The organism is Buttiauxella sp. B2, from assembly GCF_006376615.1.
Lineage (GTDB): Bacteria > Pseudomonadota > Gammaproteobacteria > Enterobacterales > Enterobacteriaceae > Buttiauxella.
On sequence record NZ_VEXQ01000017.1, the window covers coordinates 1 to 57671 of the forward strand.

Genomic DNA, 57671 nt, shown 5'->3' on the forward strand with positions numbered 1-57671 from the left:
TTGGTGGGGCGTGCAGGATTCGAACCTGCGACCAATTGATTAAAAGTCAACTGCTCTACCAACTGAGCTAACGCCCCATTTTCGTGTCGCTTTCAGGCTGTTTGATATCCCTTGGCAACGGCGGCATATATTACTGATTTAAGATTTTGACGCAACAAGAATTTCGATCCAGATCACTCAACTGCTTGCGTTTCGCACAGCCTGACCGGAAAAACAGCAATATCTGGTCAGGCAGCGAACATTACATTGCATTCAGACGTTTTTGTGCCTGTTTTGCACCATCGGTATTTGGGAACTGTTTGATCACTTGTTGATACACAGCTTTCGCTTTTGCAGTATCGCCTTTGTCTTGCATGATCACACCGACTTTAAACATTGCGTCCGGGGCCTTAGGTGATTTCGGGAAATTTTTCACCACAGAGGCAAAATAAAACGCCGCATCATCCTTTTTCCCTTTGTTGTAATTCAACTGCCCCAGCCAGTAATTGGCATTTGGCTGGTAAGTTGAATCGGGGTATTTCTTAACAAAACTCTGAAATGCAGCAATGGCTTCGTCCTGACGGGACTTATCCTGCACCATGGCAATAGCGGCATTGTAGTCGCTGTTAGCGTCACCGCCTTGCGTAGGCGCTGCTGCCGGTCCATTTGCTGCCGCACCCGCGTCAGGTGAAGCTGTAGCAGCTACACCTTGATCGGTACTACCAGCCGCTTGTCCTGCCGCAGCACCGCTGCCGAGGCTGTCTATCTGCAATAAAATTTGCTTCTGGCGTTCAACGACCTGATTCAATTGGTATTGGTTTTCCTGAATTTGACCACGCAGGGAATCAATATCATTTTGATTATCAGAGAGTTGTTGCTGGAGTTGGGTTAAAAGTTGACTATGAGCGTTAGAAATACGCTCGAGTTGGGTGACACGGTCTTCGACCGAGCCTGAGCCGACACTACTGATTGGCGCCTGAGCAGTAGCGGCCCAGGGGGCCGCTATGCCAACCAGTAACGACAGACTCAACAAGTGATGTCTGAGGTTACTGTTCATGCAGTTCTCTTAGTAAACCAGTACGGCACGACGGTTTTTAGCGTAAGCCGCTTCGTCATGACCCAGTACTGCTGGTTTTTCTTTACCATAAGAAACGATGGAGATCTGGTCTGCAGAAACGCCTTTACCTTGCAGGTACATCTTAACAGCGCTAGCACGACGCTCGCCCAAGGAAATGTTGTATTCCGGGGTGCCACGTTCGTCCGCATGACCTTCAACAGTCACTTTGTAAGATGGGTTGCTACGCAGGAAGTTTGCGTGCGCATCCAGCATTGCAGCAAATTCAGAGCTCACATCATATTTGTCCAGACCGAAGTATACGATGTTGTTCTGTTGCAGCTGTTGCATCTGCAGGCGAGCCTGTTCTTCAGATGACATGTTGCCATTGCTACCGTTAGCGTCCATACCAGTGCCGGCGCCCAGCATACCTTCGCCGCTCTCGTTGTTGGCGCTCTTGTTAGAACTACACGCAGCGATTGCCATAACAGGCAGTGCCAGCATCAGCCCTTTCAGCACTTTGTTCAGTTGCATTTCTTTGATCCTTTAATATTTTATTATCACAGATACGGCGACCAGGCAGGGAATTTAACCTGACCATCGGTTGCCGGAAGACGCGCTTTGAAACGCCCATCTGTTGAGACCAGATTCAGCACAGATCCCATCCCCTGAGAAGAGCTGTAGATTACCATCGTGCCGTTAGGTGCCAGACTTGGCGTTTCATCCAGGAACGTTGACGATAAAGTTTGTACGCCACCCGCTACCAGATCCTGTTTGGCGATGTGTTGTTGCCCACCATTGGAGCTCACCATCACCATAAACTTACCATCGGAACTCACATCGGAATCCTGGTTCTGAGAACCTTCCCAAGAAATACGTTGTGGAGCACCGCCATTTACATTCACTTTATAAATCTGTGGACGGCCAGCCTGATCGGAGGTGTAAGCCAGGTTTTGGCTGTCCGGGAACCAGGTTGGTTCAGTATTGTTACTGCGACCATCAGTTACCTGACGAATCTGACCAGAACCAATGTCCATCACATACAGATTCAGGCTACCGGTTTTCGACAATGCGAAGGCCAGTTTGCTGCCATCTGGAGAGAACGCTGGAGCCCCGTTATGACGTGGGAATGAAGCTACCTGACGCACTGCGCCATTCGCCAGAGTCTGGATGACCAGCGCTGAACGACCACTTTCAAACGTTACATATGCCAGCTTGCTACCGTCTGGAGACCAGGCTGGTGACATTAACGGCTGAGGAGAACGGTGAACCACAAACTGGTTGTAGCCATCGTAATCAGACACGCGCAGTTCATATGGGAACTGGCCGCCGTTAGTCTGTACTACGTAAGCGATACGAGTACGGAATGCACCTTTGATACCAGCCAGTTTTTCAAACACTTCGTCGCTTGCGGTATGACCAGCATAGCGAAGCCATTGTTTGTTCACTTTGTAGGAGTTTTGTGCCAGCACAGTACCAGGCGCGCCAGAGGTATCAACCAACTGATAAGCCACGGTATAGCTACCATCACCGTTTGGCGTGACTTGGCCAACAACGACAGCGTCAATCCCCAGGGCGGTCCACGCGGCCGGTTGCACTTCCTGAGCGGAGCCAGGTTGCTGCGGTAAACGTGAACGATCTAATGGATTGAATTTGCCACTGTTACGTAAATCAGCAGCAACGATGCCACCAATATCTTCCGGTGCAGCACCTGGGCCTGCCCATTTGAACGGCGCTACACCAATTGGACGTGCTGAATCCACCCCTTGGGTGATTTCAATACGAACTTCTGCGTGCAGCACTGCTGCCCACAGCATTAAGAAACTTAATGCTACTCGAAATGCCTGCTTCATCATATCTCCCTTATCTGGACCCAAAGCCCGCGATAATTTAGCAGAATGTTAACAAACTCAAATACACAAAACTACCAAAACCCTGCGACTCAGCCTGGTTAGTTTTCCCCTCTTTCGAAAGGAAAATTTTACTATGGCTTAAAGTCGATAGGGGCGTTTTTGAAAACTTCATAAACGTCCTGACTTGGCGGCTTCGGAATCTTAGCCAGACGCGCTGCCGCGATGGCAGCCTGACACAGAGCCGGGTCGCCACCTTCTGATTTGATATCAAGCAACATTCCATCAGGTGCCAATTTCACACGCAATGAACAAGTCTTACCAGCAAATGAAGGATCGTTGTAGAACTTACTTTCAATTGCCGCTTTTATCTGACCTGCGTAGCCATTGATTTCGGCACCAGAAGCGCCATTATTTTTATTATTCCCTTTCCCGGCGGCAGCTGCGCTATCTCCTTTCGCTCCTGCACCAGTTTTCGGTGCATTCTTACCCGAGCTCAAATCGCCAAACAGGTCGTCAACACCAGCAGCAGCTGCTTTATCAGCTGCTGCCTTTTTCTTAGCATCCGCTGCCGCTTTCTTATCAGCGGCACCTTTTGCAGCAGCTTTATCAGCCGCAGCTTTTTCAGAAGCCGCTTTTTCCGCAGCAGCAGTTGCTGCAGCTTCTTTTTTAGCAGCTTCTGCGGCAGCTTTCTTCTCAGCATCTGCGGCTTTCTTAGCAGCAGCATCTGCGGTTTTCTTCTCAGCTTCTTGCTCAGATTTTTTCGCAGCAGCCGCCGCTGCAGCTACTGCTTTTTTCTCTGCATCAGCAGCTTTTTTAGCCGCTTCTTCAGTCGCTTTCTTCTGTGCATCCGCTTGCGCTTTCTTCGCAGCCTCTTCCGCAGCCTTAGCCTGAGCATCAGCTTGAGATTTTGCCTGAGCATCCGCTTGAGCTTTAGCGTCCGCTTTGGCTTTCGCCGCAGCCGCTTCAGCTTGCTTTTGTTGCTCCTGCGCTTCTTTAGCCGCTTCTTGCGCTTGTTTCTGCTGATCTGCTTGCTGCTTCGCTTGTTCCTGCGCTTCGAGGCGTTCTTTCTCCAGTTGCTTCAGACGCTGTTGTTCAGCAGCCTGTTTTTCCTGGAGTTCTTCGGCCTGTTGTTGCGCTTGTTTCTCGCGTTGTTCTGTCGCACGTTTACTGCTCGCCTGCTGTTGTTGCTGACGATTATATTGCTGCACAACAGCACCTGGGTCGACCATGACCGCGTCAATAGCCGAACCCCCACCGCCACCAGCGCTGGCGTCGATGTGCTCGTCAAACGAACTCCAAATCAGGATTGCAATCAAGATGATATGCAGGATCACTGAGACGATTATCGCGCGCTTGAGCTTATCGTTTTCTGTGGTTGCCTTTGACACTATCGGTTCCCAAATATAGCGAGATGGATCAGATTGGCTGCGTCATCAAACCGACGGATTTAACACCTGCACTGTGCAGCATGTTAAGTGCTTTGATAATTTCCTCATAAGGAACATCTTTAGCACCCCCGATCAAAAAGACCGTTTTCGGATTTGCTTGTAAACGACGCTGTGCTTCCGCAATAACCTGTTCAGATGGCAACTGGTCCATACGATCCTTCTCAACCACCACGCTGTACTGCCCTACCCCGGACACTTCAATAATGACCGGTGGCTCATCGTTGCTACTTACCGTTTGCGAATCTGTCGCATCCGGTAAATCAACCTCAACGCTTTGCGTAATGATGGGTGCCGTTGCCATAAAAATAAGCAACAGAACCAACAATACGTCCAGCAAAGGCACGATGTTAATTTCTGACTTTAATTCTCGACGACCACGTCCCCGTCCACGTCTGGCCATGACTTACCCCTTACTGCTTATCGCTGCTGGTAAAAGCCTGACGGTGCAGGATAGCCGTGAACTCTTCCATGAAGTTGTCGTAATTCAATTCCAGTTTGTTCACGCGTTGGTTCAGGCGGTTATACGCCATAACCGCAGGAATTGCAGCGAACAGACCAATTGCGGTAGCAATTAGTGCCTCTGCGATACCTGGCGCAACCATCTGCAACGTCGCTTGTTTCACCGCACCGAGTGCGATAAAGGCGTGCATGATCCCCCAAACCGTACCAAACAGACCGATATAAGGGCTGATGGAGCCCACAGTTCCGAGGAAAGGAATATGCGTTTCCAGCGTTTCCAGCTCACGGCTCATGGAAATACGCATGGCGCGAGATGCCCCTTCGACGACTGCTTCAGGTGCATGAGTGTTAGCACGATGCAGTCGGGCAAACTCTTTAAAACCCGAATAGAAAATTTGTTCCGAGCCTACAAGATTGTCACGGCGGCCCTGGCTTTCCTGATAGAGACGGGACAATTCAATGCCCGACCAGAACTTATCTTCAAATGCTTCTGCTTCACGAGTAGCCGCATTGAGGATGCGCGTACGCTGAATAATGATTGCCCATGATGCAATGGAAAAACCAATCAAAATCAACATGATGAATTTGACCAGAAGGCTTGCCTTCAGGAACAAATCAAGGATATTCATGTCAGTCACTGCTTGAACTCCGCGACAATAGACTTGGGAAGCGCACGAGGCTTCATTAGGTGTGGATCAACGCAAACAATCAGGACCTCAGCTTCGTTGAGTACCTGATTATCGGCATTGACGATTCGCTGTGTAAATACCATAGAGGTACCACGCATCGATGTAATTTCACTTTGGATTTCGAGTAAATCGTCAAGTCGGGCAGGCGCAAGATAATCAACAGTCATCCTGCGAACGACAAAGGCGACGCGCTCCGCCAACAAATCTTGCTGGTTGAACTTGTGATGGCGCAGCATCTCAGTGCGTGCTCTTTCATAAAAAGCAACATAACTGGCGTGGTAAACCACACCACCGGCGTCAGTGTCTTCGTAATAGACACGAACCGGCCATCGAAACAGCGTTGTACTCACTTTACATCCCGGTAATGCAATTAAACGTTGCTACTATACGCAAGAGGATGGGGGTTGGGAATGGGTTGCATTAAACGTTAGGTAAATATTTATAGGCTTGTTAAAGCCCATAAATATTATGTAAAAATTTTAAGGCTAAAGAAGCATCAGAGGAAGAAAATAGCCAGCCCTGCTAGCAGGACTAATTGCGCGGGTAACGGGCTAAAAACGCCCTGCCACAGCATCTTGCGAGGGCGAAAGCCCACGCCATGTATTACACCTGTACATACAGCCCACATCAGCAAGAAACCATGCCAGATAGCCAGCTCACTGGTTTTTGCAGCAAAGCGGGACGGGTCCCAAAACATACACCCGGCCAGGATTAATGCCATGATCAAGGAAAGAGCCCTTAAAGGGCTCTTATCCATTACCGCATACAGCTTTGCGATAATTGCTTCCATTAATGTTCTTCTTTACCGGCTTTAGCTGCTTCAACGTGCTCAAGCGCAAGCGCAGTAATAATGCCAAACGCACAGGCAAGAAGCGTCCCCAGAATCCATGCAAAGTACCACATAATCAGCTCCTTACTTAGTACAGAGAGTGGGTGTTGCTTTCGATATGTTCTTTAGTGATTCGACCGAACATTTTCCAGTAACACCAAGTGGTGTAGATAAGAATGATCGGTACAAATACCGCAGCAACATAGGTCATCACATTCAATGTCAACTGGCTGGATGTTGCATCCCACATGGTAAGGCTTGCGTTCAACATGGTGCTAGAAGGCATCACGAACGGGAACATCGCCACACCGGCAGTCAGAATGACACAAGCCAGAGTCAGTGAGGAGAACACAAATGCCATCGCGCCTTTCTCAAGACGAGACATCAGCACAGTCAGCAAAGGCAGAACCACACCCAGAGTTGGGATGAGCCACAGAATTGGCATATTGTTGAAATTCACCATCCAGGCACCAGCCTGACGCGCAACTTCTTTAGTCAGCGGATTAGATGCTGCGTGGTGATTCAATTCTGAAGTCACAACGTAGCCATCAATACCGTAAATGACCCAAACACCAGCAAGTGCAAAGCACACCATCATCACCAGAGCTGCGATTTGTGCCGCAGCTTTGGCACGCAGGTGAAGTTCACCCACGGTACGCATTTGCAAGTATGTTGCACCCTGAGCAAGAATCATTGAGACGCTAACAATACCAGCCAACAGGCCAAACGGATTCAGCAACTGGAAGAAGTTACCGGTGTAGTACAGACGCAGATAGTCATCAACATGGAAAGGCACGCCTTGCAACAGGTTGCCGAACGCCACACCAATCACCAACGGTGGCACGAAGCTACCGATGAAAATGCCCCAGTCCCACATGTTGCGCCAGCGCATGTCTTCAATCTTCGAACGGTAATCAAAACCGACTGGACGGAAGAACAAAGAAGCCAACACCAGAATCATTGCTACATAGAAGCCGGAGAACGCAGCTGCGTAAACCATTGGCCAGGCAGCAAACAACGCACCACCCGCAGTAATGAGCCACACTTGGTTGCCATCCCAGTGAGGAGCGATGGAATTCACCATAATGCGGCGTTCAACGTCAGTTTTGCCAATGATGCGTGACAACATACCCACGCCCATATCAAAACCATCGGTGACTGCAAAACCAATCAGCAGAATGCCAACCAGCAGCCACCAGATAAAACGCAATACTTCATAATCGATCATTTGACGACTCCTGTCTTAGCGTGCCGGCTGAGAGGCCACATTGGACTGCTCAAAGTGATAGCGACCTGTTTTCAGACTGCTCGGCCCAAGGCGAGCAAATTTGAACATCAGGAACAGCTCCGCCACCATAAACAGCGTGTAAAGGCCGCAAATCAGTACCATGGAGAAGATCAAATCGCCCACGGTCAGAGAGGAGTTGGCCACGGCCGTTGGCAGTACCTCACCAACAGCCCACGGTTGACGACCGTATTCAGCAACGAACCAGCCAGATTCAATCGCAATCCATGGCAGCGGAATACCATAGAGCGCCGCGCGTAGCAGCCATGTCTTCGTACCGATAGCGTTTCGTGTCACGGTCCAGAAGGAAGCTGCGATGATAAACAGCATCAAGAAGCCACAACCCACCATGATACGGAATGCGAAGTACAGTGGAGCAACGCGTGGAATAGAGTCTTTAGTTGCTTGCTGAATTTGCTCTTCCGTCGCGTCAGCAACGTTCGGGGTATAACGTTTCAACAGTAAACCGTAGCCCAGATCTTTCTTGATGGCATTGAAGTCATCACGGACAGCCTGGTCTTTAGAACCTGCACGTAACTGCTCCAGCAGGCTATAAGCCTTCATGCCGTTACGAATACGTTCTTCGTGTTGCACCATCAGGTCTTTCAGACCAATAACCTGCTTATCCACAGAGCGAGTAGCGATGATGCCAAGCGCATATGGGATCTGGATCGCATAGCTATTTTCTTGCTTTTCCTGATTTGGAATACCAAACAGCGTAAAGGCTGCTGGAGCCGGTTGAGTTTCCCACTCGGCTTCAATAGCGGCCAGCTTGGTTTTCTGCACGTCACCCATTTCGTAACCGGATTCATCACCCAGCACAATTACAGACAGGATTGCCGCCATACCGAAGCTTGCAGCGATTGCAAAAGAGCGCTTCGCAAACGCGACGTCACGGCCTTTAAGCAGGTAGTAGGAGCTGATACCAAGGATGAACATCGCGCCACACACATAGCCAGAAGCCACGGTGTGAACGAATTTCACCTGAGCAACAGGGTTAAGCACCAGCTCGGAGAAGCTAACCATCTCCATACGCATGGTTTCGAAGTTGAAGTCGGCAGCAATCGGGTTCTGCATCCAGCCGTTCGCCACCAGAATCCACAACGCAGAAAGGTTGGAGCCAAGTGCCACCAGCCAGGTTACCGCCATGTGTTGAACTTTACCGAGGCGATCCCAGCCGAAGAAGAACAGACCTACAAAGGTGGATTCAAGGAAGAATGCCATCAAGCCTTCGATGGCCAGAGGGGCACCAAAAATGTCACCCACGTAGTGTGAGTAGTAAGACCAGTTTGTACCGAACTGGAACTCCATGGTTAAACCAGTGGCCACACCCAAAGCAAAGTTGATACCAAACAACTTGCCCCAGAACTTGGTCATATCTTTATAAATTTGCTTACCTGACAGAACGTATACCGTTTCCATGATGGCCAACAAGAACGCCATACCGAGCGTTAGTGGCACAAACAGAAAGTGGTACATCGCGGTCAAGGCAAACTGTAAGCGCGACAGTTCGACAATATCAAACATCTTGACTCCTTGCTCTTCGCATGAAGACTCCGACCGTGGTTAACCGAAAGGAAAACCACAACGCATGCCCTAATACAAAAACATTAGCTTCCAAACTTCATCTCCTCGTCATTTTATTTACATGTAACGAAAAAAGATGAAAGGTTACAAACACGTTAATAAAAACCAAAAATAATCCGCAAATATATTACCCTGCAATTTCCCTACAATAAACAGGTAATTGCTTAGAGTTATTTACGTTTCTCGACAGTGATCAATTTATAGCGAAAATGTCACCATCCAGCCAGTTTGATCTGCAACAATTTACGCTCTTTCGCATACCACTTGCTAGTTTTACATATTGATCTAGCGCAACTTATTTGGTGATTGTTAATTTAGTTTCTCATTGCAGTGAATGGTGAATTTGTTGTTAACAGTATGTTTTACAAAAAGCTCGCTCGTTAATACAAGAATGATAACTATAAACAAAAGCTATTTATTTGAAGCATGATTCAAAAATTAAATCCCAGCCCCTTAGTCGTTGCTTGTATTAATCACTTCGCGGTATTTCTTAGGTTTATTTCATTTCCAACCTGTAATTAACAAATAATTTACTTATGAATTGATTTAATTTAACAAATCATTGTTTTTGATAAGGTTAGCTATGCCCTGTGCTGTGCGTAAAAACAGAAAACTCACATAAAAGTGAGCCTTAAAGAAGAGACTAAAACTATCTGGAGAGCTACGGCGCAAGGCACAGCCGTTAACAGACGCAGAATTGCAGCACATCACGATCGACAGTCTTTTGAGGCCACTGAGCAAACATCCTACTGAAGGCATCGTAAGCACGCTAAATGCCCCTGCCGTCTCACCAGCAGTCAATTTTGCTACATCACATCAAATGGGACTACCTGGAACAAAAAAGGCCACTCAAAGAGTGGCCAACCATGTCGAACATTTATTATTAGTTCTAATTACTGAGGCAAAATAGATTTCAGGGCTACACCGATGTCAGCCAGGCTGCGAACGGTTTTCACGCCTGCGGCTTCCAGCGCTGCAAATTTCTCATCCGCAGTACCTTTACCACCGGCAATGATGGCACCTGCGTGGCCCATACGCTTACCTTTAGGCGCAGTCACACCCGCGATATAACCCACTACCGGCTTGGTCACATGCTCTTTGATGTAAGCGGCTGCTTCTTCTTCTGCGCTACCACCGATCTCACCGATCATGACAATCGCTTCAGTTTTCGGATCTTCCTGGAACATCTTCAGAATATCGATAAAGTTAGAACCAGGAATTGGGTCACCGCCGATACCTACGCAAGTAGACTGGCCCAGACCGATATCAGTAGTCTGTTTAACTGCTTCATACGTCAGCGTGCCAGAACGGGAAACGATACCCACTTTACCTGGCAGGTGAATATGGCCAGGCATGATGCCGATTTTGCACTCGCCTGGGGTGATGACGCCTGGGCAGTTTGGCCCAATCATGCGCACGCCAGCTTCGTCCAGTTTCACTTTCACTGTCAGCATATCCAGCGTTGGGATGCCTTCGGTGATAGTGATAATCAGCTTAATGCCAGCATCGATTGCTTCCAGAATAGAATCTTTGCAGAACGGTGCTGGAACGTAGATAACAGACGCTGTTGCGCCAGTCGCTTCTACCGCTTCGCGCACGGTGTTAAATACTGGCAGACCCAAATGCTCGGTGCCACCTTTGCCTGGCGTAACACCGCCAACCATTTGCGTACCGTATGCAATCGCCTGCTCGGAGTGGAAAGTCCCCTGGCTGCCGGTGAAACCCTGGCAAATCACCTTGGTGTTTTTATCGATCAAAATGGACATTATTTCCCCTCCACGGCAGCAACAACCTGCTGTGCTGCATCCGTCAGACTTTTCGCTGCAATAATATTCAGGCCACTATCTGCCAGTTTCTTCGCACCCAGTTCCGCGTTGTTACCTTCCAGACGGACAACCACTGGAACGTTAACACCCACTTCTGCCACTGCTCCGATGATGCCGTCTGCGATAAGGTCGCAGCGCACAATACCGCCGAAGATGTTAACCAGAACGGCTTTCACTTTGTCGTCAGACAGAATGATTTTGAATGCTTCAGTTACGCGTTCTTTAGTTGCACCGCCGCCAACATCCAGGAAGTTTGCTGGTTCGCCGCCGTGCAGTTTAACGATGTCCATGGTGCCCATTGCCAGGCCCGCACCGTTAACCATGCAACCGATATTGCCATCAAGAGCAACGTAGTTCAGTTCCCACTGTGCAGCCTGAGATTCACGCGCATCTTCCTGGCTTGGGTCACGCATTTCGCGCAGCTCTGGCTGGCGGAACAATGCGTTGCCGTCGGCACCCAGTTTGCCATCAAGGCATACCAGATCACCCTGCTTAGTGATAACCAGCGGGTTGATTTCGATCAGTGCCAGGTCGCGATCCAGGAAAATGTTCGCCAGACCCATAAAGATTTTGGTGAACTGCTGAACCTGTTTACCTTCCAGACCCAGTTTGAACGCTAGTTCACGTCCCTGGTAAGGCATTGGGCCTGCCAGTGGATCAATCGCCACTTTGTGGATAAGGTGCGGGGTTTCTTCCGCAACTTTTTCAATTTCTACGCCACCTTCGGTGGACGCCATAAACACTACGCGACGGGAGCTACGATCAACCACCGCGCCAAGATACAGTTCTTTGTCGATGTCAGTCGCGGCTTCTACCAGAATCTGGTGAACCGGCTGGCCATTCGCATCTGTTTGGTACGTTACCAGGCGTTTGCCCAGCCAGTGTTCAGCAAAAGCACGGATGTCTTCTTTGCTGTGTACCACTTTCACGCCGCCCGCTTTACCGCGACCACCGGCATGAACCTGACATTTTACTACCCACGGACCTGCACCAATTTTGGATGCCGCTTCTTCCGCTTCACGCGGGGTGTTGCAGGCGTAACCGACAGGTGCCGGTAGGCCATATCGAGCAAATAACTGTTTCGCCTGATACTCGTGTAAGTTCATGAGTTCTATCCATTAAGACTAAGGAGCATTGACGCTCAGGGTACTTATTTTGCCGCCATCAGCGATGATGGCGGCCGTAAGGTAGAGATTAGTACTACACGTCCAGCAGTAGACGCGTTGGGTCTTCGAGCAATTCTTTGATTGCTACCAGATAACCCACTGATTCGCGACCATCGATCAGACGGTGATCGTAAGACAGTGCCAGATACATCATTGGCAAAATCTCAACTTTACCGTCAACTGCCATTGGCCTGTCTTTAATGGCATGCATACCGAGGATCGCGCTCTGTGGCGGGTTGATAATCGGGGTAGACATCAGGGAACCGAACACACCACCGTTAGTGATAGTGAAGTTACCGCCGATCAAGTCTTCAACAGTCAGTTTGCCGTCACGACCTTTCACAGCCAGTTCTTTGATGCGTTTTTCGATGTCAGCCATACCGAGGGTATCAACATCACGCAGCACTGGTGTTACCAAGCCACGCGGAGTGGAAACCGCGATACTAACGTCGAAATAGTTGTGATAAACCACGTCTTCGCCATCAATAGAAGCATTCACTTCTGGGTAGCGTTTCAACGCTTCAACAACCGCTTTGATGTAGAAGGACATGAAGCCCAGACGTACACCGTGGCGTTTTTCGAAAGATTCACCGTACTGCTTACGCAGTTCCATGATTGGCTTCATGTTCACTTCGTTAAACGTAGTGAGCATCGCGGTAGAGTTTTTCGCTTCCAGTAGACGCTCAGCAACGCGTTTGCGCAGGCGAGTCATCGGAACGCGTTTTTCGCTACGGCCAGCCAGTGGAGCTACCGATGCTTTAGTTTCTTCTGCAGCTTTCGCTTTAGTTGGTTGAGCGGATTTAGCCTCAGTCAGATGCTTATCAACATCTTCACGGGTGATACGGCCGCCGACACCACTGCCTTTAATGGCATTAGCATCCAGAGAATGTTCTGCAATCAGGCGGCGAATCGCCGGGCTGAGTGCGTCATTGCTCTGTTCTTCCAAAGAAGCCTGCTGGCGTTGTGCCGGAGTAGACTCTTTGCTTTCTGCTTTCGCTGATGTCTCTTTACCTGAGCTGTTGCCTTCACGCAGGCGACCCAGGATTTGACGAGAAGTTACCGTAGTCCCTTCATCTTCCAGTACAGCATCAAGAATACCATCCGCCGACGCCGGTACTTCCAGTACCACTTTGTCAGTTTCGATTTCCACCAGCACTTCGTCACGGGTCACTGTGTCGCCCGGTTTTTTATGCCAGGTTGCAACAGTCGCATCGGCAACGGACTCAGGCAGGTCAGGAACTAGAATATCTACGCTACTCATTTTTTATCCTTTAATTAATCGACGTTCAGCGCGTCATTAACCAGATCTTGCTGCTGTTTCTGGTGAACGGACAAGTACCCTACCGCAGGTGATGCGGAGGCTGGACGACCTGCATAACGCAGACCTGATCCAAATGGAACTACTTCACGGAAATGATGCTGACTGCAATACCATGCGCCTTGGTTAAGCGGCTCTTCCTGGCACCAAACAAAATCATGTACGTGAGCAAATGGTTTTAATGCTTCCTGCATCGCCTGATGCGGGAACGGATACAACTGTTCGATGCGCACAATCGCCACATCTTTTTGGTCGTTCTTGCGACGCTGCTCCAGCAAATCGTAATAAACTTTACCAGAGCACATTACGACACGTTTCACGCCAGCCGGATCCAGCTCGTCCACTTCGCCAATCGCAGGCAGGAAGGTACCGTTAGCCAGTTCATCCATGGTGGAGACTGCCAGTGGGTGACGCAACAGGGATTTCGGTGACATGACGACCAGCGGACGACGCATACCCCGCAGCGCCTGGCGACGCAGCATGTGGTAAACCTGCGCCGGAGTAGAAGGCACACAAACCTGCATGTTCTGCTCAGCACACAGCTGGAGGTAACGCTCAAGACGCGCCGAGGAGTGCTCTGGGCCCTGACCTTCGTAACCATGCGGCAGCAGCATAACCAGGCCACACATACGGCCCCATTTCTGCTCACCGGAGCTGATGAACTGGTCGATAACAACCTGAGCACCGTTGGCGAAATCGCCAAACTGAGCTTCCCAGATGGTCAGCGTACGCGGTTCAGCAGTGGCATAACCGTATTCGAATGCCAGAACAGCTTCTTCAGAGAGTACGGAGTCCCAAACTTTGAACTCGCCCTGGCTGTTGTGCACGTGTTGCAAAGGCGTGTAAGTCGAACCGTTGGTCTGGTTGTGAATCACAGCATGACGGTGGAAGAACGTACCACGGCCCACATCTTCACCAGACAAACGGACAGAAACACCTTCATCAACCAGCGTGGCGTACGCCAGGTTTTCTGCTGCACCCCAGTCGAATTTCTTCGCACCGTTCGCCATTTCCATACGGTCACTGTAGATTTTCGCTACGCGAGACTGCAATTCAACGGTATCAGGTGCGCTGCTGATGCGTTTTGCCAGTTCTTGCAAACGCTTCATCTCTACTTTGTTCGGGTAGCTCTCATCCCACTCATGGTTGAGGTACGGCGACCAGGTAAAGGAATGCATGTTCATTGGACGGTACTCTTCCACCACGCACTCACCAGCATCCAGCGCATCGCGATAGAGGTTCACCATTTCGGTGGCATCTTCCAGCGTGGCCAGTTTTTCCTGATCCAGACGGTCAGCATAAATTTTGCGTGGCGTCGGGTGTTTTTTGATTTTCTGGTACATCACTGGCTGAGTTGCACTTGGCTCATCAGCTTCGTTATGACCATGGCGACGGTAGCAAACCAAGTCGATAAACACGTCGCGCTTAAAGGTGTTACGGAAATCCAATGCCAGACGGGTAACAAACGCTACCGCTTCCGGGTCATCTGCATTCACGTGGAAAATCGGTGCCATCACCATTTTGCCGATATCGGTACAGTATGGTGTGGAGCGTGCATCCAGCGGGTTGGAGGTGGTGAAACCAATCTGGTTGTTGATAACGATACGAACCGTACCGCCCACTTCGTAACCACGCGCTTTGGACATGTTCAGGGTTTCCTGAACCACACCCTGGCCTGCAACTGCTGCATCACCGTGAATGGTGATTGGCAGGACCTGGTTGCTACCTGGTTTATCAAGACGATCCAAACGAGCACGTACAGAACCGATAACCACCGGGCTTACAATTTCGAGGTGCGACGGGTTAAACGCCAGCGCCAGGTGAACCAGGCCGCCTTCGGTTTCGACGTCTGATGAGAAGCCCATGTGGTACTTCACATCACCCGTACCGAGGTGTTCTTTATGTTTACCCGCGAATTCGTCGAACAACTCCTGCGGTTTTTTACCCAGGACGTTGATCAGTACGTTCAGACGGCCACGGTGAGCCATGCCCAGAACCACTTCACGTGTGCCGCTCTTGCCCGCATGGCGGATCATTTCTTTGAGCATTGGCACCAGTGCATCACCGCCTTCCAGCGAGAAGCGTTTCGCGCCCGGGAATTTCGCACCCAGGTAACGCTCAAGGCCTTCTGCTGCAGTCAACTCTTGCAGGAAGCGTTTTTTCTCAGCGTGGGTGAACGTCGAGTGCCCCACCACCGATTCAATGCGCTGCTGAATCCAGCGTTTTTCTTCGGTGTTGGTGATGTGCATATATTCCGCACCGATCGAACCGCCGTAAGTCTGCTTCAGTGCATCAATCAGGTCAGCAAGCTTCATGGTTTCTTTGCCGCCGGCAAAAGAACCCACATTGAAAGTTTCCTGAAGATCAGCATCGGTCAGATTATGGAATGCCGGGTCAAGATCGGGAACCGCGTCCTGTTTCCACAAGCCAAGCGGGTCAAGATTTGCTACCTGATGGCCACGGAAACGCCATGCGTTGATAAGCTGCAACACTTTGACTTGCTTAACGTCGGTGTCTGGGTCGGTAATTGCGGTGGAATAACGTGAGGCATCCTTCGCCAGACGACGGAAATAATCACGTGTTTTAGAATGGAATTGATCCGGTTTGGCCCCGGTTCCAGGTAATTGCTGGAACATTGAGCGCCAGTGCGCATCAACAGAGTCAGGATCGGTTAAGAAGTCTTCATAGAGCTGCTCTATCCAGGACTGGTTTGCACCTGCCAGGTAAGAGGAATCCAGCCAGGCTTTCATTTCGCCGTTCTGCATCGTGATCCCTTAAGCATTTATATGCTTATTTCGCCGTGAATAACTATTGCGTACACGTATGGTACGCATTACCGGGGTTCACAACTACGAGCCATTTACCTTTTCAGGCGGCCCGCGAAGGAACCTTTAAAAACTGTCGCTATACAAGATGGTATAGGGCAGTTTTTAAAGGTTTCCTGCAATTCCCCCTCTCTTATATAGAGAAGGGGAACAACATTAGGCACTCTTTTGCAGCAGCATCGACTTAATGTGACCGATGGCTTTCGTCGGGTTTAGCCCCTTAGGACAAACACTGACGCAATTCATAATGCTGTGACAGCGGAATACACTGAAAGCATCACTGATACCGTCAAGACGACTGGCGGTTTCAGTATCACGGCTGTCAATCAAGAAACGGTACGCAGCCAGTAGACCTGCCGGGCCGATAAACTTATCCGGGTTCCACCAGAATGATGGACAGGAAGTCGAGCAACAAGCGCAAAGAATACACTCGTACAGACCATCCAGTTTTTCACGCTGCTCGGGCATTTGTAAATGTTCGCGAGCCGGCGGATTTTGCCCATTATTCAACAGGTAAGGTTTAATCTTCTCATATTGAGCATAGAATTGCCCCATGTCCACCACCAGATCGCGTACAACCGGTAATCCAGGTAGCGGACGGATAACAATCTTCTGCTTTCCATTACCCAACGCCGAGATTGGTGTGATACAAGCCAGGCCGTTTTTACCGTTCATGTTCACACCATCGGAGCCACAAACCCCTTCACGGCAGGAACGACGAAACGAGAGCGTCGGATCTTTTTCTTTCAGTTGCATCAGCGCGTCTAGCAACATCATGTCGCGCCCTTCTTCCCCTTCCAGGGTGTACTCCTGCATACGCGGAGCATCGTCAACATCCGGGTTGTAGCGATAAATAGAGAATTCGAGTTTCATCACTTTGCTCCGCTATTAATAAGTACGCACTTTCGGCGGGAATGCCGGACGCAGTTTCGGCTGCATGTTCACCTCACGGCGAGTCATGCTTTCCGACTCAGGCAGATACAGGCTGTGGCACAACCAGTTTGCATCGTCACGGTCCGGATAGTCGAAGCGGCTATGCGCGCCACGGCTTTCGGTGCGGAAGTTAGCGGAAACAGCAGTAGCAAAAGCGGTTTCCATCAAGTTATCAAGCTCCAGGCACTCAACACGCTGGGTGTTGAACTCGCTTGAAGTATCATCCAGACGGGCATTTTTCAGGCGTTCGCGGATTTGTTTCAGTTGCTCAAGGCCTTCCGCCATGGCTTCACCTTCACGGAATACCGAGAAGTTATGCTGCATGCATTCCTGAAGCGCTTTGCGGATTTGTACTGGGTCTTCACCATTACGGTTACCATTCCAGCGATTCATTCGCTCCAGAGCGGCGTTGATGTTGTCTTCGCTCGCGTCACGCAGTTCGCCCTGCTCGGTAATTGACTCCAGCAGATGCAGACCCGCAGCGCGACCAAAGACCACCAGGTCCAACAGCGAGTTGCCGCCCAGACGGTTTGCACCGTGAACGGATACGCAGGCAATTTCACCTACCGCAAACAGACCAGGAATCACCACATCTTCGCCCTGCTCGTTCACCGTCAGTGCCTGGCCGGTTACTTTGGTCGGGATCCCGCCCATCATATAGTGGCAAGTTGGGATAACGGGAATCGGCTCTTTAATTGGGTCGGCGTGAGCAAAGGTACGAGACAGCTCGAGGATACCCGGCAGACGGGATTCAAGAACTTCTTTGCCCAGATGGTCGAGTTTCAGCTTAACATGCGGGCCCCATGGGCCATCGCAACCACGGCCTTCACGGATTTCAATCATGATGGAACGTGCAACTACATCACGGCCCGCCAGGTCTTTCGCGTTTGGCGCATAGCGCTCCATGAAACGCTCGCCGTGTTTGTTCAGCAGATAACCACCTTCACCACGACAACCTTCTGTTACCAGTACACCCGCACCAGCGATGCCGGTTGGGTGGAACTGCCACATCTCCATGTCCTGCACCGGAACACCGGCACGCAGCGCCATGCCAACACCGTCGCCGGTATTAATGTGGGCGTTAGTGGTGGACTGATAAATACGGCCTGCACCGCCAGTAGCCAGAATGGTCGCTTTCGCTTTGAAGTACACCACTTCACCGGTTTCGATACACAGCGCGGTACAACCGACCACTGCGCCATCATCGTTTTTAACCAGATCGAGCGCGTACCACTCAGAGAAAATCGTGGTTTTGTTTTTCAGGTTTTGTTGATAAAGGGTGTGCAACAGGGCGTGACCGGTACGGTCAGCAGCTGCCGCAGTACGTGCCGCTTGCTCGCCACCGAAGTTCTTCGACTGGCCGCCAAACGGACGCTGGTAAATAGTGCCATCATCAAGACGGGAGAACGGCAGCCCCATATGCTCCAGTTCCAGAATCGCTTCCGGGCCGGTTTTACACATATATTCAATGGCGTCCTGGTCACCGATATAGTCGGAACCTTTTACCGTGTCATACATATGCCATTCCCAGTTGTCTTCGTGGGTATTACCTAGCGCTACAGTAATACCACCCTGCGCAGACACAGTATGGGAACGGGTTGGGAAAACTTTAGACAGCAAGGCGCAAGTCTGGCCACCTTGTGAAATTTGCAGTGCGGCGCGCATACCTGCACCACCAGCACCGATGACAACTGCATCAAACTCTCTGACTGGTAAACTCATTACACACCCCACACCACGACGAATCCATAAATGACGTAAACCAGCAATGCAACAACAATCAGAAGTTGCAGCCCAAGGCGAATCGCCACTGGTTTAACGTAGTCGGTCAACACCTGCCACATGCCAATCCAGGCATGGATCAAAATCGAGAACAATGTCAGCAGGGTGAATACTTTGGTGAAGGCTGAGGCAAAGAAGCCACTCCAGACCTCATAGGTTAAAACGCCAGAAGTGGCGAAGAACCCAATCATATAGATGATGTACAGGGTAATTACGATGGCGGAGGCACGAACTAGCAAGTAGTCATGCACGCCATTGCGCCCTAATGCGGAGGCATTGCTTACCATACGAGGACTCCTGCGAGAATTGAAAGCACGACAGTAATAGCAAATGAAATCATCGCGGATCGTTTGCCCGCTATCAGGGTTTCTTCCAACAAACCGCTGTCCATCATGATGTGGCGAATACCCACAACAACGTGATATGCCAGCGCGGTGAGGATGCCCCACATAATGAATTTAACAAAGAAGCCGCTCATTATTGATGAAGCAACGAGGAAGCCTTCTGGGGATGAGAGTGATTGACCCAACAACCAAAGTAGGATGCCAACAGCCACAAAGGTGATCACGCCGGATACACGATGGAGGATGGAAGCAATTGCAGTGACGGGGAACCTCATTGTTGTTAAATCGAGGTTTACAGGTCTTTGTTTTTTCGCATTTTTTATCATGAATAGCGCCCACATGCTGTTCTTATAGTTTCCTTCCTCCGGGTCTGCAGGCGGGGTCAGACAGCGTGAACTTTCTATAACTGTGCGTCATGCAAAAACAGCTACATCCAGATGCCAAAAGACTGGCTACAACGCTGGGTGGCTCCCGGTGGCAGGGTATTCCGGAGACCTGGCGGCAGTATAGGCGCTTCACAAATTCATTACAATTAACCTACATATAGTTTGAAGGGTTTTGCTCGGAACAGTGAGCAGGATCACGATAACAACATTACTTTAAATTTTAATCATCTGATTTGACAAAAGTTAAACATTATTGTTACAAACGAAACCAGAAAAGCCGTATAATTCGCAAAAGTTATAGGGTCAGCCTTTCACCTGAGAATAAGTTATGTAACAGTGTGTCGGTATTGACCCGGTTAATTAGGACAGTTATTAGTGGTACACAGGTTTGAATGATATGGACTGCTAACACCCTGATTTGTTGATTTTTCGCCTGCGTGGCATAAGTTACCTGCAAGCGCCCATCGCTCTGTACCCCGGCTTTTGCATAATCAAAACAGAGCAGCGAGCCAAATAAAAAACTGGTAACGGTCACGGTTGGTTTGTATGCAAATCAGGTATCCGGCAGTCTTATGAATAAGGCGCTAAGGAGACCGTAAATGTCTGATAAAAAAGCAACTCTCACCTACAATGGTGATGATGCTCTGGAACTGGATGTGCTAAAAGGCACGCTAGGCCAGGATGTAATTGATATCCGTAGTCTTGGTTCTAAAGGGGTGTTTACTTTTGATCCGGGTTTCACCTCAACGGCATCATGTGAATCAAAAATCACCTTTATCGACGGTGATGAAGGCATCTTGTTGCACCGTGGTTTCCCAATCGATCAGCTGGCGACCCACTCCAATTATCTCGAAGTCTGTTACATCCTGCTAAACGGCGAAAAACCGACTCAGGCACAATACGAAGAATTCAAAACTACCGTCACCCGTCACACCATGATCCACGAGCAAATTACCCGTTTGTTCCACGGTTTCCGTCGTGACTCCCACCCGATGGCTGTAATGTGCGGCGTGACCGGTGCGCTGGCGGCGTTTTATCATGACTCCATGGACGTGAATAACCCGCGCCATCGTGAGATTGCAGCGTTCCGTCTGCTGTCCAAAATGCCTACCATGGCCGCGATGTGTTACAAGTATTCCATTGGTCAGCCTTTTGTTTATCCGCGCAACGATCTGTCCTACTCAGGTAACTTCCTGAACATGATGTTCTCCACTCCGTGTGAGAAATACGAAGTTAACCCGATTCTGGAACGTGCAATGGACCGTATTCTGATCCTGCACGCAGACCACGAGCAAAACGCTTCAACCTCAACTGTACGTACCGCAGGTTCTTCTGGTGCTAACCCATTCGCTTGTATCGCAGCCGGTATCGCATCCCTTTGGGGACCTGCACACGGTGGTGCTAACGAAGCCGCACTGAAGATGCTGGAAGAAATCAGCAGCGTTGAACACATTCCGGAATTCATCCGTCGTGCGAAAGACAAGAATGACTCTTTCCGCCTGATGGGCTTTGGCCATCGCGTATACAAAAATTACGATCCGCGTGCCACTGTAATGCGTGAAACCTGCCATGAAGTGCTGAAAGAGCTGAACCTGAAAGATAACAGTCTGCTGGAAGTGGCGATGGAACTTGAGCACATTGCGCTCAACGACCCATACTTCATCGAGAAGAAACTCTATCCGAACGTGGACTTCTACTCCGGTATCATTCTGAAAGCGATGGGTATTCCTTCTTCCATGTTTACCGTTATCTTCGCGATGGCGCGTACCGTTGGTTGGATTGCACACTGGAACGAAATGCACGACGACGGCATCAAAATTGCCCGTCCACGTCAGTTGTACACTGGCTACGAACAGCGTGATTTCAAATCTGATTTGAAGAAATAAGTTCGATGCTGGAAACAAAAACGCGCTCAAAGGCGCGTTTTTTTATGGTCAAAACTGCCAGCACGGACACCAGTAAAAGACCGTGATGAGAGCATCGTTTTTTCAATCGTGCCGCTCGCCTAATTTCGGGTTCTTCTGGCATCATTTCCCCCCTGAAAATCAATCTTCGTTATTAAGCCGCCAGGCCAGTTGTTCGAGATAAATTTGTTGCTCTCGACGTGCTTTAAGCGCTTCTTCCAGTGTGCACTGCACGAAATGTATCGGTTCCCCGAGGCGTAACTGCGCCAGGTTAAACATATCAGCTTCGATAACACAGGCGATTCTTGGATACCCACCGGTGGTCTGGGCATCATTCATCAACACGATGGGTTGCCCATTGTGCGGCACCTGCACCACACCTGGCAGCAATCCATGCGATAACAATTCGCGGTCTGTGGTGCGCTCCAGCCGTTGCCCCTGCAAGCGGTAACCCATGCGGTTACTTTGCGGGCTTAACTGCCATGGCAAGCGCCAAAATGCTTCTTGTGAAGTATGGGTAAACTCGTGATATTCAGGGCCTGCGAGTGCACGTATACGATTTCCCCACAACAACTGCTTCACACCACGCGCTTCACGGAAACGTCGTGTAGTAGGCAGTAGAGGAATTTCATCACCATCTTTAACTAAACGCCCTTCAAGCCCACCAACCTGTGCTTTTAAATCGGTACTATACGAACCCATTACTTCAGGAACATCTAACCCACCCGCGACGGCAAGGTAACTGCGCATACCGCGGTCGGGCGATTTAAGCTGCAGTTTCTGCCCCGCTTTCACCGGCAATCTCCAGCCAGTCCAGACTGCGCGCCCATCCAGCTCGGCGTGACAGCCCGCTCCTGTTAATGCAAACCAGCCGTCTTGGGTAAATTCCACCACACAATGACCCAACGTGATTTCTAACGCGGCGCTATCAGGAGCATTTCCCACTAGCAGATTGGCAGTTTGCAAAGCGGGTGCATCAAGCGCACCACAACGGCTAACGCCCAACTGCCGGTAGCCATAACGCCCAGTATCCTGCACTGACATGTGCATCCCGGCACGAATAATTTTCAGCACACGCCCTCCTTTTGAGGCACAAAACGGACGGTATCACCCGGCGTCAATAATGTTGGCATTTCATCTGTTGGATTGAATAACTTCACGGAGGTCTGACCGATAAGTTGCCAGCCGCCAGGGGTTTCCAGAGGATAAATGCCTGTCTGGGTACCGCCGATACCCACTGAGCCTGCCGGAACCAGTAACCGAGGCTCTGCGCGGCGCGGCGTGGCAAGCGCGGGGGCAAGCCCTCCAAGATAAGCAAAACCCGGCTGGAATCCGAGGAAGTAAACCACGTAATCAACCGAGGTGTGTTGCTCCACCACCTGATTTGCCGATAAGCCGCAATGCTCAGCAACTTCCAATAAATCCGGCCCGAAGCTACCACCATAAATGACCGGAATCTCAATGCGGCGGGACTCAGGAATGATGGCCTCACTCTCCTCCCACCAGCGCTGAATCAATTCGATTCCATCCAACGCCAGATTCTGCGGCTCGCGCAAAACCACGGTGATGTTATTCATTCCCGGAATCACCTCCGCAACAGAAGTCGAGTCCAACAGCCGTTGAGTTAGCCCCCAAATCCGCTGCTGGCTTTCCAACGATAAAGGTGGTTCCAGTTCAAGAACCACTGCGCTTTCACCTAACAGATAACACCGCGCTCTTTGCACTTTTACTCCTCGCTCTTAGGTTATGCCGGGTTCGGAATATCGATAAAAGTCACATCTAAATCCGTTTCGCTGTTCAACCAATCACTCAACGCCTGAATGCCACCACGTTCGGTGGCGTGATGCCCTGCGGCATAAAAATGCAGGCCTTGTTCGCGGGCAGAATGTATGGTTTGTTCTGAGACTTCGCCGGTAATGAACGCATCAACACCAAAACGCGCTGCGCTATCAATAAAGCTTTGTCCACCACCAGTACACCAGGCCACACGACGAATCTGTTCAGGGCCAGTATCACCACACCACAACGGTGTACGGCCAAGACGCATCTCAATCCATGAAGCCAGCTCTACACCTGAAAGCGGCGTTGGGAACTCGCCCCACAGCACCAGAGGTTCAATTTCACCTTTGGTTTCAATCCCCAGCAACGCACCAAGTTGCGCGTTATTGCCAAGCTGTGGATGTGCATCGAGCGGTAAATGCCAGCCAAACAAATTGATATCGTTGCTGAGTAGCGCTTTCAGACGGTTGCGCTTCATGCCGCGAATTACCTGAGATTCACCTTTCCAAAAATAACCGTGGTGAACAATCACCGCATCCGCTTGCTGGAGCACAGCTTCGTCAATCAATGCCTGGCTTGCCGTAACCCCCGTAACGATTTTGCGGATATCCTCGCGCCCTTCAACCTGCAAACCATTTGGCGCATAGTCGCTGATCGCGGCGCTGTTAAGTTTCTCGTTAATCAGGCGTTCCAGCTCGCTATTTTTCATGTTCATTCTCTTCAGGTTTACGGGCCACTTCATAAGCGGCGAGTGTCGCGATACGTGCTTGTTTATGGTCAACAATTGGCTGCGGATAGTCCAGTGTCAGTTGCTGTTTTTCAGCCCAAACCCACGGGGTTTGAATGTATTTATCAGGTACAACGGCCAGTTCTGGCAACCACTGGCGTATAAACTCCCCTTTTCCATCAAACCGTTCGCCCTGAGTCGTCGGGTTGAAGATACGAAAATAAGGTGCGGCATCGGTGCCTGTTGAAGCCGCCCACTGCCATCCGCCATTGTTTGCGGCCAGGTCGCCATCAATCAGTTGTGACATAAAATAGCGTTCACCCTGCCGCCAGTCGATCAATAAGTCCTTGACCAAAAAACTAGCCACTACCATGCGTAGGCGGTTGTGCATCCAGCCGGTGGTGTGTAGCTGGCGCATCGCCGCATCCACAATCGGAAAACCGGTTTGGCCTTGTTGCCAGGCAATAAACTGCTGTTCATCTTGTCGCCAGATGACGTTATCTGTCCAAGGGATAAACGGTTGATGGCGGCAAAGTTTCGGGTAAGCCACCAGCAAATGGCGGTAAAATTCACGCCAGATAAGCTCGTTTAACCAGACTGCACCCTTGCCACCATCCAGAGCCTGTGGATGTTCTTTTAGTAAACGATGTAAGCACTGACGCGGCGACAGCACACCGATTGCAAGATAAGCCGATAGGCGGCTTGTGCCGTCAACTGCGGGGAAATCACGCTGCTGCTCATATTCCACCACGGCCTGGCGACAAAATTGGCGCAATTGCTTAATTGCCTGCTGCTCACCAATGGGGAATAAATTTAGATCTACCGGCTGGCGGGGATAATCAAATTCGCTGATATTTTCTGAGTCAAAAAGTGTGACTTCTCGCGCTTTGGGTGGCGCAACGCATTCAGGCAAGCCTTCGCGAAGCCGTTTGATAAACGCTTTGCTAAACGGCGTAAACACTTTGTACATTTCGTGGTTACCGGTGATTACGCTTCCCGGCGGCAACAAAACACTGTCATCAAAACCCTGACAAACCACTTCGTAAACCAACGAACTTTCTACGGCTGCATCACGCTGACGTTCGTTAAGTTCGTATTGATAGTTGTAAAACAGCGCATCAACGCACTGCTTTTCACAGAAGATTTTCAGGTATTTGACAGTGTCATCAAAGTCATCAACTTGCGGAATGAACAGCTCAATGCCCCGCAACGCGAGTGCGCTATGCAGGCTTTGCAAATGCTGCCAGATAAATTCTGCCTGACGTGCAGACATGCCATGCTGCCGCCATTGTTGTGGGGTTACGATGTAAAGACCAATAACTTTGGCTTCAGGGTCACGACACGCTGCAGCCAGCGCCAGGTTGTCATTGGCCCGTAAATCATTGCGAAACCAGACTAAATGCGTGGCCATACCACTCCATAATTAATTGCCGTAACGCAAACGCAACGCTTCGGGATAAGGCTCAAAGTAGCGCTGCTGTGCCAGATAAGCGTCAGGATATTCTGCCATATAATGTTTTAACAAGGTGATGGGAGCCAGTAAAGGTTGAGTGCCCTGACGATACTTGTCGATAAGCCCCGACAGCTCCTGCCGCTGGCGAGTATTAAGCTGGCGGCGGAAGTATCCTTGCACGTGCATCAACACGTTGGTGTGATTGCGACGCGTGGCCTGGTGTTCAAGCAAAGACATGAGCCGCAAGCGGTATGCAACGAAAAAGTCATCCAGTGAGTTCCATTCTTCGACATCTGCTACGAAACGGCCTAATTCCCGATACTGCGGCTGCGAATGTGCCAATAACAATAATTTGTAACGGCTGTGGAAACTGATAAGCCCGCCTCTTGTCAGGCCGGATTGGCGCAATTTATTGAGTTCATAAAGCGTATAAATTCTCTCAACAAAATTCTCGCGAATTGCAGGATCGTACAAACGTCCGTCCTCTTCGACGGGCAACCACGGCAACTGGCGCTTCAATTCAGCGGTAAATATCCCAGTGCCGCTTTTACGGTTATTGCTTCCTTTTGCTTCGTAAACCCGGACTCGTTCCATGCCGCAACTCGGCGATTTGGCACAAACAATATAGCCACAAAGGTGTTCAAGCCCAGCAACACGACGTGAGGAAAACTGCTGCATGTCCTGCGTTAAATCACCCTCATGGTGGTTGCTATAGCGCAGTGCAATTTCGCCGTCATCGAGTTTAACAAGACGCAGTGCGGGCCTTGGTGTGGGTAAACCAATCGCCATTTCAGGACAAATCGGCTCAAAGTGAACCCAGGGAGCCAGTTCATTTACTGCAAACGCCAACCGTTTATGCCCACCATCAAAACGGACATTTTCGCCGAGTAAGCAAGCACTGATGCCGATTGGAATTTTGTCGCTCATAACTTGCCCCCTTTAGAATCTTCACATCTAAGTGTAGCAAGCCTTAGAAACTAAAAAGGCTACCCGATTAGGTAGCCTTTTTGCTTAATGATGATGTGTTTACATCATCGGTGTTGCCATTCGCACCAAAGTGATGAGCGGTTGAGGGTAAACACCCAGCAGCAGAACCAGCACAGCGGAGATCAGTACGACAACGCCGCCAGCGGTGAATGCCCAGTTAGTTGGTGCATCACGGTTAGGCTGTTGCGGAGCGTTCAGGTACAAACTGACTGTCACTCGCAGGTAGTAGTAAAGACCAATCGCACTACCCAATACCACAGCACCGGTCAGCCACCACAGGTGAGACTGAACACCAACTGCAATGATGTAGAACTTACCGATGAAGCCCAACGTCATTGGGATACCGGCCAGTGACAACATCATCACCGTCATAACGGCAGACAGAATCGGCTTGTGCCAGAACAGACCACGGTAAGAATACAGAGAATCTGCATCCGGGCCACGGTATGGGCTGGACATTAGGCTAACCACGCCAAACGCACCCAGGCTGCTGAACAGATAACCGGCCAGATACACGCCAACGGATTCCATCGACATATCGCCGCTTTGCAGCGCAATCAAAGCCACCAGCAAATAACCGAGGTGTGAGATAGACGAGTAACCAAGCAGACGCTTGATGTTGGTCTGGCTCAACGCCATCAGGTTACCGAAGATGATGGAGAGGAAAGCGATAATGCCCAGCACTACGCGAACGGCTTCGCTATCGCCGACTGGCGCATAGAGGAACAAACGCATCACCACACCAAAGATGGCGATTTTGCTGGCGGTTGCCAGGAAAGTGGAAACCGGAGCCGGAGCACCCTGGTAAACATCTGGCGTCCAAAGGTGGAACGGAACCAATGACAGTTTAAAGCCGAGGCCAACAATCATCAGACCCAGACCTGCCAGCAGCAACGGCTCGTGCAGCATGTTGTCTGCCAGACTCTTGCCGAGGCTAACAAACGACAGGTCGCCAGATTCTGCATACACCAGCGCCATACCGAACAGCAAGAATGAAGATGCTGCGGCAGACAGAATAGTGTATTTGATACTGGCTTCCAGAGATCGTTTCTGACGGAAAGCGTAACCAATCAAACCGAATAACGGCAGAGAAATCAGCTCAATACCAAGGAACAATGCTGCCAGGTGGTTGGCGTTTGCCAGCAGAATACCACCCAGTGCCGCAATCAGCACCAGCAGGTAAAACTCTTCGCGGTTGTCGGTGTAACCCTGCAGCCACGGATAAGCAAACGTACAGGTCGCGAGGCTTGCCAGCAGAACCAGCCCGGTATAGAGCATCGCATAGCCATCAACGCGCATCAGCGGCGTGACATCCATGGCGCCAACCTGGCCGACAAACCAAAGTGAAACCAGCGCGGCGTTAAGGCCGACAACAGCCAGTGTTGCATTGACAAAATGGTCGCGTCGCCACGCTATGGAGAGCATCACAACCACCACCGTCAATCCGACGACGAGCAGCGGTAGCAGCGCGATCAATTGTTGAGGAGTTATAGTCATGGCGAATTACGGCCTTGTAGTTGGAATTGAACTGGTAAACCACTGCTGAATATTGCTCATCGCGGCATGCGAAGTATCCAGAATTGGCTGCGGGTAGAAGCCCAACAGGACTAACAACACCACCAGCAACAGGATGATAAAGAACTCGCGCAGCGACATGCCAGCCAGTTGTTTATCACTGATTTCGCTTTTTGCTTTACCGAAGTAAGCACGATGAATCATCGCCAGAGAATAAACAGAGGCAAAGACCAGGCCGAAGGTAGAAATAATGGTGATCATTGGCACGACATGGTAGCTGCCAAACAGAATCATGAATTCGCCAACGAAGTTACCGGTACCTGGCATACCCAGAGTTGCCACCGCAAAGAATAACGACAGACCCGGCAGCCATTTAATTTTGTTCCACAGACCACCCATCAGACGCATATCACGTGTGTGCAAGCGCTCATAAATCTGACCACAGATGATGAACATACCTGCCGCAGAAAGGCCGTGAGCAATCATCTGAATCACCGCGCCCTGATAAGCCAGTTGGCTGCCGGTATAAATGGCAATCAGCACGAAGCCCATGTGGGACACTGAGGTGTAAGCAATCAGACGTTTGATATCAGTTTGTGCGAACGCCATCCACGCGCCGTAGAAGATGCCGATAACACCCAGCCACATGGCGATTGGTGCAAACTCAGCAGAAGCTTCTGGGAACAGTGGCAGCGCAAAGCGCAGCATGCCGTAAGCGGCCGTTTTCAGCAAGATACCTGCGAGGTCAACGGAACCTGCTGTTGGTGCCTGTGAGTGCGCATCTGGCAACCAACCGTGTAATGGAACCACTGGCATTTTCACGGCAAACGCAATGAAGAAGCCCAACATCAACAACCACTGAACGTTGTGGGACATCGGGGTTTTCAGCAACAGTTCGTAGTTGAACGTCCAGACGCCGGTTGCGTTGTAGTGCACGAACACCAGGCCAAGAATCGCAATCAGCATCACCAGGCCGCTTGCCTGGGTATAGATGAAGAACTTGGTTGCTGCGGTAATACGCGTCTTCCCGTCGGAGGCTTTATGGCCCCAGAGTGCAATAAGGAAGTACATCGGTACCAGCATCATTTCCCAGAAGAAGAAGAACAGGAACATGTCGATGGCAAGGAACACGCCGATAACGCCACCGAGGATCCACATCAGGTTGAGGTGGAAGAAGCCCTGATATTTTTCAATTTCATTCCAGGAACAAAGAACCGCTAGCACACCGAGCAGACCGGTCAATACGACCATCAGCAGCGACAGGCCATCCAGAGCGAGGTGGATTTCAATCCCAAAACGAGGGATCCACGGCAAAACAAATTCAGACTGCCACTGCGGCAAACCAGCGGCTTGCGTCAGAGTGTAGCCACCCTGCAACCACAGTTGCAGCGAGAGCGCTAGTGTCAGTCCCATCGTTACCAGCGCAATCCAACGCGGCACTTTTACGCCGAAGCGTTCGGTTTGCCAGCAGAAGAAGCCGCCAATAAAGGGGATGAGTATCAGCCAGGGTAATAGCATGGCATTTGTGTCCCTAAGTCAAAATAAACCAAAACATCACTCACTTTCCCTCCCCTTTGCGAGAGGAGGGAATGTTGAATTAGCGCAAGACCAGCAGCAGAGCCAGAATGACAACCGCACCGATGCTCATTGACGCCACATACCAACGTAAATAACCGTTCTCACTCATCACCAAGCCACGACCTGCAAGGCGTGAAAGAACTGCTGGAATGTTCATCAGTGAATTCAACGGATCGCGCTTAATCAACCAGGCGATACCCAAGAATGGCTTAACAAAGATTTTATCGTACAGCCAATCGAAGCCCCAGGCATGGAACCACCAGGTACCGAAGAAACGGCCCGGTGCGCTGTTCGCAATGGCAGTCACCAGAGTACGTTTACCCAGCCACAGCCATGCTGCAATCAGGATGCCTGCAATAGCAACAACGCCCGAGGTAATCTCAAGAGTCAGCACGCTACCATGTGCAAGTTCTGCCGTTGCAGGCAGAACGCCTGCCAGTGGTGGAACAATCATTGCGCCCACGAAAGTGGACAGCACCAGCAGCACAATCAGCGGCAGGTTGTGAGTAATGCCTTTAAGTGCATGAGCATGGATCTGCTCTTTACCGTGGAAGACGATGAAAATCATACGGAAGGTATACAGTGAAGTCATAAACGCACCGACCAAACCTGCAACCATCAAATTCATATGACCGTTCGCCATCGCACCGGCGAGAATCTCATCTTTACTGAAGAAGCCTGCGGTAATGAGTGGCAACGCAGACAACGCAGCACCACCAACCAGGAAGCAGATATACACCAGCGGAATGGACTTACGCAGACCACCCATTTTGAAGATGTTTTGCTCGTGGTGGCAGGCAAGAATCACCGAACCCGATGACAGGAACAGCAACGCTTTAAAGAAGGCGTGTGTCATCAGGTGGAAAATCGCCGCATCCCACGCTTGTACGCCCAGCGCCAGGAACATGTAGCCAATCTGACTCATGGTCGAGTATGCCAGCACACGCTTGATATCGGTTTGAACAAGGGCTGCAAAGCCCGCCATGACCAATGTCACCGCACCTACGATGCCCACTAAATGCAGCACTTCAGGCGTCAGTAGGAACAAACCATGGGTACGCGCAATCAAGTAGACACCAGCGGTTACCATGGTGGCCGCGTGAATCAGCGCTGAAACTGGCGTTGGGCCAGCCATTGCGTCCGCAAGCCAGGTTTGCAATGGCAACTGTGCAGATTTACCAACCGCACCGCCTAACAGCATCAGGGTTGCCCACATCAGCATCTGGTTACCCGCAGCAAAGTGCTGTGGTGCCAGTTCAACCATTTCGCGGAAGTTAAGCGTACCCAGTTCGTTGTAGAGAATGAACAGTGCGAAAGCGAGGAACACATCGCCAACACGGGTCACGACAAACGCTTTCATCGCAGCTGCACCGTTCTTCGGATCGGTGTAGTAGAAACCAATCAGCAAATACGAGCACAGACCCACGCCTTCCCAACCGAGATACATCAGCAGCAAGTTATCGCCAAGTACCAGTACGACCATGCTTGCAATAAACAGGTTGGTGTATGCGAAGAAGCGGGAATAGCCCTCTTCCCCACGCATATACCATGAAGCATACATGTGGATGAGGAAACCTACGCCTGTGACCACAGACAACATGGTCAGAGACAAACCGTCGAGGATCAGATTGAAGCCGATGTTGAAATCGCCAACCGACATCCACGTCCACAGCGGTTGGGTAAAGGCCTCTCTTCCGTTATTGAAGAAATCAACCCCGACAATCGCGGTAACCAACGCAGCAAGGCCAATCGAGCCAACACCAACCGTTGCAGAAAGATTCTCTGACCAACGACCACGAGAAAACGCCAACAATAAAAAGCCAATAAAAGGCAACAGAATGGTTAACCAGAGAAGGTTCATCCACGCATCTCACTTACTGAATCGATATTCAGGCTCTGGCGACGACGATGGAGCTGCAGTAACAGTGCGAGGCCAATACTGGCTTCGGCGGCAGCTAAGCTAATCGCGAGTATATACATCACCTGGCCGTCAGGCTGGCCCCAATAACTGCCAGCGACCACAAACGCGAGGGCCGCAGCGTTAATCATCACTTCCAGGCTAATCAGCATGAAAAGCAGGTTGCGGCGAATAACCAACCCCGTCAGCCCCAGCACGAACAAAATGGCAGCGAGGATAAGTCCATGTTGCAGCGGAATCATACGTGCTCCTCCGATTTTCTTTTCGCTACTGCGTCAGCCTGACGGTTGCTCAGCACTTCACCCTGACGGTCTTCACGACCGAGGTGGAATGCAACAACCAGGCCCGCAAGCAGCAACATTGAAGCTAATTCCACTGCCAGAACGTATGGTCCAAACAGCGCGATACCCACCTGTTTTGCACTCACGGAAGTACCGTCGATACCTTGGTCATTCAGACCCTGAATCGCGTACACCAGCACAGCAAGCAGGATGGCTGACAAAATGCCAGGGCCAATCCACAACTGCGGTTTCAGCCATTGACGCTCTTGCTCAACGACTGCACCACCAAGGTTGAGCATCATTACCACAAAGACGAACAACACCATGATGGCGCCGGCGTAGACGATAATCTCAAGCGCTGCGGCAAAATAAGCACCCAGGGCAAAGAACACCCCAGAGATAGCCAACAGTGAGATGATCAAATACAGCAAGGCATGCACCGGGTTGGTATGCGTGATCACCCGCAGGGTGGTCCCAACCGCGATGATTGCGCAAATATAAAAAGCGAATTCCATTGCCTTGCTCCTTTAAGGTAATAGGCCTTTGACGTCGATAGGCTTGGCTTCGTTTTCCGCTTCGCCCTTATCTTTGCCGTCGATTGCCATACCTGCCATCCGGTAGAAGTTATATTCCGGGTATTTGCCCGGACCGGAGATCAGCAGGTCCTCTTTTTCGTACACCAAATCCTGGCGCTTAAACTCACCCAGTTCGAAATCTGGTGTGAGCTGAATTGCCGTGGTTGGGCACGCTTCTTCGCACAGGCCACAGAAAATACAGCGCGAGAAGTTGATGCGGAAGAACTCTGGATACCAGCGGCCATCTTTCGTTTCTGCTTTTTGCAAAGAGATACAGGCTACCGGGCAGGCTACCGCACACAGGTTACAGGCTACGCAGCGCTCTTCTCCGTCCGGATCGCGGGTTAACACGATGCGGCCACGGTAGCGCGGCGGTAAATAAACAGGTTCTTCCGGATACATCTGCGTTTCGCGTTTGGCAAACGCGTGCAGACCGATCATCCAGATACTGCGTACCTGGGTGCCGAAACCAACCGCTAACTCTTTCAATGTCATGGTTTTTTCACCCCTTATGGTGCCTGATAGAGAATGACCGCGGCGGTCACCAACAAATTGACCAGTGTCAACGGCAGGCATATTTTCCAGCCAAACGACATCACCTGGTCATAACGCGGACGAGGCAATGCAGCACGGATCAAAATGAACATCATCATGAAGAACGCGGTTTTCAGCGCGAACCAGATGAACGGAGGTAACCACGGGCCATGCCAGCCACCAAAGAACAGGGTCACAATCAGGGCTGACACTGTCACGATACCGATGTATTCACCGACGAAGAACAGGCCAAACTTCATGCCTGAGTATTCGATGTGATAGCCATCAGCCAGCTCTTGCTCTGCTTCTGGTTGGTCAAACGGGTGACGGTGACAAACCGCAACACCGGCAATGGCAAAGGTAATAAAACCAAAGAATTGTGGAATCACGTTCCACAGATTTGCTTGGTTATCAACGATATCGCCCATATTGAACGATCCCGCCTGTGCCACTACGCCCATAAGGGATAAACCGAGGAACACTTCGTAGCTAAGTGTTTGCGCAGAAGCACGCATCGCACCCAACAGCGAGTATTTGTTGTTACTTGACCAGCCAGCGAACAACACAGCGTAAACCGTGAGGCCTGCCAGCATCAGGAAGAACAAAATACCAATGTTCAGGTCAGCAACCACCCAGCTTGGGCTGACTGGCACAATCGCAAAGGCCAGCAGTAGCGAAGTGAAGGCAATCATCGGTGCCAGGGTAAAGATGACACGGTCTGCAAAACGCGGAGTCCAGTCTTCTTTAAAGAACATCTTGATCATGTCGGCGACTAACTGGAGCGAACCGCCCCAGCCAACACGGTTCGGTCCATAACGGTTCTGGAATAGCCCCAGTAAACGACGCTCACCAAAACTCATGAACGCGCCACATGTCACCACAACCAGCAGGATTACGACCGCTTTGAGAATGCTCAGCAGAATGTCGATAACATCCGGTGTTAACCAACTCATTGGCCAGCCTCCTGGAGATTTTCAAGACGAGCACCCGCCAGTACCGGAGCAATGCCAGGCATCCCCATCGGTAAACCAACCTGCCCTGCTACCAGCCCTTCAGAAAGTTGCAGCGGTAGACTCAACGTCTGGCCTTCATAGCTGAACGAAATCAGGCTACCCGCGTTAACGCCCAGTTTTGCAGCATCTGTAGGGTTCAACTTGATGTACGGCTCTGCCATACGGCTCTGGAAGATTGGCGAACGCTGTGACATTTCGTCGCTGCCAAACAGATGGTAGTAAGGCGCAATACGCCATTTCCCTTCTTCTGCCTGGAACGTCTCCGGCACAGAGTCAAAGTAATCAATGCCTGTTTCCGACGCTTCAATCAGACGCACACCCGGATCGCCGTGACGCAGTTTGCCACCCACTTCGGCCTGGAATTTGTTCCACGCCTGTGGTGAGTTCCAGCCTGGTGCCCATGCGAATGGAATTTGCTGACGATTTGCCGACGGACTATTGTTCCCTTCCATAGAGAAGGCAAACATAGTGTCTTTATCCTGAGGTTGACGCGGTTCATGCACGCTGATGTTAGCGCGCATTGCAGTACGACCACTGGAACGGATTGGTGAACGCGACAGTTTCTGACCACGAATACGGAAGCTGGCATCAGGTGCCGCATCTTTAATTCCGGCCAATTGTGGCAGCGCTTGTACACAGGCATCGATAACATGGTCGAGCTGCGTCCAGTCCACTTCACGGCTTTCAACTGTGCTGTGCAGGGAATGCAGCCAACGCCAGCTTTCCAGCATCACAATCGAGTTGTCGTAGTAAGCAGGGTCATAAACCTGGAAGAAACGCTGCGCACGGCCTTCGTTGTTAATCACCGTGCCGTCACTCTCGGCAAAACTTGCAGTGGAAAGCACCAGATGGGCTTTATCCATAATCGCCGTGCGCTGATGGTCGATAACCATGACCAGCGGAGCTTTGCTTAATGCTGCATCAACGCGGGCCGCAGAAGCATGGCGATGCAGATCGTTTTCCAGCACGACTACTGCATCGGCAGCACCGCTTTCTAGTTCACTCAACGCATCTTCCAGCGTGCCACCGCCAATCAGACCAAGACCGACGCTGTTAACCGCGCGGGCAACCATGGTAATACCGACATCAGCACCACGACCTTTCAGCGCTTTAGCAACGTTTGCTGCTGCCTGAATGACCGCTTCGCTACCGGCGTTAGTACCGGAAATGATCAATGGCTTCTTCGCACCCGCCAGCGCTTGCACAATCACATCGACTTTATTCTTCAGGTCGCGATTGAGTTCAACAGCTGGGGAGTTGCTGTCCAGCGCGTTTGCAATCGCAAAGCCCAGACGCGCCTGATCTTCAACTGGCGCACAGTAAGTCCATGCGGCGATGTCGTCCAAACGAGTGCTGTCGATATTGGTGACAAACAGCGGATGTTTAGCATGCTGACCAATGTTCAGGATCGCCGCAATCTGCCAGTCAGCCACTTTTTGGGCTGCTGCCATTTCACGTGATTTACCTTTCACCGCCTGACGCACAGCCAGTGCAACGCGCGCACCGGTTTGTGTAATGTCTTCGCCGAGCACCAACACCGCATCGTAAGTTTCGATTTCACGCAGTGCCGGGGTATGAATGCCACTTTCTTGCAGCACTTTCAGCATCAGTTGCAGACGCGCTTGTTCACCCGTTGCAATGCCGGTGTAGAAGTTGTCCGCACCAACGAGCTCACGCAACGCGAAGTTGCTTTCAACGCTAGCACGTGGGGAACCGATACCGATCACTTTCTTCGACTGACGCAGAATATCTGCCGCACCCTGCATCGCTTGTTCAGCGTTCAGGGTTATCAGATCGTCTCCGCGACGTTGAATCGGCTGGCGTGGCCTATCTTTCAGGTTCACGTAGCCATAACCAAAGCGGCCACGGTCGCACAGGAAGTAGTGGTTTACGGTGCCGTTGTAGCGGTTTTCAATGCGACGCAATTCACCATAGCGCTCACCAGGGCTTGTGTTACAGCCGATGCTGCACTGCTGGCAAATGCTTGGTGCGAACTGCATGTCCCACTTACGGTTGTAACGCTCGGAGTGAGTTTTGTCAGTGAAAACACCGGTCGGACAGATTTCTACCAGGTTACCGGAGAATTCGCTCTCCAGTGTGCCATCTTCAGTACGACCGAAGTAGACGTTGTCATGAGCGCCATAGACGCCCAAATCCGTACCGTCGGCATAATCTTTGTAGTAACGCACACAACGGTAACAGGCGATACAGCGGTTCATTTCGTGAGAGATGAACGGACCGAGGTCCTGATTACGGTGAGTACGTTTGGTGAAGCGATAGCGACGGAAGCTATGGCCGGTCATAACCGTCATATCTTGCAGGTGGCAGTTGCCGCCTTCTTCACAGACCGGGCAGTCATGTGGGTGGTTGGTCATCAACCATTCCACTACGCTTTCGCGGAACTCTTTTGCTTCGCTGTCATCAATAGAGATGAACGTTCCGTCAGCGGCAGGTGTCATACATGACATCACCAGACGACCACGAAGATCTTCTGCGTTCTGATATTGCTTCACCGCGCACTGGCGGCAAGCACCGACGCTACCAAGCGCCGGGTGCCAGCAAAAATAAGGAATATCGAGGCCGAGAGACAGACATGCTTGTAGCAGGTTGTCTGACCCGTTTACCTCATATTCTTTGCCGTCTACATGAATCGTAGCCATAGTCAGCATGCTTCCAGTTAATTATAAAATGTTCTTACCTGCACCTTTATTAACGGTGCAGATATCACCAGCGCGCTTTTAGCAAGTTCGGCTGAATGCCACTAATGGCACGAGTGTTACCGAAATCTTGTTTGGCAATTCCTGCTTCAAATTCTTCGCGGAAATATTTAATCGCACTCTGCAATGGCTCAACCGCACCTGGCGCATGCGCACAGAAGGTTTTACCCGGCCCAAGGAAACGACACAGTTGCTCAAGTGTCTCGATATCCCCAGGTTGCCCTTCGCCACGCTCCAGCGCGCGCAGAATTTTCACACTCCACGGCAGACCGTCACGGCACGGTGTACACCAGCCGCAAGACTCGCGAGAAAAGAACTCTTCCAGGTTGCGGACTAGCGGAACCATACCAATTTCGTGGTCAACCGCCATTGCCAGCGCTGTGCCCAGACGGCTACCTGCTTTACCAATGCTTTCGAATTCCATTGGCAGATCAAGGTGTGATTCAGTCAGGAAATCGGTCCCTGCCCCACCCGGCTGCCAGGCTTTGAATTTCAGTCCATCTCGCATACCACCAGCGTAATCTTCAAGGATTTCACGTGCAGTAGTACCGAACGGCAATTCCCAAACGCCAGGGTTTTTAACGCGTCCAGAGAAGCCCATCAGCTTAGTACCAGCATCTTTACTGGTAGAAATGCCCTGGTACCACTCCACGCCATCCGCCAGAATCGCCGGTACGTTACACAGCGTTTCGACGTTGTTTACGCAAGTTGGTTTGCCCCATACGCCGCTTGATGCAGGGAATGGTGGTTTAGAACGTGGGTTCGCACGGCGACCTTCCAGGGAGTTAATCAATGCAGTTTCTTCACCGCAGATATAACGCCCAGCGCCGGTATGCACGATCAGTTCAAAATCAAAACCAGAACCCAGAATGTTTTTGCCAAGCAAACCAGCTTCGGTCGCTTCAGCAATCGCACGGCGCAGATGCACTGCTGCTTCGATGTATTCGCCACGCAGGAAGATATAGCCGCGATACGCTTTCAGCGCGAAAGCAGAAATCAACATGCCTTCAACCAGCAAATGAGGCAATTGCTCCATCAGCAAGCGGTCTTTATAAGTGCCTGGCTCCATTTCATCGGCGTTACACAGCAGGTAACGGATGTTCATGGATTCGTCTTTTGGCATCAAACTCCACTTCAACCCCGTGGAGAAACCTGCACCGCCACGCCCTTTCAGGCCAGCGTCTTTAACTCGGCTAACGACTTCATCTGGTGCGAGGCCAGTGAGAGCCAGACGCGCACCTTCGTAGCCGTTTTTGCTGCGATATTCATCCAGCCAAACCGGTTGTTTGTCATCACGCAACCGCCATGTCAGCGGATGGGTTTCGGCAGTACGAATAATGGTTTTCATTTGTACTGCTCCAGCAAATCAGGGATCGCTTCCGGCGTCAGATAACTGTGAGTATCCTCATCAATCATCATGGTCGGCCCTTTGTCGCAGTTGCCCAGACAGCAAGTTGGCAACAGGGTAAAGCGACCATCAAACGTGGTCTGGCCTGGTTTGATGTCCAGTTTTGCTTCGATAGCTGACTGAATGCCCTGATAGCCCGTAATGTGGCAAACCACGCTATCGCAATAGCGGATAACATGGCGGCCTACTGGCTGGCGGAAAATCTGGCTATAGAAAGTAGCAACACCTTCTACGTCACTTGCTGGAATGCCAAGAACATCAGCAATGGCGGAAATGGCACCGTCCGGCACCCAGCCACGCTCTTTCTGAACGATTTTCAGCGCTTCAATAGACACTGCGCGAGCATCTTCGTAATGGTGTAATTCATGCTCAATCGCTTCACGCTCAGCCGTACTCAGCTCAAAAGCTTCAGCCTGGGGTTGTTGTTTATCGTGCATAGTTAGCGATCCACATCAGACATTACAAAATCGATACTACCCAGATAGACAATCAGGTCAGAAACCAGGCTGCCGCGAATCGCCGACGGGATTTGCTGCAAATGCGCAAAGCTCGGGGTACGGATGCGGGTACGGTAGCTCATGGTGCTGCCGTCGCTGGTCAGGTAGTAACTGTTAATCCCTTTCGTCGCCTCAATCATCTGGAAAGATTCGTTGGCCGGCATGACCGGACCCCACGACACTTGCAGGAAGTGAGTGATCAGGGTTTCGATATGTTGCAGCGTGCGCTCTTTCGGCGGCGGCGTTGTCAGCGGATGATCGGCTTTGAACGGGCCAGCAGGCATATTTTTCAGGCACTGCTCAAGAATGCGCAAGCTCTGGCGCAATTCTTCAACTTTCAACATTACGCGGGTGTAGCAGTCACTGATGCCGCCACCGACCGGAATTTCGAAGTCGAAGTTTTCATAGCCAGAATATGGACGTGCCTTACGGATATCGAAGTCGACACCGGTTGCACGCAAGCCAGCACCGGTGGTACCCCACTCCAGCGCTTCTTTCTTACCATAAGCAGCAACGCCCTGAGAACGACCTTTCAGGATTGTGTTGCGCAGAGCCGCTTTCTCGTAGGAATCCAGACGTTTTGGCATCCAATCGAGGAACTCTTTAAGCAGACGTTCCCAACCATTTGGCAAGTCATGCGCAACACCACCGATACGGAACCAGGCTGGGTGCATACGGAAACCAGTAATCGCTTCCACCAGATCGTAGATTTTCTGACGGTCTGTAAAGGCGAAGAACACCGGAGTCATTGCGCCCACATCTTGAATAAACGTGGAGATGTAAAGCAAATGGCTGTTAATACGGAACAGTTCAGACAGCATGACGCGGATAACGTCAACACGTTCTGGAACCTTGATACCCGCCAGTTTTTCAACCGCTAACACATATGGCATTTCGTTTACGCAACCGCCGAGATATTCGATACGATCGGTGTACGGAATGTAGCTGTGCCAGGACTGACGCTCACCCATTTTTTCAGCACCACGGTGGTGGTAACCGATGTCCGGTACGCAATCGACAATTTCTTCACCATCGAGTTGCAAGACAATACGGAATGCTCCGTGCGCGGATGGGTGGTTTGGACCTAAGTTCAGGAACATGAAATCTTCATGCTCGCCGCTGCGCTTCATGCCCCACTCTTCAGGCTTGAAGGTCAACGCTTCCATCTCGAGGTCTTCTTTCTGTTTGGTCAATTCAAACGGATCGAACTCGGTGGCACGCGCCGGGTAATCTTTACGCAGCGGATGGCCTTCCCACGTTGATGGCATCATGATGCGCGTCAGGTGCGGGTGACCATTGAAGGTGATGCCAAACATTTCCCAGGTTTCACGCTCATACCAGTTAGCGTTCGGGAAAATCTTGGTAACCGTTGGCACATTCAGATCGTTTTCAGACAGCGCCACCTTGAGCATGATATCGCGGTTGCGATCGATGGAAATCAGGTGGTAGAAAACGGAAAAATCCGCGGCCGGTAAACCGTCGCGGTGAGTACGAAGACGCTCATCCATACCATGCAGGTCAAACAACATGACGTATGGTTTGGGTAGTCTTTTCAGGAAATCGACAACTTCCAGTAGTTGTTCGCGCTTAACCCAGACGACCGGGACACCGGTACGGGTTGGCTGAACAGTAAAGGCATCCGGCCCAAAACGGTTACGCAGTTCACCAATCACCGGGTCATCTAGATGGTCACGGGTTTTCCAGGCTTCCTGGTTGGCATCTTGCGCGGTTAAATCGGTCATAATTCTCACCATTGCAAATGGTACTGTGGTGACTGTCAGCAGTGGCTTCGCGCTAGTATTATTAATATGCGAAGTAAACTCACACTGCCCACAGGCGCAAATTAAATCTCGTCTGGCGTCCGCAAATTGGTGACAGCAATACGCTCGCCACGTTTACGCTCACGCTCTGATTGCATGTTGGCGCGATATACACCCTGATCGCCAACCACCCAAGACAGTGGACGACGTTCTTTACCAATAGATTCTTGCAGCAGCATCAATGCCTGCATGTAAGCTTCAGGGCGCGGTGGGCAACCAGGTATATAAACATCTACCGGCAGGAATTTATCCACGCCTTGCACCACGGAGTAGATGTCGTACATGCCACCGGAGTTGGCGCAGGCACCCATCGAGATAACCCATTTTGGCTCAAGCATTTGGTCATAAAGGCGCTGGATGACGGGAGCCATTTTGGTAAAGCAGGTTCCTGCAATAACCATTAAGTCGGCCTGGCGCGGAGAAGCACGCAGTACTTCGGCACCAAAACGTGCCACGTCATGTACGGCGGTAAACGAGGTCACCATCTCAACGTAGCAGCAAGAAAGGCCAAAGTTATAAGGCCAAATTGAGTTTTTACGCCCCCAATTCACCATATCGTGCATGGCATGTTCGAGCTTGCCCATGTACACACTACGGTTGATTTCTTGATCAAGAGGATCGGTTACGATCTCCTGTTTTTGCAGGGGGTAACGGTCGTTCTCACCGTTGGGGTCTATGCGGGTGAGCGTATAGTCCATCTTAATGCCTCGCTGTTACTGCGTATGACGGTTAGTGAGACTGTCGGTTTCCGGGTTGATTTGGGCGCGGCGCGAACGCGCAGGAGTCCAATCAAGCGCGCCAATGCGCACCAGATACACCAGGCCTGCCAGTAGCACTAAAATGAAAATTGCGGCCTCGACGAAGCCTACCCATCCGCTTTCACGGATAGAGACTGACCACGCATAGAGATACAAGGCTTCCACATCGAAAATAACGAAGAACATGGCTACCAGGTAAAACTTGGCGGAAAGACGTAAGCGCGCTGTACCAACTGAGTCGATACCTGACTCGAAGGGAGTGTTTTTGTGCCGACCCTTAGCTCTCCCGCCAAGGAACCAGGCCCCGAGTAGCATTACGCAACACAGGCCTATGGCAACAATAAGAAAGACTGCGAACGCCCAATGGTGAGCGATAACTTCAGTGGATGTTGACATACTCATTGCTTACTCATCAAAAGTGGCGCCAAAGTCACTGCTCTTGCTGGCAGATGAACACCACATCGATTCATGGGGAGGAACAATAAACCTTACAATAACTGCCGGAATCAAAACTTTACCAGCAAATTGATGGGGTTTTTTACTCCTTTCTATAACCTTTTGTCAACTTTAACAAAAGTATCCACACATTAATTTACATGAGTCCAACTTCATTAACATTAAATGCGCTAAAAGCTGGTAACGTGGCGTTACTAACTCGTTTTTAATGAAGGTGAATCGTGTCCGTTAAGGAGGAAAAAAATAATTACTGTTCTATTTTGGCAGGAAATCTCAACTATTCATCCCCCCTATAGGGAGTATTTTCTTGATCTGAGACACGCTTTTGTTAATCCATCTCAAAAACAGACAACATTGCAGCGTATTTTTTAACAATTCGATGGTAATTGAGTCGTAGGAATTACGTAGATGGCAGGAAGAAAGGGAAGTGCAAAGCTGGTTGTTTTAAAACATGTTTTTACAAACTAGCAATAAACATATCTTGCAGTGATTAAAAAACAAGCCATTGAGATGAAAAATGACCTCAATGACCTGTTTTCGAATTTCATATTTTGTTACTAACAAAGCCTAATCTTTAGTCAAAATCCCGTTCCATTAGCACCGTATCATCACCTTCATCAGATGAAGCTACGTAACGGTACGGATTTGGGTTGGATTCGAGCGCACTAAAGATAGCCTGGGCCAAATCGTTCGTGGTTTGCAGATTACGGCACAGTAGATATTCGGTATCCGGCATAACCGGTAATCCGTCAGCGCTACCCAACACGCGCAGCTCAGGACTCATCATTTCAACTGGACGAGCAGTAACACCCAAGCCCGCTTTCACTGCAGCACGCACCGCTGAAAGCGTCGAAGCAACATACGCAATGCGCCACGGAATACGCGCTGCATTTAAATGCTCAAGCATCATATCCCGATAAGGGCTTGGATCATCGAGCATCACTAAAGGTACGGTTTCACCTTTCTGGAAGACATAATCTGCAGCGCAGTACCATAAAGTCGGCGAAGTACGCAAAGCAATGGATTCAAAATGCGCGGGTTTAGCCGTCGTGACAACTAAATCAACTTCCTGCTGATTTAGCATTTCAATCATGAACGGGTTACGTTTGACACGCACATCCAATGCAAGCTTTGGATAGACCGAACTTATCCTATTAAGCAGAAATGGCAGGATGGTATCCGCGGTTTCATCAGATGCACCGATAGTGAGTACACCCTGCAAATTACTAAACATTAGTGAGGTACAGGCTTCATCATTAAAACGCAGAATTTTTCGCGCATAACCCAAAAGCTGAATACCATGCTCTGTCAGAAGCTTATTACGGCCATGACGGGCAAAAAGCTCTTTCCCAACTAACTGTTCAAGACGCTGCATCTGCTGGCTAACAGCCGATTGAGTACGGCAAACCGCAACTGCTGCTGCCGCAAAAGTGTTCAAATCTGCTACGGCAACAAAAGTCCTTAGCAGATCGAGGTCGAGATTAAGTATCGGACGATTTGCGTTAATCATAATTTTTTCACTAGTAGGTTGCTCTTACGAGTCTGCCTTAGTTTTATTGCTGTGATTTATCAAAAAGATAAAGCAATTCCCTTTTACAGAACGTCTCCCGAAGGATTGCACCGTCATCCTGACAGTCGTTCTGACTTTTTATTTTTAATGCACCTCGCCGGTGTGATCCAATAATGTTAATCACGTATTCCGGGGGATATTATACTGATGTAAACAACATACAAACATTCGTCTTATCGTACTAGTCACTTAAATTAAAACTAAGTAATTATTGTAAATTCACTTCAACACTGAGTTTTATTTATTCAACTTATCTCAACAACGAGCGTATCTGCGATGAAAACCTTCTTTCAGCCACTCTGTTGTGTGGGCAATTAACACAACCAAACGACCATACATCAACCCACAACAAAACATAGAGTTGCGTAATATTTATCAAAAAACATCTACCATTTTCAGTAGGATATCTTACCGCAAATCTCATCAGCTCATAACTTTTCTTGCGAATTATCTGATCTCATTCTCTTTTTTTAATTCATTCTTCAACAGGTTATTCACAAAAACCGCTGATGTCATATCAGGTAAATGAGAAGAAAGTTAACTCTTTTCGATGTTTATATTAATCACATGCAGAGTTACTTTTATATACATATTATTAACTCACACTAATGCACTCCTTTTAATTTCACGCATGAATATTCAATTTCCCTTAACTATTACTCAATTTAATTCGCAATTAGATCAGCAGCACCTACTACAGCCACCATATCGCAACAGTTAATTAAATTACAAAAATCAAATTTACATGCATTTTTTATTGACATAAAAACAATTATCAACATATAGCTCTGAAATAAGACTATTCATTCGCTTTTACCACCTTATCAACAATTGAAAGATAAATTAGAGATAGGCCCCTCGACAACCTTCAAATCTGGGCGTAGCAGGAGTACATTGTTGCCTGGTTGCTTCCACGGCAGGAAGTGGCGCTAACATTTAAGGTCAGGTTCATGTCCCCTATCGAAAAATCCAGCAAACTTGATAACGTCTGTTATGACATCCGTGGCCCAGTACTCAAAGAGGCGAAACGTCTTGAAGAAGAAGGGAATAAAGTCCTCAAGCTGAATATTGGCAACCCTGCGCCATTTGGTTTTGATGCCCCGGATGAGATTCTTGTCGATGTGATTCGTAATCTTCCAACTGCTCAGGGTTACTGCGACTCGAAAGGGCTCTACACCGCACGCAAAGCCATCATGCAGCACTATCAGGCACGTGAAATGCGGGATGTGACGGTTGAAGACATCTACATTGGCAACGGTGTTTCTGAGCTTATCGTCCAATCAATGCAAGCGTTGCTGAACAGCGGTGACGAGATGTTGGTTCCGGCTCCAGATTATCCTTTATGGACTGCCGCGGTTTCGCTTTCCAGCGGTAAAGCTGTTCACTATTTATGTGATGAGTCAGCAGGCTGGTTCCCGGACCTTGATGATATTCGCGCTAAAATCACGCCGCGTACTCGCGGTATCGTGATTATTAACCCGAACAATCCAACAGGTGCGGTTTACTCTAAAGAGCTGCTATTAGAAGTAGTAGAAATCGCCCGCCAGCATAATTTGATTATTTTTGCTGATGAAATCTACGACAAGATTCTTTATGACGCTGCACAACACCATTCAATCGCGGCACTAGCACCTGATTTGCTGACTGTTACTTTTAATGGCTTATCCAAAACTTACCGTGTTGCTGGCTTCCGCCAGGGCTGGATGGTGTTGAACGGGCCGAAAAAGCATGCAAAAGGTTATATTGAAGGGCTGGAGATGCTGGCGTCGATGCGTTTGTGTGCCAACGTTCCTGCCCAGCATGCAATTCAGACAGCGTTGGGTGGCTATCAAAGCATCAGTGAGTTCATTGCTCCTGGTGGACGTCTGTACGAGCAACGCAATCGCGCATGGGAACTCATTAACGATATTCCTGGTGTGTCATGTGTGAAACCACAGGGGGCGCTGTATATGTTCCCAAAAATTGACGCCAAACGCTTTAATATCCACGACGACCAAAAAATGGTGCTGGATTTCTTACTGCAAGAAAAAGTTCTGCTGGTTCAAGGAACTGCATTTAACTGGCCGTGGCCTGATCACGTACGTATTGTAACCCTGCCTCGTGTTGATGAGCTGGAGATGGCCATCAATAAATTTGGCCGTTTCCTCGGACATTACCACCAGTAACCCTCGCGGGGGAGATGTTTGCATCTTCCCCCGACTCGCCGCACAATGGTTTTCTTTGCTTACGCACCGAGTGAACCTATGAGCCAGAGCCATTTTTTTGCCCACCTTTCACGTCTCAAACTAATTAATCGCTGGCCGCTGATGCGTAATGTGCGTACCGAGAATGTTTCGGAGCATAGTCTGCAAGTCGCTATGGTGGCTCATGCATTAGCGGTGATTAAGAACCGTAAATTTAATGGACAAATTAATGCCGAACACGTTGCATTACTGGCGATGTATCACGATGCCAGCGAAGTGTTGACGGGTGATTTGCCTACCCCGGTGAAGTATTTCAATTCGCAAATAGCCCACGAATATAAAGCCATTGAGAAAATCGCTCAGCAAAAGCTCATCGATATGGTGCCGGAAGAGTTACGCGATATCTGGGCGCCACTTATCGATGAACATCAAAGCAGCGATGAAGAAAGAGCCATTGTTAAACAGGCTGATGCATTGTGCGCCTATCTGAAATGTCTGGAAGAACTCTCCGCTGGAAACAATGAGTTTTTGCTGGCAAAAAGCCGGCTAGAGAAAACACTGGCGGACCGCCACAGCGAAGAAATGGACTATTTCATGAATGTTTTTGTGCCAAGCTTCCAGCTCTCACTAGACGAGATTAGCCAGGATTCTCCGCTTTAAGTGTAGTTTTTTGATACTGGGCTCCCTCCCTTTTTAGGGAGGGTGAAAAACGATTAAAACGGAAATAACATCGGCACCATCACCACGCTCACCACCATTACAATCACGGTAAACGGCACACCCATTTTCACAAAATCACTGAATTTATAATTCCCCGGCCCCAGAACCAGCGTGTTTACAGGGGACGATACTGGCGTCATAAATGCTGCTGATGCGGCCAATGCCACAATCATAGCGAACGGGTAAGGCGAAACACCCATTGATTTTGCTGCAGCCAGCGCGATAGGTGCCATTAAAACGGCTGTCGCGGTATTTGAGATAAACAAACCAATCGCAGCGCACATCACAAACAGGCAAATCAGCATAAAATGCGGGCCGTAACCGCCCCCCATATGCATTAAGCCATTAACGATTAAATCCACACCACCAGTTTTTTGCAGCGCAAGTGCGAATGGCATCATGCCAACAATCAAAATAATGCTTGGCCAATGCACTGCTTTATATGCGCTTTCCATATCAATGCAGCGAAATTTCCCCATCAGCAAACAGGCAATGATTGCGGCAATGGTATTAGGAATTTCGTCGGTCAGCATTAGTGCAACCATCAACGCCAGGCAAAATATTGCGTGCGGTGCCTGGCTATGCGCCGGGGATGCTTCGCCCTCTTCCACTGGCAAATTTAGCACCAGAAAATCGCGGCCTTTCATCTGCAACTGGCTAATCAGTTTCCAGTCACCGACCACCAGCAAAATATCGCCGAGCTGCAACGATTCATCGACCAGCAGCCCTTCCATTGCTTCACCATTACGGCGTAGCCCTACGATATTCAGACCATAACGAGTACGGAAACCTATTTCGCGTATTGTTTGCCCAAGCAGCTCTGAATCTGGAATGAGAGAAACTTCAGCCATGCCAACATCAAGCGCCTGGTCTGAGAAATATTCGCCGCGCAGTATCATTGGCTCGAGCCTCTGCTCGCTACAAAACTCACGCAGATCGACTTCGGATGCGGACATATCAATCAGCAAAACATCGTGCGCACGGAACTCAGTGACGCCGGTAACGTTAACGATAACCCGTCGGAATTTACGCCATCGTTCAAGGCCGATGACGTTTGCGCCATAGCGCTCACGCAATTTTAAATCATCAAGACGATGGCCCACCATCGGTGAACCAGGGCGAATGGCGAGACGACGCGCACGGCCAGTGAGCCGATAGTCTTTAATCAAATCGCGAAAAGTACGGCGTCGCCAATCATGTTTCCCGTCGTCTTTGTCCTGCCCTTTTAATGCAAAGCGCGCGATAAGCATGTAGCCAATACCCAGCAGTAAAATCACCAGGCCAATCGGCGTAACGCTAAAGAAGTGGAAACCCTGTAATCCTTCGCGCAACAATTCACTGTTCACCACCAGGTTTGGCGGTGTAGCGACTAACGTCATCATGCCGCTAATCAATCCAGCAAAACTCAGGGGCATCATTAAGCGTGAAGGAGACGTTTTCATGCGCATGGAAACGCTGAGAACCACCGGGATAAATATTGCGACCACGCCAGTCGAGCTCATAAAAGCGCCCAGCCCCGCGACCGTTAGCATCAGCATAACCAACATTTTGGTTTCACTGCTGCCAGCGACATCCACCAGCCAGGAGCCCATTTTTGAGGCAACACCAGTGCGCACAAGGCCATCGCCTATAATAAAAAGCGCAGCAATCAGAATAACGTTGGGATCGCTAAAGCCAGAAAAAGCTTCGCTAAGAGTAAGTGTTTTGCTAAGAACAAAAGCAATAATGACAAGTAAAGCAATCGCATCCATGCGTATTTTTCCAGTGGCAAATAGCACCACCGCAATCGCTAATAACGATAAAACCCAAATAAGTTCCGAGTTCAAAACAAATCCTTATGAGTTGCCTCAGGGGTTAAAATAATGGCATAAAAAAGCCCCACTATCGCGGGGCTAAATCATGTGTTTAGTGTTTTCTAAGCACTTCAACTGTACCATCAGGCAACTTTTGCACCAGCAATTCGGTCAACGAATGCAGCGCATAATCGACATGCTCAAGGCGCGGCGTATCAGCCGGAGCATTAACCGCAATAACATGGCAGCCTGCAGCAAGGCCAGACAGTACGCCCGCAGGGGCATCTTCCACAACTACGCATTCTTCAGGTTCCAGGCCTAACAATTGCGCACCAAGCAAGTAGGCATCAGGTTCTGGTTTCCCACGAGCAACACGTTCAGCAGTGACAAGCACTTCTGGTTCTGGCAATCCACCTGCTGCACGGCGAGCCGAAGCTACAGGTAGTGAACCCGAAGTCACAATAGCCCAGGGAATGCCCGCTTCGTTCAGATGAGTCAATAACTCCACGGCACCTGGCAAGGCGATAATCCCGTCAGTGTCCGCAGACTCGATTTTTTCGAGACGTAAAAACTCCAGTTGGATCTCTTCCTCAGAAGCACCAGCCATAAAGTGGCGTAACGAAGTGATCGCCTGTTTGCCATGAATGAAGCCTAAGACTTCTTGTGGCGAAATATCGAATCGCTTTGCCCAGTTAATCCATGCACGCTCAACGGCTGGCAGGGAGTCAACCAGAGTCCCATCCAAATCAAACAAGAAACCTTTGCACTTCACTACGCTTCTCCCTTCAGGCATTAATAATTTGCGCGATCTCGTTCACACTTAAATGATACTGACGTGGGCAAGATTGCCATACCTTCAACATGCGCTGATATTTTTCCCACATTGGGGTCTGCGCGTTAAAGCCGTGAGTACCTGCATCAAAATGTGCATAACGGCCTTCAACGTTCACCATAAAGCGAACATAACCCAGGAAGCGAGCTTCTGTAGCCGCATCGAAGCCCAAGAATGTGACACGGCGTTCGTCGATTTCCTGGTTGTCTTTGAGATTGGTCCAAGAGACGTGCAGCGCGTGGTACATCTCCATGATATCGATAACCGTACGACAAGTTTCTTCTGTCAGCTCACCGAATTCACGATCCAGCTCGCGCATTTGCAGCCCGTAGCCGCGTTCGATGATCGTTTGTAGGCGGCGATAACGCTCGGCGTTGTCCGCGTCGAGCATGGTCATCATTTTGTACTGATTTGATAAAATCAGGCGCTGCGCGTTAGTCATTTCCATTTCCTGGCTCCTTTGATGGAAAAATATGCAGGTAAAACACCGAGTTTAAGTCCTGCTAAACAGTATGCCTTCCTTTATATGCGTAACCGCAGGGCAATTACAAATCATCCAGAAAAGTTTTATCCAACTGTTTGAACGCACGTTTAAGCACTTCGGCCAGAGCCTGATAATCGGGTTTGCCTTCGAGTGGCGCTAACGCCTGCCCTGCGTCTTGTAATTTACCGCGAACTTCGTAGAACCAACTGAGTATTGAAGGTGGTAACGGCGTTACGGAACGTTTACCTAACCACCACAGCCCTTGCATTGGCAAACTACAAGCGAATAAAGCGGTTGCTACAGCTGGGCCAAGCTGGCCGCCAAGCGCAATTTGCCAGGTCAGCGTGAACACAGCAAGCGGGGGCATAAAGCGGATAGCAAAACGCGTGGCACGGATGACACGGTTCTCAACGAAGACAGGCGCAAGGCGTTTATCGACAGGCCAGGTCTTCGAATAGTGTTGTCCACGGCTGAACATGCTAAACCAGCTTGCGTGGCTATTTAAGGGTGTCGACATGGCTTTACCTCAACTTCACATATAAAAAATAAAATTTTTGTGCAATATAACAACTCTAAATTACATGGTTCAAAATATTTTGTCTTTGACCGTCGCATTCAGGTATCCTGTGCCGGCCTTGACGGCCGTAGAAGGGAAACCGCAGGTTGTCAAATTTTTGCTCAGTTCGCTATTGCCGGAAAATCACGCAATATGGCGTAAACTCTAGAGTATTTATTCGTCATGCCAAATAAACGCTTCTGGCATGACGTTAATCATAAATGTCTGTCTCATCATGCGCTACGCTGAGAGACTAAATGACGTTTTTTTAGCCACGTATAAAAGTAGGTACTTCCATGTCGAGTAAGCTAGTACTGGTTCTGAACTGCGGTAGCTCTTCACTGAAATTCGCAATTATTGATGCTGTGAACGGTGATGAGTACCTCTCTGGTTTAGCCGAATGTTTCCATCTTCCTGAAGCACGTATCAAGTGGAAAATGGATGGCGGTAAACAAGAAGCGGCTTTGGGTGCAGGCGCCGCTCACAGCGAAGCTCTGAACTTTATGGTTAATACCATTTTGGCACAAAAACCTGAATTGTCCGAGCAACTGACCGCTATCGGTCACCGTATCGTTCACGGCGGCGAGAAGTACACAAGCTCCGTTGTTATCGACGAGACCGTGATTCAGGGTATCAAAGATTCTGCTTCTTTTGCACCGTTGCATAACCCGGCGCACCTGATCGGTATCGCTGAAGCACTGAAGTCCTTCCCTAAACTGGCTGATAAAAACGTTGCTGTGTTTGACACCGCGTTCCACCAGACCATGCCAGAAGAATCTTATCTCTATGCTCTGCCGTACAAATTGTACAAAGAGCACGGCGTTCGTCGCTACGGCGCACACGGCACCAGCCACTTCTACGTGACTCAAGAAGCCGCGAAAATGCTGAACAAGCCAGTGGAAGAAGTGAACATCATCACTTGCCACTTGGGCAACGGCGGTTCTGTTTCTGCAATCCGTAACGGCAAGTGTGTTGACACCTCTATGGGTCTAACTCCGCTGGAAGGTCTGGTCATGGGCACCCGCTCTGGTGACATCGATCCAGCGATTATCTTCCACCTACATGACTCTTTGGGCATGAGTGTTGATGACATCAACAAAATGCTGACCAAAGAATCTGGCCTGTTGGGTCTGACTGAAGTCACCAGCGACTGCCGTTATGTTGAAGACAACTACACGACTAAAGAAGATGCTAAACGTGCTATGGATGTGTTCTGCCACCGTCTGGCTAAATACATCGGCTCTTACACTGCGCTGATGGATGGTCGTCTGGACGCAGTTGTGTTCACCGGTGGTATCGGCGAAAACGCAGCAATGGTACGCGAGCTGTCTCTGGGCAAACTGGGTGTTCTGGGCTTCGAAGTTGACCACGAACGCAACCTGGCTGCGCGCTTTGGTAAATCAGGCTTCATCAACAAAGAGGGTACCCGTGCTGCGGTGGTCATTCCGACCAACGAAGAACTGGTTATCGCTCAGGATGCGTCTCGCCTGACCGCTTGATTCTCCTTACCGCCAGCCTTCGCTGGCGGTGTTGTTTTCTGAGTCTCACAAGCCATGCTTGTGCAACAAAGAGGTTATACCGTGTCTCGTACTATTATGTTGATCCCTACCGGAACCAGCGTCGGCCTGACCAGCGTCAGCCTTGGTGTTATCCGTGCTATGGAACAAAAAGGCGTTCGCCTTAGCGTTTTCAAACCTATCGCCCAACCGCGTACCGGTGACGATACTCCAGATCAAACCACCAGCATTGTGCGTGTAAACACCAGCATCCCTACTGCTGAGCCGCTGCACATGGCACACGTTGAGTCACTGCTGTCCAGTAACCAACAAGACGTGCTGATGGAAGAGATCATCGCCAACTTCCATAACAGCAGCAAAGACGCTGAAGTGGTACTGGTTGAAGGTCTGGTCCCGACTCGTAAGCATCAGTTTGCGCAGTCTCTGAACTACGAAATTGCTAAAACGCTGAACGCTGAAATCGTCTTTGTTATGTCTCTGGGTAACAACTCCCCAGAGCAGATGAAAGAGCGTATCGAACTGGCTCGTAGCAGCTTCGGTGGCAGCAAAAATACCAACATCACTGGCGTTATCATTAACAAACTGAATGCCCCAGTTGATGAGCAAGGTCGTACTCGCCCAGACCTGTCCGAGATTTTCGATGACTCCACTAAAGCGAGCATCGCAAACATCGATCCTAAAGAACTGTTTGCTGACAGCCCGCTGCCAGTTCTGGGTTGTGTGCCGTGGAGTTTCGATCTGATCGCAACTCGCGCAATTGATATGGCGCGTCACCTGAACGCAACCATCATCAACGAAGGCGACATCAAAACTCGTCGCGTGAAATCTGTTACCTTCTGTGCGCGCAGTATTCCGCACATGCTGGAACACTTCCGCCCAGGTTCTCTGCTGGTCACTTCCGCAGACCGCCCAGACGTGCTGGTTGCAGCGTGCCTGGCCGCAATGAACGGCGTTGATATCGGTGCCGTTTTGCTGACCGGTGGTTACGAAATGGACCCACGCGTGAGCAAACTGTGTGAGCGTGCATTCGCAACGGGCCTGCCGTTGTTCATGGTTGATACCAACACCTGGCAGACTTCCCTGAGCCTGCAAAGCTTCAACCTGGAAGTTCCAACTGACGACCATCAGCGTATCGAGAAAGTGCAGGAATATGTGGCAAGCCACATTGATGCAAACTGGATTGAATCCCTGACTGCAACGTCCGAGCGCAGCCGTCGTCTGTCTCCTCCAGCCTTCCGTTATCAGCTCACTGAGCTGGCACGTAAAGCCGGCAAACGTGTTGTACTGCCAGAAGGCGAAGAGCCGCGTACTGTTAAAGCAGCCGCGATTTGTGCTGAACGTGGTATCGCAACTTGCGTACTGTTGGGTAACCCGGATGAAATCACCCGTGTTGCAGCAGCGCAAGGCGTTGAGTTGAGCGCAGGCATCGAAATCGTCGATCCAGAAGTGGTTCGCGAGAGCTACGTTGCGCGTCTGGTTGAGCTGCGTAAGAGTAAAGGCATGACCGAAGCCGTTGCTCGCGAGCAACTGGAAGATAACGTTGTGCTGGGCACTCTGATGCTTGAGCAAGACGAAGTTGACGGGCTGGTTTCCGGTGCTGTTCACACCACCGCAAACACCATTCGTCCTCCGTTGCAGCTTATCAAAACAGCACCTGGTAGCTCTCTGGTTTCTTCTGTGTTCTTCATGCTGCTGCCTGAACAAGTTTATGTTTACGGTGACTGTGCGATTAACCCAGACCCAACTGCTGAGCAACTGGCAGAAATCGCTATTCAGTCTGCGGATTCCGCTGCTGCATTCGGTATCGATCCACGTGTTGCGATGCTGTCCTACTCCACCGGTACTTCTGGTGCAGGTAGCGACGTTGAGAAAGTACGCGAAGCTACGCGTATTGCTCAGGAAAAACGTCCTGACCTGGTCATAGACGGTCCGTTGCAGTACGACGCCGCAGTTATGGCCGATGTTGCCAAATCCAAAGCGCCAAACTCACCGGTTGCGGGTCGCGCTACCGTGTTCATCTTCCCAGACCTGAACACCGGTAACACCACCTATAAAGCGGTACAGCGCTCTGCCGATCTGATCTCCATCGGGCCAATGCTGCAAGGTATGCGTAAACCCGTTAACGACCTGTCTCGTGGCGCACTGGTTGACGATATCGTTTACACCATCGCTCTAACTGCGATTCAGTCTGCTCAGCAAGAGTAAGTCTTTCTGAGAAACAAAAAGGCCGCATTAATATGCGGCCTTTTTTATAATTGGTGTTTTTGTCACAGTCAAAAACATTCAAAAATTTGCTATTTGGATGTTCACTGATTAACAATCAAAACATAACCAACTGATAAATAAATTATTCCGCAGCAGCAGTATGCTGGGATTCATTTTTAGCGTTGCGGGTCATCCACAGCGCCAATGCTTTCAGAGAGTCTGGCGTAAAGTCGTCACAACGCGCGGTTATTTCTTCCGGCGACATCCAACACACTTCGCTCACTTCTTCTTCCTGCAATGCAAACGGGCCATGAGAAACGCAGCTAAACAAGCTTCCCCAAACGCGACAGTTGGCATCTTCAAAGTAGAACTGACCATGCTCGGCAAATGGTACCCCCGCAATACCCAGCTCTTCTTCAGCCTCACGGCGAGCGGAGTCCAGCAATTGCTCGTCGGCCTGAACCACACCGCCTGCAGTAGCATCTAACATGCCTGGCATAAAATCTTTGGTTTCAGTACGGCGTTGCACCAAAATCTTACCCATACCATCGTGTACGACGATGTAGGTTGCGCGATGTCTTAAGCGCTGCGCACGCATTTGCTCACGGCTTGACTGCGCGATTACTTCATTGTCTTCATTAACAATGTCTACCCATTCCATGCCAACAACATGACTCTGTTCCACCATCGGGGAAACCTTATTTCAGGGCGCTCTTTGGCGCGTTATCGGTTTAACTCACGGTAAGTTACGGGGTAATCTCAACCTGTGCAATAACCCCATCGTTATTCAGTGCGTGAATGCTCAGAACACCGTCGTTTAGCATGCCATAACTCGCTTCAAATCCACCTTTGGGGATGCTCACCGAGCCTGGATTAAAGAGATAAACCATATCTTGCTTTTCGGCCAATGGGATATGGGTATGACCAAAAACCAGAACGTCGTTTTCTGCCAGCGGAGGCAATTTATCAGGATTGTAGAGATGCCCATGCGTCACGAATAAGCGCTGGTCATCCATCAGTATCTGCTGCCAGGGAGCCGTTATTGGAAAATGGAGCAGCATCTGGTCAACTTCACTGTCACAGTTACCACGTACCGCAATAATCTTGTCTGCAATACTGTTAAACCGCTCTGCAACCGCACCTGGATTGTAACCTGCCGGGAGCGCATTGCGTGGCCCGTGATTGAGCACATCACCCAGTAATATCAGCCATTTCGCGCCACTCCGCTCAAAATGTGCCAATACCTGCTCAGTAGCTGGCAGCGAACCATGAATATCTGAGGCAAACATCAGCTTCATAAAACCCTATTCCTGTTAATGATAAGCGGAATTATCATAGCGAATTATGGTGCTAATCAGCCAGAATGCATTGCGGAAAGAGCCAGAAAAAGCTGCACAGAGGCTCGCTGCCACTGGAAAGCAGCATACTCTTGCAGGCGTTCAGGGACTTCATCGCCGTTTAGAATTAAGCGATTAAGCATTAATGCAAGGTCAGTATCGGCAATCGACCACTCGCCAAAAAGGTTTTGCTGGCCGACAGGTAACAGACTCTCTACCGTAGTCAGAAGCTTTTGAGCCGCCAGTTGCCCTTGTTCCGTCAGCGGCGGCTTCTTCACCCCTGCGAAAACCACGTCAGTTGAGCGCTCTTCACGAATCGGCATTAAATCGCTACGCAACCACGCCTGGATTTGCCGGGCTCGGGCACGTTTTTCCAGATCGTGCGGATAAATACGCTCCCAGGTGGGCGGTGCAAAACGTTCTTCAAGATATTCATCAATGGCAGAAGATTCGCTTAGCAGAAAGTCGTCTACTGCTAACGCGGGAACGCGGCGCGTGAGATCATAACCTTTCCAGCCCGGTTGAAGATGTTGCCCGCTATTCAGGTCGATCGTTTGCAGGGTAAAACTGAGCCCCTTCTCTTTTAGGGCAACATAAACGGACATCACGTACGGACTAAAAAAGTTAGTATCTGACCACAATGTAATTGTCGGCTGGCTCATAATATCCCCATGATTTAGCTTTTCAGGTTATTGAAGATATAGCGAAAAATCGTGACTGTCACTTGAGCAAAACTCATCTACAAAGCAAGTTTTTCAAAAAGTCTATACTCCATAGGTTTACGAAAAATACGCCTATCAGGATGGGAATGACATGATTGACCTTTACTATGCACCGACACCAAACGGCCATAAAATCACGCTGTTTCTGGAAGAAGCCGGTTTGGACTACGCCCTTCATCGTATTGATATTGGCAAAGGAGATCAGTTTCAGCCTGCCTTTTTGGCAATCTCCCCCAACAATAAAATTCCGGCGATTATCGACAGGCACCCTGCAGATGGCGGCGGCCCGCTGAGTTTGTTTGAATCAGGTGAAATCTTGCTTTATCTGGCAGAAAAAACAGGCATGTTGTTGAGCAAAGATCTGCGCGAGCGCGTCCACACGCTGCAATGGTTGTTCTGGCAAGTGGGAGGATTTGGCCCGATGCTTGGCCAGAATCACCACTTTAATCACTTTGCTCCGCAGCCTGTTCCGTATGCCATCGAGCGTTATCAGGTGGAAACACAGCGTTTATATAGCGTGCTCAACAAACAGCTGGAGAAAACCCCGTGGCTTGGCGGCAATGAATACAGTATTGCAGATATTGCGACCTACCCGTGGACCGTTTCACATGAGCGTCAACGCATCAATCTGGCGAATTTCCCCGCTATTCAAAACTGGTTTGAGCGCATCCGTTCGCGTCCAGCAACTGAACGGGCTTATGAACAAGCGCAAAAAAGCTGACGCCTGTGCGCCCGATGTGGGCGCAATTTTTTTTCCTCATGCATTTTGGGTATAGTCTGGGACTGAAAATAACTACATGGAGGAAACCTGCAATGTCATCCCCACAACCAGACGCGATTATTAGAATCAAAAACTTACGCCTGCGTACTTTTATCGGTATCAAGGAAGAAGAGATCGCCAATCGCCAGGATATTGTTATTAACGTTACCATTCATTATCCGGCAGACAGAGCTCGCGCCAGCGAAGACATCAACGATGCGCTGAACTACCGCACCATCACTAAAAAAATCATTCAGTTGGTTGAGAATAATCGCTTCTCTTTGTTGGAAAAATTAACTCAGGATGTGCTCGATATCGCATGCGACCATCCATGGGTATCTTATGCTGAAGTAGAAATAGATAAACTTCATGCGCTGCGTTATGCCGACTCGGTATCAATGACAATGGGTTGGCGTAGGTAGGCGCAAACGGCTGGAGACGAGTATGCGGATACTGATTACCGGCGGAACCGGGTTGATTGGCAGCCATCTGGTGCCACGTTTGTTGGAATTAGGGCACGATGTCACCGTGGTGACAAGAAACCCCGACAAGGCCCGTACACGACTTGATGCTAACGCCACACTATGGAAAGGGCTCGGTGAGCATCCCAATCTCGATGGATTTGACGCAGTTATTAATCTGGCTGGCGAACCAATTGCAGACAAGCGTTGGACGGAGGCGCAAAAACAGCGCCTGTGCCAAAGCCGCTGGCAAATCACCGAACGTCTGGTCGAGATGTTTAAAGCCAGTCAGACGCCGCCATCAGTGCTCATTTCCGGATCAGCTGCCGGATATTACGGTGACCTCGGCGAAGTCGTCGTCAACGAAGATGAGCCACCACATAACGAGTTTACCCATAAACTTTGCGCCCGCTGGGAGCAAATCGCCTGTGGTGCGCAAACTGAGCACACTCGTGTTTGCCTTTTGCGTACTGGTGTGGTGCTGGCTCCTAAAGGTGGGATTCTGGCAAAACTGTTGCCCATCTTCCGCTTAGGTCTTGGCGGGCCGATGGGTTCAGGTCGCCAGTATCTGGCATGGATTCATATTGATGACATGGTCAACGGCATTCTCTGGCTGCTAAATAACGACCTGCGCGGGCCATTTAATATGGTTGCGCCCTATCCGGTCCGCAACGAACAGTTCTCCCACGCGCTTGGGCAAGCGTTAAACCGCCCTGCGTTCATGCGTGCGCCAGCAACGGCTGTCAAAATGATGATGGGGGAATCTTCGGTGTTGGTACTAGGTGGTCAGCGGGCATTGCCAAAACGGCTTGAAGAGTCAGGATTTGGCTTCCGTTGGTACGACCTGG

At 50.1% G+C, this 57671-nt stretch carries 54 protein-coding genes and 1 tRNA gene (1 of these 55 running past the window's edge); 8 read left to right on the forward strand and 47 right to left on the reverse strand.

Annotation, left to right across the window (positions count from 1 at the left end):
• Window position 1: 1 nt before the first annotated feature.
• From FH968_RS17055 to sdhC, 20 genes are all read right to left on the reverse strand, one after another.
• Window positions 2–77: transfer RNA gene (locus FH968_RS17055), tRNA-Lys, on the reverse strand.
• Window positions 78–241: 164 nt separating this feature from the next.
• Window positions 242–1036 (reverse strand): cell division protein CpoB, encoded by a 795-nt coding sequence (gene cpoB, locus FH968_RS17060; RefSeq protein ID WP_139881737.1) that lies wholly within the window; start codon window positions 1034–1036, stop codon window positions 242–244.
• Window positions 1037–1045: 9 nt separating this feature from the next.
• On the reverse strand, window positions 1046–1567 hold the full coding sequence (pal, locus tag FH968_RS17065; RefSeq protein ID WP_064544887.1) for a peptidoglycan-associated lipoprotein Pal: 522 nt from the start codon (window positions 1565–1567) through the stop codon (window positions 1046–1048).
• A 26-nt stretch (window positions 1568–1593) separates the two neighbouring features.
• A complete protein-coding gene (tolB, locus tag FH968_RS17070) occupies window positions 1594–2886 on the reverse strand; it encodes a Tol-Pal system beta propeller repeat protein TolB (RefSeq protein ID WP_139881739.1) in 1293 nt (430 codons plus the stop codon).
• A gap of 131 nt (window positions 2887–3017) precedes the next feature.
• On the reverse strand, window positions 3018–4274 hold the full coding sequence (gene tolA, locus FH968_RS17075; protein WP_139881741.1) for a cell envelope integrity protein TolA: 1257 nt from the start codon (window positions 4272–4274) through the stop codon (window positions 3018–3020).
• A gap of 28 nt (window positions 4275–4302) precedes the next feature.
• Entirely contained in the window at window positions 4303–4734 is a 432-nt protein-coding gene (gene tolR, locus FH968_RS17080) for a colicin uptake protein TolR (protein ID WP_034497142.1), read from the reverse strand.
• A gap of 10 nt (window positions 4735–4744) precedes the next feature.
• The gene (gene tolQ, locus FH968_RS17085; protein WP_139881743.1) at window positions 4745–5431 is read right to left on the reverse strand and encodes a Tol-Pal system protein TolQ; all 687 of its coding nucleotides are present in this window, start codon (window positions 5429–5431) and stop codon (window positions 4745–4747) included.
• Window positions 5428–5832, reverse strand: coding sequence for a tol-pal system-associated acyl-CoA thioesterase (ybgC, locus tag FH968_RS17090; protein WP_139881745.1), 405 nt, complete (start codon window positions 5830–5832; stop codon window positions 5428–5430). Before ybgC ends, tolQ begins: the two co-directional genes overlap by 4 nt.
• A gap of 146 nt (window positions 5833–5978) precedes the next feature.
• Entirely contained in the window at window positions 5979–6272 is a 294-nt protein-coding gene (ybgE, locus tag FH968_RS17095) for a cyd operon protein YbgE (RefSeq protein WP_139881747.1), read from the reverse strand.
• Window positions 6272–6385 (reverse strand): cytochrome bd-I oxidase subunit CydX, encoded by a 114-nt coding sequence (gene cydX, locus FH968_RS17100; protein ID WP_064544874.1) that lies wholly within the window; start codon window positions 6383–6385, stop codon window positions 6272–6274. Before cydX ends, ybgE begins: the two co-directional genes overlap by 1 nt.
• Before the next feature lie 14 nt (window positions 6386–6399).
• Window positions 6400–7539, reverse strand: coding sequence for a cytochrome d ubiquinol oxidase subunit II (gene cydB / locus FH968_RS17105; protein ID WP_139881749.1), 1140 nt, complete (start codon window positions 7537–7539; stop codon window positions 6400–6402).
• Window positions 7540–7554: 15 nt separating this feature from the next.
• A complete protein-coding gene (cydA, locus tag FH968_RS17110) occupies window positions 7555–9123 on the reverse strand; it encodes a cytochrome ubiquinol oxidase subunit I (RefSeq protein WP_139881751.1) in 1569 nt (522 codons plus the stop codon).
• A 953-nt stretch (window positions 9124–10076) separates the two neighbouring features.
• Window positions 10077–10949 (reverse strand): succinate--CoA ligase subunit alpha, encoded by an 873-nt coding sequence (gene sucD, locus FH968_RS17115; protein ID WP_139881753.1) that lies wholly within the window; start codon window positions 10947–10949, stop codon window positions 10077–10079.
• Window positions 10949–12115: an ADP-forming succinate--CoA ligase subunit beta gene (gene sucC, locus FH968_RS17120; protein ID WP_139881755.1), complete on the reverse strand. Its 1167-nt coding sequence runs from the start codon at window positions 12113–12115 to the stop codon at window positions 10949–10951. The genes sucD and sucC overlap by 1 nt, the downstream gene beginning before the upstream one ends.
• 94 nt (window positions 12116–12209) lie before the next feature.
• Complete coding sequence (odhB, locus tag FH968_RS17125; RefSeq protein ID WP_139881757.1) at window positions 12210–13436, reverse strand: 2-oxoglutarate dehydrogenase complex dihydrolipoyllysine-residue succinyltransferase; 1227 nt, start codon at window positions 13434–13436, stop codon at window positions 12210–12212.
• A gap of 14 nt (window positions 13437–13450) precedes the next feature.
• Complete coding sequence (gene sucA, locus FH968_RS17130; protein ID WP_139881759.1) at window positions 13451–16258, reverse strand: 2-oxoglutarate dehydrogenase E1 component; 2808 nt, start codon at window positions 16256–16258, stop codon at window positions 13451–13453.
• 216 nt (window positions 16259–16474) lie between these two features.
• The gene (locus FH968_RS17135) at window positions 16475–17191 is read right to left on the reverse strand and encodes a succinate dehydrogenase iron-sulfur subunit (RefSeq protein ID WP_139881761.1); all 717 of its coding nucleotides are present in this window, start codon (window positions 17189–17191) and stop codon (window positions 16475–16477) included.
• 15 nt (window positions 17192–17206) lie between these two features.
• Window positions 17207–18973 carry a succinate dehydrogenase flavoprotein subunit gene (sdhA, locus tag FH968_RS17140; RefSeq protein ID WP_139881764.1) on the reverse strand — a complete coding sequence of 589 codons (1767 nt, stop codon included), beginning with the start codon at window positions 18971–18973 and terminating at the stop codon, window positions 17207–17209.
• Window positions 18973–19320, reverse strand: coding sequence for a succinate dehydrogenase membrane anchor subunit (sdhD, locus tag FH968_RS17145; RefSeq protein ID WP_139881766.1), 348 nt, complete (start codon window positions 19318–19320; stop codon window positions 18973–18975). Before sdhD ends, sdhA begins: the two co-directional genes overlap by 1 nt.
• Window positions 19314–19718 carry a succinate dehydrogenase cytochrome b556 subunit gene (sdhC, locus tag FH968_RS17150; RefSeq protein ID WP_189389175.1) on the reverse strand — a complete coding sequence of 135 codons (405 nt, stop codon included), beginning with the start codon at window positions 19716–19718 and terminating at the stop codon, window positions 19314–19316. The genes sdhD and sdhC overlap by 7 nt, the downstream gene beginning before the upstream one ends.
• A gap of 644 nt (window positions 19719–20362) precedes the next feature.
• Here sdhC and FH968_RS17155 point away from each other — a divergent pair.
• Window positions 20363–21649: a citrate synthase gene (locus FH968_RS17155; protein WP_139881770.1), complete on the forward strand. Its 1287-nt coding sequence runs from the start codon at window positions 20363–20365 to the stop codon at window positions 21647–21649.
• Here the strand turns inward: FH968_RS17155 and FH968_RS23675 are convergent.
• The 20 genes from FH968_RS23675 to lrhA form a co-directional block, all read right to left on the reverse strand.
• Window positions 21627–21794 carry a hypothetical protein gene (locus tag FH968_RS23675; RefSeq protein ID WP_189389178.1) on the reverse strand — a complete coding sequence of 56 codons (168 nt, stop codon included), beginning with the start codon at window positions 21792–21794 and terminating at the stop codon, window positions 21627–21629. The two genes, FH968_RS17155 and FH968_RS23675, sit on opposite strands and share 23 nt — an antisense overlap.
• A gap of 14 nt (window positions 21795–21808) precedes the next feature.
• Window positions 21809–22741: a 5-oxoprolinase subunit PxpC gene (gene pxpC / locus FH968_RS17160; protein WP_139881772.1), complete on the reverse strand. Its 933-nt coding sequence runs from the start codon at window positions 22739–22741 to the stop codon at window positions 21809–21811.
• Window positions 22735–23391, reverse strand: a complete 657-nt coding sequence (pxpB, locus tag FH968_RS17165) for a 5-oxoprolinase subunit PxpB (protein ID WP_139881774.1) — start codon at window positions 23389–23391, stop codon at window positions 22735–22737. Before pxpB ends, pxpC begins: the two co-directional genes overlap by 7 nt.
• A 20-nt stretch (window positions 23392–23411) precedes the next feature.
• On the reverse strand, window positions 23412–24155 hold the full coding sequence (locus tag FH968_RS17170) for a type 2 GTP cyclohydrolase I (protein WP_139881777.1): 744 nt from the start codon (window positions 24153–24155) through the stop codon (window positions 23412–23414).
• Complete coding sequence (gene phrB, locus FH968_RS17175; RefSeq protein WP_139881779.1) at window positions 24145–25584, reverse strand: deoxyribodipyrimidine photo-lyase; 1440 nt, start codon at window positions 25582–25584, stop codon at window positions 24145–24147. Before phrB ends, FH968_RS17170 begins: the two co-directional genes overlap by 11 nt.
• Window positions 25585–25596: 12 nt before the next feature.
• Window positions 25597–26553 carry a DUF523 and DUF1722 domain-containing protein gene (locus FH968_RS17180; RefSeq protein WP_139881783.1) on the reverse strand — a complete coding sequence of 319 codons (957 nt, stop codon included), beginning with the start codon at window positions 26551–26553 and terminating at the stop codon, window positions 25597–25599.
• Window positions 26554–26652: 99 nt separating this feature from the next.
• Entirely contained in the window at window positions 26653–28110 is a 1458-nt protein-coding gene (gene nuoN, locus FH968_RS17185; RefSeq protein WP_139881786.1) for an NADH-quinone oxidoreductase subunit NuoN, read from the reverse strand.
• A 6-nt stretch (window positions 28111–28116) separates the two neighbouring features.
• Entirely contained in the window at window positions 28117–29646 is a 1530-nt protein-coding gene (nuoM, locus tag FH968_RS17190) for an NADH-quinone oxidoreductase subunit M (RefSeq protein ID WP_139881790.1), read from the reverse strand.
• A gap of 79 nt (window positions 29647–29725) precedes the next feature.
• Window positions 29726–31567, reverse strand: coding sequence for an NADH-quinone oxidoreductase subunit L (gene nuoL, locus FH968_RS17195; protein ID WP_139881793.1), 1842 nt, complete (start codon window positions 31565–31567; stop codon window positions 29726–29728).
• Entirely contained in the window at window positions 31564–31866 is a 303-nt protein-coding gene (nuoK, locus tag FH968_RS17200) for an NADH-quinone oxidoreductase subunit NuoK (RefSeq protein WP_139881795.1), read from the reverse strand. The genes nuoL and nuoK overlap by 4 nt, the downstream gene beginning before the upstream one ends.
• Window positions 31863–32420 carry an NADH-quinone oxidoreductase subunit J gene (nuoJ, locus tag FH968_RS17205; RefSeq protein ID WP_139881798.1) on the reverse strand — a complete coding sequence of 186 codons (558 nt, stop codon included), beginning with the start codon at window positions 32418–32420 and terminating at the stop codon, window positions 31863–31865. Before nuoJ ends, nuoK begins: the two co-directional genes overlap by 4 nt.
• A gap of 12 nt (window positions 32421–32432) precedes the next feature.
• Window positions 32433–32975 carry an NADH-quinone oxidoreductase subunit NuoI gene (nuoI, locus tag FH968_RS17210; RefSeq protein WP_139881802.1) on the reverse strand — a complete coding sequence of 181 codons (543 nt, stop codon included), beginning with the start codon at window positions 32973–32975 and terminating at the stop codon, window positions 32433–32435.
• 14 nt (window positions 32976–32989) lie between these two features.
• Window positions 32990–33967: an NADH-quinone oxidoreductase subunit NuoH gene (gene nuoH / locus FH968_RS17215; protein ID WP_139881804.1), complete on the reverse strand. Its 978-nt coding sequence runs from the start codon at window positions 33965–33967 to the stop codon at window positions 32990–32992.
• Complete coding sequence (gene nuoG, locus FH968_RS17220; protein ID WP_139881807.1) at window positions 33964–36687, reverse strand: NADH-quinone oxidoreductase subunit NuoG; 2724 nt, start codon at window positions 36685–36687, stop codon at window positions 33964–33966. Before nuoG ends, nuoH begins: the two co-directional genes overlap by 4 nt.
• Window positions 36688–36751: 64 nt before the next feature.
• Complete coding sequence (gene nuoF / locus FH968_RS17225) at window positions 36752–38092, reverse strand: NADH-quinone oxidoreductase subunit NuoF (protein ID WP_139881809.1); 1341 nt, start codon at window positions 38090–38092, stop codon at window positions 36752–36754.
• Window positions 38089–38589 (reverse strand): NADH-quinone oxidoreductase subunit NuoE, encoded by a 501-nt coding sequence (nuoE, locus tag FH968_RS17230; protein WP_139881811.1) that lies wholly within the window; start codon window positions 38587–38589, stop codon window positions 38089–38091. The genes nuoF and nuoE overlap by 4 nt, the downstream gene beginning before the upstream one ends.
• 2 nt (window positions 38590–38591) lie before the next feature.
• Window positions 38592–40403, reverse strand: a complete 1812-nt coding sequence (gene nuoC / locus FH968_RS17235) for an NADH-quinone oxidoreductase subunit C/D (RefSeq protein ID WP_139881813.1) — start codon at window positions 40401–40403, stop codon at window positions 38592–38594.
• An 89-nt stretch (window positions 40404–40492) separates the two neighbouring features.
• A complete protein-coding gene (nuoB, locus tag FH968_RS17240) occupies window positions 40493–41167 on the reverse strand; it encodes an NADH-quinone oxidoreductase subunit NuoB (RefSeq protein ID WP_124022690.1) in 675 nt (224 codons plus the stop codon).
• A gap of 15 nt (window positions 41168–41182) precedes the next feature.
• Entirely contained in the window at window positions 41183–41629 is a 447-nt protein-coding gene (gene nuoA, locus FH968_RS17245; protein WP_139881815.1) for an NADH-quinone oxidoreductase subunit NuoA, read from the reverse strand.
• A 628-nt stretch (window positions 41630–42257) separates the two neighbouring features.
• On the reverse strand, window positions 42258–43193 hold the full coding sequence (gene lrhA / locus FH968_RS17250; RefSeq protein WP_139881817.1) for a transcriptional regulator LrhA: 936 nt from the start codon (window positions 43191–43193) through the stop codon (window positions 42258–42260).
• Window positions 43194–44203: 1010 nt separating this feature from the next.
• On the opposite strand from lrhA, the gene alaA reads away from it, so the two are divergent.
• On the forward strand, window positions 44204–45418 hold the full coding sequence (gene alaA / locus FH968_RS17255) for an alanine transaminase AlaA (RefSeq protein WP_134185157.1): 1215 nt from the start codon (window positions 44204–44206) through the stop codon (window positions 45416–45418).
• A gap of 78 nt (window positions 45419–45496) precedes the next feature.
• Window positions 45497–46096, forward strand: a complete 600-nt coding sequence (yfbR, locus tag FH968_RS17260) for a 5'-deoxynucleotidase (protein ID WP_120066229.1) — start codon at window positions 45497–45499, stop codon at window positions 46094–46096.
• Between the two features lie 53 nt (window positions 46097–46149).
• On the opposite strand, the gene FH968_RS17265 is transcribed toward yfbR, so the two are convergent.
• The 4 genes from FH968_RS17265 to yfbV all read right to left on the reverse strand — a co-directional run bounded on the left by FH968_RS17265 (window position 46150) and on the right by yfbV (window position 49782).
• A complete protein-coding gene (locus tag FH968_RS17265; RefSeq protein ID WP_139881819.1) occupies window positions 46150–47982 on the reverse strand; it encodes an SLC13 family permease in 1833 nt (610 codons plus the stop codon).
• Between the two features lie 79 nt (window positions 47983–48061).
• Window positions 48062–48742, reverse strand: a complete 681-nt coding sequence (locus FH968_RS17270; protein ID WP_139881821.1) for a sugar phosphatase — start codon at window positions 48740–48742, stop codon at window positions 48062–48064.
• Window positions 48735–49229: a YfbU family protein gene (locus FH968_RS17275; RefSeq protein WP_139881823.1), complete on the reverse strand. Its 495-nt coding sequence runs from the start codon at window positions 49227–49229 to the stop codon at window positions 48735–48737. Before FH968_RS17275 ends, FH968_RS17270 begins: the two co-directional genes overlap by 8 nt.
• Window positions 49230–49326: 97 nt before the next feature.
• Window positions 49327–49782, reverse strand: a complete 456-nt coding sequence (yfbV, locus tag FH968_RS17280; RefSeq protein ID WP_139881825.1) for a terminus macrodomain insulation protein YfbV — start codon at window positions 49780–49782, stop codon at window positions 49327–49329.
• 335 nt (window positions 49783–50117) lie between these two features.
• Between yfbV and ackA the strand changes: the two genes are divergently transcribed.
• A complete protein-coding gene (gene ackA / locus FH968_RS17285) occupies window positions 50118–51320 on the forward strand; it encodes an acetate kinase (protein ID WP_139881827.1) in 1203 nt (400 codons plus the stop codon).
• Window positions 51321–51401: 81 nt separating this feature from the next.
• The gene (gene pta / locus FH968_RS17290; protein ID WP_139881829.1) at window positions 51402–53543 is read left to right on the forward strand and encodes a phosphate acetyltransferase; all 2142 of its coding nucleotides are present in this window, start codon (window positions 51402–51404) and stop codon (window positions 53541–53543) included.
• Window positions 53544–53685: 142 nt separating this feature from the next.
• On the opposite strand, the gene yfcD is transcribed toward pta, so the two are convergent.
• The 3 genes from yfcD to yfcF are packed head-to-tail and all read right to left on the reverse strand — an operon-like array spanning window position 53686 to window position 55542.
• Window positions 53686–54231, reverse strand: coding sequence for an NUDIX hydrolase YfcD (yfcD, locus tag FH968_RS17295; protein ID WP_139881831.1), 546 nt, complete (start codon window positions 54229–54231; stop codon window positions 53686–53688).
• Between the two features lie 58 nt (window positions 54232–54289).
• Complete coding sequence (yfcE, locus tag FH968_RS17300; protein ID WP_139881833.1) at window positions 54290–54841, reverse strand: phosphodiesterase; 552 nt, start codon at window positions 54839–54841, stop codon at window positions 54290–54292.
• Window positions 54842–54897: 56 nt separating this feature from the next.
• A complete protein-coding gene (gene yfcF, locus FH968_RS17305) occupies window positions 54898–55542 on the reverse strand; it encodes a glutathione transferase (protein ID WP_139881835.1) in 645 nt (214 codons plus the stop codon).
• Window positions 55543–55693: 151 nt separating this feature from the next.
• Here yfcF and yfcG point away from each other — a divergent pair, with 151 nt between their 5' ends.
• The 3 genes from yfcG to FH968_RS17320 form a co-directional block, all read left to right on the forward strand.
• On the forward strand, window positions 55694–56323 hold the full coding sequence (gene yfcG / locus FH968_RS17310) for a GSH-dependent disulfide bond oxidoreductase (protein ID WP_139881837.1): 630 nt from the start codon (window positions 55694–55696) through the stop codon (window positions 56321–56323).
• A gap of 92 nt (window positions 56324–56415) precedes the next feature.
• Complete coding sequence (folX, locus tag FH968_RS17315) at window positions 56416–56784, forward strand: dihydroneopterin triphosphate 2'-epimerase (protein WP_139881839.1); 369 nt, start codon at window positions 56416–56418, stop codon at window positions 56782–56784.
• Window positions 56785–56806: 22 nt separating this feature from the next.
• A protein-coding gene (locus FH968_RS17320; protein WP_139881841.1) for a TIGR01777 family oxidoreductase crosses the window boundary here: on the forward strand, window positions 56807–57671 show its 5' portion. It continues 29 nt past the right edge of the window; 865 of the gene's 894 nt are visible here — the first part of the coding sequence; its start codon is at window positions 56807–56809; the stop codon falls past the right edge of the window.

What these genes read in the sequence shown, in the direction of transcription:
- phrB (WP_139881779.1), bottom strand. Translation starts at nt 25,584, where the DNA reads ATGGCCACGCATTTAGTCTGGTTTCGCAATGATTTACGGGCCAATGAC.
- folX (WP_139881839.1), top strand. Translation starts at nt 56,416, where the DNA reads ATGTCATCCCCACAACCAGACGCGATTATTAGAATCAAAAACTTACGC.
- yfbV (WP_139881825.1), bottom strand. Translation starts at nt 49,782, where the DNA reads ATGTCGACACCCTTAAATAGCCACGCAAGCTGGTTTAGCATGTTCAGC.
- ybgE (WP_139881747.1), bottom strand. Translation starts at nt 6,272, where the DNA reads ATGGAAGCAATTATCGCAAAGCTGTATGCGGTAATGGATAAGAGCCCT.
- nuoJ (WP_139881798.1), bottom strand. Translation starts at nt 32,420, where the DNA reads ATGGAATTCGCTTTTTATATTTGCGCAATCATCGCGGTTGGGACCACC.
- FH968_RS23675 (WP_189389178.1), bottom strand. Translation starts at nt 21,794, where the DNA reads ATGATGCCAGAAGAACCCGAAATTAGGCGAGCGGCACGATTGAAAAAA.
- cydX (WP_064544874.1), bottom strand. Translation starts at nt 6,385, where the DNA reads ATGTGGTACTTTGCATGGATTCTGGGGACGCTTCTTGCCTGTGCGTTT.
- nuoG (WP_139881807.1), bottom strand. Translation starts at nt 36,687, where the DNA reads ATGGCTACGATTCATGTAGACGGCAAAGAATATGAGGTAAACGGGTCA.
- yfbR (WP_120066229.1), top strand. Translation starts at nt 45,497, where the DNA reads ATGAGCCAGAGCCATTTTTTTGCCCACCTTTCACGTCTCAAACTAATT.
- sdhA (WP_139881764.1), bottom strand. Translation starts at nt 18,973, where the DNA reads ATGAGTTTACCAGTCAGAGAGTTTGATGCAGTTGTCATCGGTGCTGGT.
- cydA (WP_139881751.1), bottom strand. Translation starts at nt 9,123, where the DNA reads ATGTTTGATATTGTCGAACTGTCGCGCTTACAGTTTGCCTTGACCGCG.
- sucC (WP_139881755.1), bottom strand. Translation starts at nt 12,115, where the DNA reads ATGAACTTACACGAGTATCAGGCGAAACAGTTATTTGCTCGATATGGC.
- nuoI (WP_139881802.1), bottom strand. Translation starts at nt 32,975, where the DNA reads ATGACATTGAAAGAGTTAGCGGTTGGTTTCGGCACCCAGGTACGCAGT.
- nuoK (WP_139881795.1), bottom strand. Translation starts at nt 31,866, where the DNA reads ATGATTCCGCTGCAACATGGACTTATCCTCGCTGCCATTTTGTTCGTG.
- tolB (WP_139881739.1), bottom strand. Translation starts at nt 2,886, where the DNA reads ATGAAGCAGGCATTTCGAGTAGCATTAAGTTTCTTAATGCTGTGGGCA.
- nuoM (WP_139881790.1), bottom strand. Translation starts at nt 29,646, where the DNA reads ATGCTATTACCCTGGCTGATACTCATCCCCTTTATTGGCGGCTTCTTC.
- yfcG (WP_139881837.1), top strand. Translation starts at nt 55,694, where the DNA reads ATGATTGACCTTTACTATGCACCGACACCAAACGGCCATAAAATCACG.
- nuoA (WP_139881815.1), bottom strand. Translation starts at nt 41,629, where the DNA reads ATGAGTATGTCAACATCCACTGAAGTTATCGCTCACCATTGGGCGTTC.
- alaA (WP_134185157.1), top strand. Translation starts at nt 44,204, where the DNA reads ATGTCCCCTATCGAAAAATCCAGCAAACTTGATAACGTCTGTTATGAC.
- ackA (WP_139881827.1), top strand. Translation starts at nt 50,118, where the DNA reads ATGTCGAGTAAGCTAGTACTGGTTCTGAACTGCGGTAGCTCTTCACTG.
- sucA (WP_139881759.1), bottom strand. Translation starts at nt 16,258, where the DNA reads ATGCAGAACGGCGAAATGAAAGCCTGGCTGGATTCCTCTTACCTGGCA.
- odhB (WP_139881757.1), bottom strand. Translation starts at nt 13,436, where the DNA reads ATGAGTAGCGTAGATATTCTAGTTCCTGACCTGCCTGAGTCCGTTGCC.
- yfcE (WP_139881833.1), bottom strand. Translation starts at nt 54,841, where the DNA reads ATGAAGCTGATGTTTGCCTCAGATATTCATGGTTCGCTGCCAGCTACT.
- nuoH (WP_139881804.1), bottom strand. Translation starts at nt 33,967, where the DNA reads ATGAGTTGGTTAACACCGGATGTTATCGACATTCTGCTGAGCATTCTC.
- sucD (WP_139881753.1), bottom strand. Translation starts at nt 10,949, where the DNA reads ATGTCCATTTTGATCGATAAAAACACCAAGGTGATTTGCCAGGGTTTC.
- FH968_RS17135 (WP_139881761.1), bottom strand. Translation starts at nt 17,191, where the DNA reads ATGAAACTCGAATTCTCTATTTATCGCTACAACCCGGATGTTGACGAT.
- nuoC (WP_139881813.1), bottom strand. Translation starts at nt 40,403, where the DNA reads ATGGTGAGAATTATGACCGATTTAACCGCGCAAGATGCCAACCAGGAA.
- nuoE (WP_139881811.1), bottom strand. Translation starts at nt 38,589, where the DNA reads ATGCACGATAAACAACAACCCCAGGCTGAAGCTTTTGAGCTGAGTACG.
- FH968_RS17155 (WP_139881770.1), top strand. Translation starts at nt 20,363, where the DNA reads ATGTCTGATAAAAAAGCAACTCTCACCTACAATGGTGATGATGCTCTG.
- tolR (WP_034497142.1), bottom strand. Translation starts at nt 4,734, where the DNA reads ATGGCCAGACGTGGACGGGGACGTGGTCGTCGAGAATTAAAGTCAGAA.
- sdhC (WP_189389175.1), bottom strand. Translation starts at nt 19,718, where the DNA reads ATGTGGGCGCTATTCATGATAAAAAATGCGAAAAAACAAAGACCTGTA.
- pal (WP_064544887.1), bottom strand. Translation starts at nt 1,567, where the DNA reads ATGCAACTGAACAAAGTGCTGAAAGGGCTGATGCTGGCACTGCCTGTT.
- nuoN (WP_139881786.1), bottom strand. Translation starts at nt 28,110, where the DNA reads ATGACTATAACTCCTCAACAATTGATCGCGCTGCTACCGCTGCTCGTC.
- FH968_RS17170 (WP_139881777.1), bottom strand. Translation starts at nt 24,155, where the DNA reads ATGAAAAATAGCGAGCTGGAACGCCTGATTAACGAGAAACTTAACAGC.
- cpoB (WP_139881737.1), bottom strand. Translation starts at nt 1,036, where the DNA reads ATGAACAGTAACCTCAGACATCACTTGTTGAGTCTGTCGTTACTGGTT.
- FH968_RS17180 (WP_139881783.1), bottom strand. Translation starts at nt 26,553, where the DNA reads ATGAGCGACAAAATTCCAATCGGCATCAGTGCTTGCTTACTCGGCGAA.
- nuoL (WP_139881793.1), bottom strand. Translation starts at nt 31,567, where the DNA reads ATGAACCTTCTCTGGTTAACCATTCTGTTGCCTTTTATTGGCTTTTTA.
- FH968_RS17270 (WP_139881821.1), bottom strand. Translation starts at nt 48,742, where the DNA reads ATGCCTGAAGGGAGAAGCGTAGTGAAGTGCAAAGGTTTCTTGTTTGAT.
- FH968_RS17275 (WP_139881823.1), bottom strand. Translation starts at nt 49,229, where the DNA reads ATGGAAATGACTAACGCGCAGCGCCTGATTTTATCAAATCAGTACAAA.
- lrhA (WP_139881817.1), bottom strand. Translation starts at nt 43,193, where the DNA reads ATGATTAACGCAAATCGTCCGATACTTAATCTCGACCTCGATCTGCTA.
- yfcD (WP_139881831.1), bottom strand. Translation starts at nt 54,231, where the DNA reads ATGGTGGAACAGAGTCATGTTGTTGGCATGGAATGGGTAGACATTGTT.
- nuoB (WP_124022690.1), bottom strand. Translation starts at nt 41,167, where the DNA reads ATGGACTATACGCTCACCCGCATAGACCCCAACGGTGAGAACGACCGT.
- cydB (WP_139881749.1), bottom strand. Translation starts at nt 7,539, where the DNA reads ATGATCGATTATGAAGTATTGCGTTTTATCTGGTGGCTGCTGGTTGGC.
- nuoF (WP_139881809.1), bottom strand. Translation starts at nt 38,092, where the DNA reads ATGAAAACCATTATTCGTACTGCCGAAACCCATCCGCTGACATGGCGG.
- yfcF (WP_139881835.1), bottom strand. Translation starts at nt 55,542, where the DNA reads ATGAGCCAGCCGACAATTACATTGTGGTCAGATACTAACTTTTTTAGT.
- sdhD (WP_139881766.1), bottom strand. Translation starts at nt 19,320, where the DNA reads ATGGTAAGCAATGCCTCCGCATTAGGGCGCAATGGCGTGCATGACTAC.